This window comes from Streptomyces sp. NBC_01515 (genome assembly GCF_045040345.1).
Taxonomy (GTDB): Bacteria; Actinomycetota; Actinomycetes; order Streptomycetales; family Streptomycetaceae; genus Streptomyces.
Map to the genome: position 1 here is coordinate 9,992,266 of NZ_CP109416.1, position 56,684 is coordinate 10,048,949.

General features: G+C 70.5%; 52 protein-coding genes (2 of these 52 only partly in view). 31 read left to right on the top strand and 21 right to left on the bottom strand.

Translation table 11 applies throughout. The annotated features are described in order from the left end of the window. From OG407_RS44150 to OG407_RS44165, 4 genes are all read left to right on the top strand, one after another. Nucleotides 1–17, top strand: partial view of a carbohydrate ABC transporter permease gene (locus OG407_RS44150; protein WP_405866297.1) — the final stretch only. It extends 886 nt beyond the left edge of the window; only the last 17 of its 903 coding nucleotides appear in the window; the start codon falls outside the window, past its left edge; it ends in the stop codon at nt 15–17. Between the two features lie 210 nt (nt 18–227). Further along, nucleotides 228–935 carry a transcriptional regulator gene (locus OG407_RS44155; RefSeq protein ID WP_405866299.1) on the top strand — a complete coding sequence of 236 codons (708 nt, stop codon included), beginning with the start codon at nt 228–230 and terminating at the stop codon, nt 933–935. Next, nucleotides 932–1,909, top strand: a complete 978-nt coding sequence (locus OG407_RS44160; protein WP_405866301.1) for a pyridoxal-phosphate dependent enzyme — start codon at nt 932–934, stop codon at nt 1,907–1,909. Before OG407_RS44155 ends, OG407_RS44160 begins: the two co-directional genes overlap by 4 nt. Before the next feature lie 168 nt (nt 1,910–2,077). Further along, nucleotides 2,078–2,437, top strand: a complete 360-nt coding sequence (locus OG407_RS44165; RefSeq protein ID WP_405866303.1) for a cupin domain-containing protein — start codon at nt 2,078–2,080, stop codon at nt 2,435–2,437. Nucleotides 2,438–2,487: 50 nt separating this feature from the next. Here OG407_RS44165 and OG407_RS44170 read toward each other — a convergent pair whose 3' ends face one another. Beyond that, nucleotides 2,488–3,474 carry a D-cysteine desulfhydrase family protein gene (locus OG407_RS44170; RefSeq protein ID WP_405866305.1) on the bottom strand — a complete coding sequence of 329 codons (987 nt, stop codon included), beginning with the start codon at nt 3,472–3,474 and terminating at the stop codon, nt 2,488–2,490. A gap of 121 nt (nt 3,475–3,595) precedes the next feature. Between OG407_RS44170 and OG407_RS44175 the strand changes: the two genes are divergently transcribed. Beyond that, a complete protein-coding gene (locus OG407_RS44175; protein ID WP_405866307.1) occupies nt 3,596–4,297 on the top strand; it encodes an SDR family oxidoreductase in 702 nt (233 codons plus the stop codon). A 15-nt stretch (nt 4,298–4,312) separates the two neighbouring features. Here the strand turns inward: OG407_RS44175 and OG407_RS44180 are convergent, their stop codons facing one another. Continuing rightward, complete coding sequence (locus tag OG407_RS44180) at nt 4,313–5,674, bottom strand: vWA domain-containing protein (protein WP_405866309.1); 1,362 nt, start codon at nt 5,672–5,674, stop codon at nt 4,313–4,315. Continuing rightward, a complete protein-coding gene (locus OG407_RS44185) occupies nt 5,671–6,528 on the bottom strand; it encodes an AAA family ATPase (protein ID WP_405866311.1) in 858 nt (285 codons plus the stop codon). Before OG407_RS44185 ends, OG407_RS44180 begins: the two co-directional genes overlap by 4 nt. Before the next feature lie 150 nt (nt 6,529–6,678). Here OG407_RS44185 and OG407_RS44190 point away from each other — a divergent pair, with 150 nt between their 5' ends. After that, a complete protein-coding gene (locus OG407_RS44190; protein ID WP_405866313.1) occupies nt 6,679–7,248 on the top strand; it encodes a TetR/AcrR family transcriptional regulator in 570 nt (189 codons plus the stop codon). Nucleotides 7,249–7,383: 135 nt separating this feature from the next. On the opposite strand, the gene OG407_RS44195 is transcribed toward OG407_RS44190, so the two are convergent. Together OG407_RS44195 and OG407_RS44200 are read right to left on the bottom strand one after the other, a co-directional pair. Beyond that, nucleotides 7,384–8,694, bottom strand: coding sequence for an FtsX-like permease family protein (locus OG407_RS44195; protein ID WP_405866315.1), 1,311 nt, complete (start codon nt 8,692–8,694; stop codon nt 7,384–7,386). Between the two features lie 3 nt (nt 8,695–8,697). Beyond that, nucleotides 8,698–9,480, bottom strand: coding sequence for an ABC transporter ATP-binding protein (locus OG407_RS44200; RefSeq protein ID WP_405866317.1), 783 nt, complete (start codon nt 9,478–9,480; stop codon nt 8,698–8,700). Between the two features lie 256 nt (nt 9,481–9,736). On the opposite strand from OG407_RS44200, the gene OG407_RS44205 reads away from it, so the two are divergent. Genes OG407_RS44205 through OG407_RS44220 form a run of 4 tightly spaced genes read left to right on the top strand, consistent with a single transcriptional unit; the run spans nt 9,737 to nt 12,662 of the window. Beyond that, nucleotides 9,737–10,417, top strand: coding sequence for an ABC transporter permease (locus tag OG407_RS44205; RefSeq protein WP_318020537.1), 681 nt, complete (start codon nt 9,737–9,739; stop codon nt 10,415–10,417). Then, the gene (locus OG407_RS44210; RefSeq protein WP_405866319.1) at nt 10,414–11,085 is read left to right on the top strand and encodes an ABC transporter permease; all 672 of its coding nucleotides are present in this window, start codon (nt 10,414–10,416) and stop codon (nt 11,083–11,085) included. Before OG407_RS44205 ends, OG407_RS44210 begins: the two co-directional genes overlap by 4 nt. Further along, nucleotides 11,082–12,032 carry an ABC transporter substrate-binding protein gene (locus tag OG407_RS44215; RefSeq protein ID WP_405866321.1) on the top strand — a complete coding sequence of 317 codons (951 nt, stop codon included), beginning with the start codon at nt 11,082–11,084 and terminating at the stop codon, nt 12,030–12,032. Before OG407_RS44210 ends, OG407_RS44215 begins: the two co-directional genes overlap by 4 nt. A gap of 51 nt (nt 12,033–12,083) precedes the next feature. After that, entirely contained in the window at nt 12,084–12,662 is a 579-nt protein-coding gene (locus OG407_RS44220; protein WP_405866323.1) for a hypothetical protein, read from the top strand. Nucleotides 12,663–12,677: 15 nt separating this feature from the next. On the opposite strand, the gene OG407_RS44225 is transcribed toward OG407_RS44220, so the two are convergent. Next, the gene (locus tag OG407_RS44225; RefSeq protein WP_405866325.1) at nt 12,678–13,832 is read right to left on the bottom strand and encodes a betaine/proline/choline family ABC transporter ATP-binding protein; all 1,155 of its coding nucleotides are present in this window, start codon (nt 13,830–13,832) and stop codon (nt 12,678–12,680) included. 128 nt (nt 13,833–13,960) lie between these two features. Between OG407_RS44225 and OG407_RS44230 the strand changes: the two genes are divergently transcribed. Then, complete coding sequence (locus OG407_RS44230) at nt 13,961–17,098, top strand: family 78 glycoside hydrolase catalytic domain (protein WP_405866327.1); 3,138 nt, start codon at nt 13,961–13,963, stop codon at nt 17,096–17,098. On the opposite strand, the gene OG407_RS44235 is transcribed toward OG407_RS44230, so the two are convergent. The 6 genes from OG407_RS44235 to rhaI all read right to left on the bottom strand — a co-directional run bounded on the left by OG407_RS44235 (nt 17,071) and on the right by rhaI (nt 24,914). Beyond that, nucleotides 17,071–17,739 (bottom strand): lactate utilization protein C, encoded by a 669-nt coding sequence (locus OG407_RS44235; RefSeq protein WP_405866329.1) that lies wholly within the window; start codon nt 17,737–17,739, stop codon nt 17,071–17,073. The two genes, OG407_RS44230 and OG407_RS44235, sit on opposite strands and share 28 nt — an antisense overlap. After that, complete coding sequence (locus OG407_RS44240) at nt 17,736–19,223, bottom strand: LutB/LldF family L-lactate oxidation iron-sulfur protein (protein WP_405866331.1); 1,488 nt, start codon at nt 19,221–19,223, stop codon at nt 17,736–17,738. Before OG407_RS44240 ends, OG407_RS44235 begins: the two co-directional genes overlap by 4 nt. Next, on the bottom strand, nt 19,220–19,981 hold the full coding sequence (locus tag OG407_RS44245; protein WP_405866333.1) for a (Fe-S)-binding protein: 762 nt from the start codon (nt 19,979–19,981) through the stop codon (nt 19,220–19,222). Before OG407_RS44245 ends, OG407_RS44240 begins: the two co-directional genes overlap by 4 nt. Nucleotides 19,982–20,113: 132 nt before the next feature. Further along, nucleotides 20,114–21,565 (bottom strand): rhamnulokinase family protein, encoded by a 1,452-nt coding sequence (locus OG407_RS44250; protein ID WP_405868916.1) that lies wholly within the window; start codon nt 21,563–21,565, stop codon nt 20,114–20,116. Between the two features lie 8 nt (nt 21,566–21,573). Then, nucleotides 21,574–23,613, bottom strand: coding sequence for a bifunctional aldolase/short-chain dehydrogenase (locus tag OG407_RS44255; RefSeq protein ID WP_405866335.1), 2,040 nt, complete (start codon nt 23,611–23,613; stop codon nt 21,574–21,576). Between the two features lie 140 nt (nt 23,614–23,753). Continuing rightward, the gene (rhaI, locus tag OG407_RS44260; protein ID WP_405866337.1) at nt 23,754–24,914 is read right to left on the bottom strand and encodes an L-rhamnose isomerase; all 1,161 of its coding nucleotides are present in this window, start codon (nt 24,912–24,914) and stop codon (nt 23,754–23,756) included. Between the two features lie 262 nt (nt 24,915–25,176). Between rhaI and OG407_RS44265 the strand changes: the two genes are divergently transcribed. The 9 genes from OG407_RS44265 (at nt 25,177) to OG407_RS44305 (ending at nt 34,947) form a co-directional block, all read left to right on the top strand. Beyond that, the gene (locus OG407_RS44265; protein ID WP_405866339.1) at nt 25,177–26,694 is read left to right on the top strand and encodes a sugar ABC transporter ATP-binding protein; all 1,518 of its coding nucleotides are present in this window, start codon (nt 25,177–25,179) and stop codon (nt 26,692–26,694) included. Between the two features lie 43 nt (nt 26,695–26,737). Then, nucleotides 26,738–27,778 carry an ABC transporter permease gene (locus OG407_RS44270; RefSeq protein ID WP_365985864.1) on the top strand — a complete coding sequence of 347 codons (1,041 nt, stop codon included), beginning with the start codon at nt 26,738–26,740 and terminating at the stop codon, nt 27,776–27,778. Then, nucleotides 27,771–28,748: an ABC transporter permease gene (locus OG407_RS44275; protein WP_405866342.1), complete on the top strand. Its 978-nt coding sequence runs from the start codon at nt 27,771–27,773 to the stop codon at nt 28,746–28,748. Before OG407_RS44270 ends, OG407_RS44275 begins: the two co-directional genes overlap by 8 nt. Before the next feature lie 96 nt (nt 28,749–28,844). Further along, nucleotides 28,845–29,927, top strand: coding sequence for a rhamnose ABC transporter substrate-binding protein (gene rhaS / locus OG407_RS44280; RefSeq protein WP_327399441.1), 1,083 nt, complete (start codon nt 28,845–28,847; stop codon nt 29,925–29,927). Nucleotides 29,928–29,944: 17 nt separating this feature from the next. Continuing rightward, nucleotides 29,945–30,265, top strand: a complete 321-nt coding sequence (locus OG407_RS44285) for an L-rhamnose mutarotase (protein WP_405866344.1) — start codon at nt 29,945–29,947, stop codon at nt 30,263–30,265. Nucleotides 30,266–30,284: 19 nt separating this feature from the next. Beyond that, a complete protein-coding gene (locus OG407_RS44290) occupies nt 30,285–31,697 on the top strand; it encodes a BNR repeat-containing protein (RefSeq protein ID WP_405866346.1) in 1,413 nt (470 codons plus the stop codon). An 88-nt stretch (nt 31,698–31,785) separates the two neighbouring features. Next, nucleotides 31,786–32,811: a LacI family DNA-binding transcriptional regulator gene (locus tag OG407_RS44295; RefSeq protein ID WP_033278942.1), complete on the top strand. Its 1,026-nt coding sequence runs from the start codon at nt 31,786–31,788 to the stop codon at nt 32,809–32,811. A 113-nt stretch (nt 32,812–32,924) separates the two neighbouring features. Then, nucleotides 32,925–34,229, top strand: coding sequence for an alpha/beta fold hydrolase (locus OG407_RS44300; protein ID WP_405866348.1), 1,305 nt, complete (start codon nt 32,925–32,927; stop codon nt 34,227–34,229). 88 nt (nt 34,230–34,317) lie between these two features. Further along, nucleotides 34,318–34,947 (top strand): FxLYD domain-containing protein, encoded by a 630-nt coding sequence (locus OG407_RS44305; RefSeq protein WP_405866350.1) that lies wholly within the window; start codon nt 34,318–34,320, stop codon nt 34,945–34,947. 40 nt (nt 34,948–34,987) lie between these two features. On the opposite strand, the gene OG407_RS44310 is transcribed toward OG407_RS44305, so the two are convergent. After that, nucleotides 34,988–36,001, bottom strand: coding sequence for a carbon-nitrogen hydrolase family protein (locus OG407_RS44310; RefSeq protein ID WP_405866352.1), 1,014 nt, complete (start codon nt 35,999–36,001; stop codon nt 34,988–34,990). Nucleotides 36,002–36,254: 253 nt separating this feature from the next. On the opposite strand from OG407_RS44310, the gene sigJ reads away from it, so the two are divergent. Both sigJ and OG407_RS44320 read left to right on the top strand, forming a co-directional pair. Beyond that, nucleotides 36,255–37,160, top strand: a complete 906-nt coding sequence (gene sigJ / locus OG407_RS44315; RefSeq protein ID WP_405866354.1) for an RNA polymerase sigma factor SigJ — start codon at nt 36,255–36,257, stop codon at nt 37,158–37,160. Between the two features lie 5 nt (nt 37,161–37,165). Then, nucleotides 37,166–37,996 (top strand): pentapeptide repeat-containing protein, encoded by an 831-nt coding sequence (locus OG407_RS44320; RefSeq protein WP_405866356.1) that lies wholly within the window; start codon nt 37,166–37,168, stop codon nt 37,994–37,996. Here the strand turns inward: OG407_RS44320 and OG407_RS44325 are convergent. Beyond that, on the bottom strand, nt 37,958–39,490 hold the full coding sequence (locus OG407_RS44325; protein ID WP_405866358.1) for a cytochrome P450: 1,533 nt from the start codon (nt 39,488–39,490) through the stop codon (nt 37,958–37,960). The genes OG407_RS44320 and OG407_RS44325 overlap by 39 nt on opposite strands. Before the next feature lie 108 nt (nt 39,491–39,598). Here OG407_RS44325 and OG407_RS44330 point away from each other — a divergent pair, with 108 nt between their 5' ends. Further along, nucleotides 39,599–40,207, top strand: a complete 609-nt coding sequence (locus OG407_RS44330; protein WP_405866360.1) for a TetR/AcrR family transcriptional regulator — start codon at nt 39,599–39,601, stop codon at nt 40,205–40,207. Between the two features lie 121 nt (nt 40,208–40,328). Further along, a complete protein-coding gene (locus OG407_RS44335) occupies nt 40,329–41,054 on the top strand; it encodes a DUF2470 domain-containing protein (protein ID WP_405866362.1) in 726 nt (241 codons plus the stop codon). Here OG407_RS44335 and OG407_RS44340 read toward each other — a convergent pair. The 3 genes from OG407_RS44340 to OG407_RS44350 all read right to left on the bottom strand — a co-directional run bounded on the left by OG407_RS44340 (nt 41,022) and on the right by OG407_RS44350 (nt 44,764). Further along, on the bottom strand, nt 41,022–42,254 hold the full coding sequence (locus OG407_RS44340; RefSeq protein ID WP_405866364.1) for a lactonase family protein: 1,233 nt from the start codon (nt 42,252–42,254) through the stop codon (nt 41,022–41,024). The two genes, OG407_RS44335 and OG407_RS44340, sit on opposite strands and share 33 nt — an antisense overlap. A 149-nt stretch (nt 42,255–42,403) precedes the next feature. Next, nucleotides 42,404–43,441 carry a hypothetical protein gene (locus OG407_RS44345; RefSeq protein WP_405866366.1) on the bottom strand — a complete coding sequence of 346 codons (1,038 nt, stop codon included), beginning with the start codon at nt 43,439–43,441 and terminating at the stop codon, nt 42,404–42,406. 69 nt (nt 43,442–43,510) lie between these two features. After that, nucleotides 43,511–44,764 carry an FUSC family protein gene (locus OG407_RS44350; RefSeq protein WP_405866368.1) on the bottom strand — a complete coding sequence of 418 codons (1,254 nt, stop codon included), beginning with the start codon at nt 44,762–44,764 and terminating at the stop codon, nt 43,511–43,513. A gap of 114 nt (nt 44,765–44,878) precedes the next feature. On the opposite strand from OG407_RS44350, the gene OG407_RS44355 reads away from it, so the two are divergent. Further along, nucleotides 44,879–45,472: a TIGR03086 family metal-binding protein gene (locus OG407_RS44355; RefSeq protein WP_405866370.1), complete on the top strand. Its 594-nt coding sequence runs from the start codon at nt 44,879–44,881 to the stop codon at nt 45,470–45,472. A 69-nt stretch (nt 45,473–45,541) separates the two neighbouring features. Further along, on the top strand, nt 45,542–46,882 hold the full coding sequence (locus OG407_RS44360) for an erythromycin esterase family protein (RefSeq protein WP_405866372.1): 1,341 nt from the start codon (nt 45,542–45,544) through the stop codon (nt 46,880–46,882). On the opposite strand, the gene OG407_RS44365 is transcribed toward OG407_RS44360, so the two are convergent. Further along, the gene (locus OG407_RS44365; protein WP_405866374.1) at nt 46,846–47,412 is read right to left on the bottom strand and encodes a CGNR zinc finger domain-containing protein; all 567 of its coding nucleotides are present in this window, start codon (nt 47,410–47,412) and stop codon (nt 46,846–46,848) included. The two genes, OG407_RS44360 and OG407_RS44365, sit on opposite strands and share 37 nt — an antisense overlap. A 150-nt stretch (nt 47,413–47,562) precedes the next feature. On the opposite strand from OG407_RS44365, the gene OG407_RS44370 reads away from it, so the two are divergent. Further along, on the top strand, nt 47,563–48,564 hold the full coding sequence (locus tag OG407_RS44370; protein WP_405866376.1) for a zinc-binding alcohol dehydrogenase family protein: 1,002 nt from the start codon (nt 47,563–47,565) through the stop codon (nt 48,562–48,564). Nucleotides 48,565–48,589: 25 nt separating this feature from the next. Here the strand turns inward: OG407_RS44370 and OG407_RS44375 are convergent, their stop codons facing one another. Continuing rightward, entirely contained in the window at nt 48,590–49,084 is a 495-nt protein-coding gene (locus tag OG407_RS44375) for an FBP domain-containing protein (protein WP_405866378.1), read from the bottom strand. 86 nt (nt 49,085–49,170) lie between these two features. Between OG407_RS44375 and OG407_RS44380 the strand changes: the two genes are divergently transcribed. Beyond that, nucleotides 49,171–50,103: a DUF3626 domain-containing protein gene (locus tag OG407_RS44380; RefSeq protein ID WP_405866380.1), complete on the top strand. Its 933-nt coding sequence runs from the start codon at nt 49,171–49,173 to the stop codon at nt 50,101–50,103. Here OG407_RS44380 and OG407_RS44385 read toward each other — a convergent pair. Continuing rightward, nucleotides 50,034–50,645, bottom strand: coding sequence for a PAS domain S-box protein (locus OG407_RS44385; RefSeq protein WP_405868918.1), 612 nt, complete (start codon nt 50,643–50,645; stop codon nt 50,034–50,036). The two genes, OG407_RS44380 and OG407_RS44385, sit on opposite strands and share 70 nt — an antisense overlap. A gap of 92 nt (nt 50,646–50,737) precedes the next feature. Then, complete coding sequence (locus tag OG407_RS44390; RefSeq protein WP_405866382.1) at nt 50,738–51,169, bottom strand: DUF6234 family protein; 432 nt, start codon at nt 51,167–51,169, stop codon at nt 50,738–50,740. Between the two features lie 207 nt (nt 51,170–51,376). On the opposite strand from OG407_RS44390, the gene OG407_RS44395 reads away from it, so the two are divergent. From OG407_RS44395 to OG407_RS44405, 3 genes are all read left to right on the top strand, one after another. Further along, nucleotides 51,377–54,553 (top strand): cytochrome P450, encoded by a 3,177-nt coding sequence (locus tag OG407_RS44395; protein ID WP_405866384.1) that lies wholly within the window; start codon nt 51,377–51,379, stop codon nt 54,551–54,553. A gap of 24 nt (nt 54,554–54,577) precedes the next feature. Next, a complete protein-coding gene (locus OG407_RS44400) occupies nt 54,578–55,543 on the top strand; it encodes a phosphotransferase family protein (RefSeq protein ID WP_405866386.1) in 966 nt (321 codons plus the stop codon). A 66-nt stretch (nt 55,544–55,609) separates the two neighbouring features. Then, a protein-coding gene (locus tag OG407_RS44405) for an ROK family protein (RefSeq protein WP_405866388.1) crosses the window boundary here: on the top strand, nt 55,610–56,684 show its 5' portion. It continues 215 nt past the right edge of the window; the window shows 1,075 of its 1,290 coding nt (coding positions 1–1,075); the start codon lies at nt 55,610–55,612; its stop codon lies beyond the right edge, outside the window.

Genomic DNA, 56,684 nt, shown 5'->3' on the forward strand with positions numbered 1-56,684 from the left:
CCGGTGGCCTCAAGTAGGCCGACGGGATCCGCCGGTCGCTGTGTCCACTGCGCTGCGTCCACAGCATCCCGGGGGACCCGCCGACCAAGGCCGAACGGGCGGAGTACGTCGGCGCCTCCAGCCCGGCGCGAGCGTGCGGGGCGTTGCCGGACCACTGACGGCCGGCCGGGATGTTGCTGGACTGTGGGTATAGTTCTTGGACGCACAGTCTGAAGCAAGGGGTGGGTATGGCGGACGGCAACCTCGCCCCGGACGCCGAACGTGACGCCATCATCGCCGCGTTGGTGCCCGTGGCCGACGGGATCGCGGCGACGTTCGGACCGGTGTGCGAGGTGGTGCTGCACGACTACCGGCAGCCGGAGAAGTCGGTGGTCGCCGTCGCCGGGGCGCTGACCGGGCGGTCGGTGGGCGGGGCGATGAGTGAGATCGGGCTGCGGATGCTGGCGCGCGGGGACGAGGCCGTCGACGAGCTGAACTACCTCACCCGGACCAGGGGCGGCCAACAGCTGAAGTCGTCCACGATGGTGCTGCGGGACTCCACGGGCGCGGTGTTCGGCGCGCTCTGCGTCAACGTCGACGTGACCGCCGTACAGCAGGCGCAGGCTCTGTTGGCCGGGATCGGCGGGGGCGTCGCGGCCCAGGCGCCGGCCACCACCACCTTCGGCAACGACATCGACTCCGTCGTGGAGGCCATCGTCGACGCCCATCAGCTGCGGCGGGGTCGGACCTGGGTCCAACTCGACCGCGCGCAGCGGCTGGAGCTGTTCCGCGGTCTCGACGAGCACGGGGTGTTCGCCGTGCGCCGGGCCATCGAGCAGGTCGCCGCCCGGCTCGGTATCTCCCGGGCCTCCGCCTACAGCTACCTCGCCCAGGCGCGTGCCGCGACCGGCACCCCTGTCACTTCCGATCCCGCTTCCGATGGAGGAGCCGCGTGACCACCACCCCGCCCATCACCCTCGACGACGTCCTCGGCGCCGCCGCCCAGATCAAGGGCGTCGCGCATCGCACACCGGTGCTGCGTTCGCGCACCCTCGATCAACTCGTCGGCGCCGAGGTGCACTTGAAGTGCGAGAACTTCCAGCGGATCGGCGCCTTCAAGTTCCGCGGCGCCTACAACGCGGCCTCCCGGCTGACGCCCGAGCAACTCGCGCGGGGCATCGCCGCCTACTCCTCCGGCAACCACGCCCAGGCCGTCGCCCTCGCCGCCCGCGAACTTGGCACCACCGCGGTGATCCTCATGCCCGAGGACGTCCCGGCCTCGAAGCGGGCCGCCACCGAGGGATACGGCGCCGAGGTCGTCACCTACGACCGTTACAGCGGCGACCGGGTCGCCATCGGCGAGGCACTGGCCGCCGAGCGGGGGCTCTCCCTCATCCCGCCCTACGAGCATCCGCACGTCATGGCGGGACAGGGCACGGCGGCACTCGAACTCGTCGAGGAAGTAGGGGAGTTGGACGCCGTACTGGTGCCCGTGGGCGGCGGCGGGCTGATCGCCGGGACGGCCACCGCCGTCAAGGGGCTGCACCCGCGCACCCGCGTGATCGGCGTCGAACCGGAGGCCGGGGACGACACCAAGCGGTCCCTGGAGGCGGGCCGGCGTGTCTCCATCCCGGTGCCGCGCACCATCGCCGACGGCCAAGCGGCCGATACGCCCGGCGAGTTGACGTTCTCCGTGAACCAACGGCTGGTCGACGAGATCGCGTTGGTCAGCGATGAGGAGATCAAGGACGCGATGCGCTTCGCCTTCGAGCGGCTGAAGATCGTCGTCGAGCCGAGTGGTGCCACCCCGCTGGCCGTGCTCCTCGCCGGGCGTGCGGGCCAACTCCCGAGCCGGGTGGGGATGATCGTCTCGGGCGGCAACATCGACAGCGAGCGGTTCGCCCTGTTGTGCGCGAGCGGCTCGTCATGACTCCGTCCCGCATCTGATGGTTCCCCCGAATGGCGCTCTCGGGTGGACAGGAAGACCATGGAGTGGAGGGGCGCGGCCCCCGCCGGAGCGCCGGTGCCGTTCAAGGATGCCGGGAGACGGAGACCGGCCCCGGCCGTGCTGTGCGCGGCCGGAATGGAGGCAGCCGTCATGCTGGAAGTGAAGACGGTCGACAAGCCGGACGAGCGGCGTGACTTCCCCCGCGGCCACCTCGAAGCCGTCCACCTCAGCGGACTGGACTTCGCCATCGGCACCTTCGAGCCGGGTTGGCGCTGGTCCGAGTCCGTGGCACCGATCGCGGGCACCCAGAGTTGCCAGATCCACCACAACGGCTACGTGGTCCAAGGGCGCATGCATCTCCGCATGGATGACGGCGGCGAGAGCGAAGTGGGTCCCGGCGACGTCTTCGTGTGCTCGCCCGGCCACGACGCATGGGTCGTCGGCGACGAACAGGCGATCGTGTACGACTTCGCGGGCGGCATGGCCACGGACTACGCGAAGGCTCCGTGACCGACCCGAACGTACGCGCCCGGCGGCACCGCACCCGCCGGGCGCGTACGTCATGCCTCGTACCGGACGACCTGTCCCTCGGCGTACGCGACGGCCTCCGCATGCCCGAACAGACCCGGCAGCCCGCCCGTGTGCACGAACACGGTCCGCTCGCCCGGCCTGATGTCGCCGTCCCGGACGGCCGCGATCAGGCCGGCCATCGCGCGTCCCGTGTACGTCGGGTCGAGGACGAGCCCGGCGGTGCGGGCGGCGAGGGTGAGGGCCTCGGCGGTGGGTGCGGTGAGCGTGGCGTAGCCGCCGCCGATCTGGTCCCGTCGTACCCGTAGTCCCTCGGGTGAGGTCAGGCCCGCGAACTCGCTTACGGCGGGGGCCGGTTCGGGCAGTGCGCCCACGTCGACGCCGAGGACCGCCGCCGCCCCGAGCGAGACCACCAGCCCCGCCATCGTGCCGCCCGAGCCGAGCGCGACGACGGCGGTACGGAGATCGGGGAGCTGTCGGCGCAACTCCTCGCCGCAGCGCACATAGCCGCGTGCGCCGAGCACGCTGGAACCGCCGAACGGGATCAGCACCGGCCTGGCGCCCGACGTGCGCAGTTGCTCGCAGACCTCGGCCGCCGCCTGGTCCAGTCCCGCCTGGTCCACGTCGCCCGCCCAGGCGATCCGCGCGCCGAACAGTCCGTCGAGGGCCAGGTTCCCCGAGCGCGACACACCCGGCGATCCGCGCAGCACCAGCACCACGTCCAGGCCCAGCCGCGCTCCGGCGGCCGCGGTCAGACGGGCGTGATTGCTCTGCGGAGCGCCGGTCGTGACCAGGGTGTCCGCGCCCTCGGCGAGCGCCGCGCCGACGGTCCACTCCAGCTTGCGGATCTTGTTGCCGCCGCCTCCGAGGCCGGTCAGGTCGTCGCGCTTGATCCACAGGTCGTCCGGGCCGAGCCCGATCGCGGTGGCGAGTCTCGGGGCCGGTTCGACGGGGGTGGGGAAGGTGGCCAGTGCCACGTGCGGGGCGCTGTGCGGGTCGTCGCTCATGGCGTACATCATCGCGCGATTCGGAGGCCGGTCCGCTGATGGACTTGCCCATGGAAACCGATCGGTTTACTGTGGTCCGCATGAGGAAACCGATCGGTTTTCCTCGCTCTTCGCCTCAGCTCAGGAGATCCCCATGACGAACATCGAAGGTTCCGTCGTCCTCGTCACCGGCGGCAGCCGCGGCATCGGCCGGGCGCTGGTCGAGGCGCTGTACGAGCGCGGCGCCAAGAAGGTGTACGCCACCGCCCGCGACCCGAAGACCGTCACGCACCCGGACGCCGTGCCGCTGGCGCTGGAGGTCAGCGACCCCGCCTCCGTCGCGGCGGCGGCCGAACAGGCGCAGGACGTCACGATCGTGATCAACAACGCCGGCGCGTCCGTGAACGCGAACTTCCTGGACTCGCCGATCGAGGACATCCGCCGCGAGTTCGAGACCAACTTCTACGGCCCGCTGCTCGTCACGCGTGCCTTCGTGCCGATCATCGAGCGCAACGGCGGCGGCCACATCCTGAACTTCCACTCGGTGCTGTCCTGGATCGGTCTCGCCGGCTCCTACAGCGCCTCCAAGGCCGCCTTCTGGTCGCAGACCAACTCCCTGCGCCTGGACCTGAAGCCGCGCGGCATCGAGGTCACCGGACTGCACGTCGGCTACGTCGACACCGACATGGCCGCACGCATCGACGCGCCCAAGTCCACACCCGAGAGCGTGGCGGCACAGGCCCTCGACGGCATCGAGTCCGGCGCCTTCGAGGTCCTGGCCGACGACCTGACCCGCCAGGTCAAGGCCGGGCTCTCCGCCGAAGGCGGCGCCCTGTACCCGCAGTTGGCCGCCTGACCGGACCGGCGGTGATCAGATCGGCAGCAACCGGCCCACCAGCGTGCTGAGTTGCCGCGCGTTCCGGCACTCGTGCATCTCGACCAGCTCCGCGTAGCCGGGCGCGGCCGAGTCGCCGGTGCCCCACTGGGTGCGCTGCTCGGGGTTCAACCAGTAGACGCGGCGGGCCCGTTGGGTGATCTGCCGGACGGCCGGGAGGTTCGGGTCGCTCATGTTGGTGCGGGCGTCACCGAGCACGAACACGGTCGTACGCGGGCCGACCGCGTCGCCGTACCGCTCCGCGAACTCGCCCAGGGCGACGCCGTAGTCGCTGCTTCCGTGCCAGCCGGTGAGGGTGGCCTCGTCGCGGATGCGGGTGCCGAGTCCCTCGGGGTCGGCCGTGCCGTGCACGAGCAGCGGGGTCACCTCGTCGAGGCGGTTGACGAAGGCGAACACGCGGACCTTGCTGAACTGCTCGTGCAGCGCCTGCACCAGCAGCATCGTGAAGTCGGAGAAGCCCGACACCGAGCCCGACACATCGCACAGCAGAACCAGTTCGGGCCGCACCGGCCGACGTCGGCGCAGGACCGGCCGCATCGGCACCCCGCCCGTGGACAGGGAACCGCGCAGCGTGCGGCGGAGGTCGATCGTGCCCCGGGAGGCACGGCGGCGGCGCGCGGCGAGACGGGTGGCCAGCTTCCGGGCCAGGGGCTGAACAGCCCTGCGCAACTCGGCCAGTTGGGCCCGTCCGGCGAACAGGAAGTCGACGCGGTCGGCCGTCGGCGCGATGGCCCGCCGGGCGATCTCGTCCCGGCCGCGCCGCTCGGCGACCCGGCGCCGCGCCTCCAGGGCGACCTGCCGCCGGAACCCCTCGATGCGCTGCCGGATCTCGTCGTCGAGCAGCCGGTCGGTGAACCCGGACCCGCCCGCGCCCTCCGCCCGGATGCTCGTACGCACCCGGGCCAGCAGCGTCTGCGGACGCAGCCGGTCCAGCGTCTGGTACGACGACCAGCCGTCCGACGAGGGCGAGTTGCCGTATCCGCCGAAACCGTCGACGGCCTCCGCCGCCAACTGCCCCATCAGGGCTTGGTCGTTGGCGGCGAAGGCTGCCGCCAGCCGGTCACGGAGGTCCTCGCGGTCGGCGGCGGGCTCGCCCTGGGGTGCTCCGACATTGCGCGGGAAGTAGAGGTCGAAGACCGGGTCGAACACCGGGCGTTGGCCCGTTCCGTGCAGCAGCGTCGCGGCCAGTCCCTCGCGGAGCAACTCGCGGTCGGCGAGCCCGAGCGCCTCCACCGCCCGCGCCGCGTCCACGGTCTCACCGGTGCCGATGCGCAGACCGTGCGCGCGCAGCGCCCCGACGAGGCCCGTCAGCCGCTCGGTGACACCGGCGGCGGTCACACGGCGTCCAGGTCGAGCTTGGCGGCGGCCCGGAGGATGTCGTCCTGGTGCTTGAGGAGCACACCGAGGGTGTCCCGTACGACCGTCTCGTCGAGGGTGTCGGCGCCGAGGGCCAGGAGGGTGCGGGCCCAGTCGATGGTCTCGGCCACCGACGGCACCTTCCGCAGCTCCATCTCGCGCAGCGCCCCGACCACCCGGACCACCGACCCGGCCAGCGCCGCACCGAGGCCCGGCACCTTCAGCCGTACGATCCGGCGCTCCAACTCCTCGTCGGGGAAGCCGATATGGAGGAACAGGCAGCGGCGGCGCAGGGCCTCGGAGAGTTCGCGGCTCGCGTTCGAGGTGAGGACCACGAAGGGGCGGCGGGTCGCGGTGATCGTGCCCAGCTCCGGGACGGTGACCTGGAAGTCGCTGAGGATCTCCAGCAGCAGACCCTCCACCTCGACGTCGGCCTTGTCGGTCTCGTCGATCAGCAGGACCTTCGGGTCGTCGCCGCGGATCGCCGTGAGCAGCGGGCGGGGGAGCAGGAACTCCTCGCTGAAGATGTCGGTGCGGGTCTCGTCCCAACTCTCGTCCCGGCCCGCGCTGATGCGCAGCAGTTGCTTGGCGTGGTTCCACTCGTACAGCGCTCGGGACTCGTCGACGCCCTCGTAGCACTGGAGCCGGATCAGCCGCGCGCCGGCGACCTCGGCGACGGCCTTGGCCAGCTCCGTCTTGCCGACGCCGGCCGGGCCCTCGACGAGGAGCGGCTTGCCCAGGCGGTCGGCGAGGAAGACGGTCGTGGCGACCGCGGGTGACGCCAGATAGCCGGTCTCGGCGAGGCGTGCGGCGACTTCGTCGACGGAACGGAACACGGGGCCTCCGGCGGATCGCGGGTGGTGCGTCGGTGCGCGGCAACATGTCCAAGCGCTTGTTCACCTTCACTGTCACCCGGAATCAGCTGCCCGCGCAAGCTCGTACACCGATCGGTTTCCTCTTGGCTCTCGGCGCGGTAACCTCGGAGTATGGCCACGACAGACAAGGCGTCACCCCGGGACCGGCTGCTCGACGCGGCGGCCGAGCTGTTCTACCGCGACGGTGTCTCCATCGGCGTGGAGGCGCTGTGCAAGTCGGCCGGGGTCTCGAAGCGGTCGATGTACCAGCTCTTCGACAGCAAGGACGAGGTGCTCGCCGCGAGCCTGGAGCGGCGTTCCCCCGGGTACGCGGCGCGGCTCATGCCCGGTCCGGACGATGCCGGTACGCCGCGCGAGCGCATCCTGTACGTCTTCGAACAGGCGGAGGAGTCGTCGACGGAGGCCGGCTATCTGGGGTGTCCCTTTCTTGCCACGATGGTCGAGCTGAAGGATCCCGAGCATCCGGCGAGCAGGGTCGCCCGGGTCGCCAAGGAGAAGCTGCGGGACGCGTTCCGGGAGCAGGCCGAGTTGGGGGGCGCACGTGATCCGGGGTTGCTGGCACGGCAGTTGATGCTGGTCTTTGATGGGGCGAGTGCTCGTGCCGGGGCGAAGCTGGAGTCGCTGGACGGGTTGACTGTGGAGACCGTGAGGGTGCTGCTGGATGCGGCCGGGGTCGCCTGAGCGTGGGAAGTTGTTGGTCGGCTGCGGGTCCGTTGTGGCTGGTCGCGCGGTTCCCCGCGCCCCTTCAGGACAACGTCGAACCGTGAGTCGAGGGGCAGCCGGCGTAGCGGCTGCCCCTTTCCCGTCCGCCCGTGCTCACGCGGCCAGCGCCACCGCCTCCACCGCCGGTGTGCGCAGCACGCGCCGGGCCGTCAGCAGGCTCGTGCCCAGGGTCACCGTCGCCGCCACCGCGGCGACCGTCAGCCAGATTCCGAGGCCCTGGTGCGGGAGCACCGAGTCGGTGCGGACGATGGTGAACGGGATGATGCCCGCCAGTGCGGCCGCCGTGCCGGACAGGATCCCGGTGACCGTCAGGATCGCCGTCTCCGTGGCGACCGTGCGCAGCACCTGCCCCGAAGTCGCACCCGCCAGGCGTTGTCCGCCGAACTCGCGGGAGCGGTAAGTCGTCGCCGCGTACAGGGAGTTGACCAGCATCACGCAGACGAAGACCACGATGATGCCGACGACCGTGAAGTTGAGGGTCTCCAGGTTCTTGGCGTCCACCGACTTCGTCAGGCGCGAGGCCTTCACCGCGTCGCTCTCCACCGCCTGCATGTACAGCGTCGCCGTGGACACCGCCGTGAAGAGGATCAGCGACATCAGGATCCCGGCGAGCTGGTCGGTCCGCTCGCGGAGATTGCGGACCGCCAACCAGCCGCTCGCGCCCGTCAGCCGGAGCCGGTCGAGCAGGCCCTTCAGCAGGCGGGGTGCCAGCAGGGCGAGGCCGACCGAGAGCAGGATCGCGCCGTACGCCGGGGCCGCCATCAACGCCGCGTCCGTGGCCGAGAAGGCGAAGGTCGCCGTCACCGACACCACACCCGCGACCATCGCACCGTAGGCGAGGAACGTCCGCGCCCGGCCCTGCCGCCGCTGCCCGCGCGTCGCCCGTCGTACGGCCAGGAACGCGGCGCCCGCCGACGCCAACAGCGTGATGCCCAGGCCCGATTGGAGGGCGAAGGGGCCGAAGGAGTAGTCGACGGACCGGGCGACCTGACCGCTGTCCTTGAACGCCCCGAGCAGGGCCCGGCCGCCGAGCATCGCGGGACCGACGGCGAGGATCGCACCCAGCAGGGCGACGGCCACCGTCTCACCCACGACCATCCGCTTCAGCTGCGCCGGGGTCGCCCCCGAGCAGCGCAGGGTCTCCAACTCCCTTGACCGTTGGCGGACGTTGACGGTCAGCGTCGACGCCACGGCGAAGAACACCAGCAGGGTGCCGTACCCCCCGACGACACTCGCCGACGTGGACAGCGTGTCGGCGCTGACCGAGTCGACGCCGTGCCGATTCGCCGTGTCCTGAAGGGAGTTGAACGTCATGATGATCGCCGCGCCCAGGAACGCGGCCAGCAGGGTCGCCAGGAAGCGGCCCGGCCGTTGCCGGATCGAACGCATAGCCAGTACGAACATCGCTCACACCCCCGCCGTCATGTCGTCGCCCAGGTGCGCGAGCCGCTCGGCGACCGCGTCGACGGTCGGCGCGTGCATCCGCCCGGCGAGCCGGCCGTCCGCGAGGAACACCACCGAGTCGGCGTACGAGGCCGCCACCGGGTCGTGCGTCACCATCACCACGGTCCGGCCGTGCACCCGCACCGCCTCCCGCAACAGCAGCAGCACATCCCGCGCGCTCCGCGTGTCCAGGGCGCCGGTCGGCTCGTCCGCGAAGATCACCCGGGGCTCGGTGACCAGCGCGCGGGCGATGGCGACCCGCTGCCGCTGACCGCCGGAGAGCTGGTCGGGACGGTGGCCGAGCCGGTCGCCGAGCCCGACCGCGGTCAGGACCTCCTGGGCCCGCCGCCGGTCGACGCGCCGGCCCGCCAGCTTCAGCGGCAGCACGGTGTTCTGCGCGACGGTCAGCGTGTCGAGGAGGTTGTACTGCTGGAACACGAACCCGATCCGACTCCGCCGGAACCGCGTCAGCTCCGCCTCGCTCCCGCCCGTCATCTCCGCACCGTCGACCATCACGATCCCGCTGTCCGGCCGATCCAGCCCGGCCGCACACTGCAACAGCGTCGACTTCCCGGACCCCGAAGGCCCCATCACCGCCGTGAACGTGCCCCGCTCCAGGCTCAGCGTCACCCCGTCCAGAGCGGTCACGGCGCTGTCGTCACGGCCGTAGGTCCTGCTCACCTTGACCAGCCGCAGCGCCTCCGCGGCGGGTCCCTTGTCGTGCGTCCGTCGTGCGCTGCGAAACATCGCCGTCACCCTTCGTGCGGCACGCCCTGTGCCTCGTCAACGACGCTACGGAGAACGCCGGTTGCGCACATTGGGCGCAGAACCCGTATCGCGGGGTGTACTCAGCGACACCCCCGGGGTCGGGCTCACCGGGGATGCCGTGACCGGAGGTACGGGCTCCCGCGACAGTGGGGTGTACGACACCGTCGCGTTCGGCCGACGCCCGTACGGGTCACCAGAACGCGCCGTCGCCGGGCCCGCCCGATGCAATGGACCTGTGACCGCGCCCCCGGACGACTGCCTCGCCCGCAACGAGTGGATCTGCGGCGAGTACCTGAGCACCCGCCGCCACATCCTCGTCGACGCGGTCGTCCAGCACCTCCAGCTCACCGCGGTCTCGGTGCTGATCGGCCTGGCGATCGCGCTGCCGCTCGCGGTGGTGGCCCGCCGCTGGGGCTGGGCCGCGGGACCGGTGCTCGCGGTGACGACGATCCTCTACACGATCCCGTCCCTCGCGATGTTCTCGCTGCTCCTGCCCGTCTACGGCCTCTCCGCCACCCTCGTCGTCGCCGGGCTCGTCCTCTACTCGCTCACCCTGCTGGTCCGGAACATCCTGGCCGGCCTGCGTGCCGTACCCGAAGAGACCCGACAGGCCGCACGCGGCATGGGCTACGGCCCGATCCGCCTCCTTCTCACCGTGGAACTGCCCCTCGCGCTGCCCGCCGCGATGGCAGGCCTCCGCATCGCCACCGTCTCGGCGGTCTCGCTGGTCACGGTCGGGGCGATCGTCGGCTTCGGGGGACTCGGCAACCTCATCTACGCGGGCATGAACACCTACTTCAAGGCACAGGTGCTCACCGCGTCCGTGCTGTGCGTGGTGATCGCGATCGTCGCCGACCTGCTCCTGCTGCTCGTGCAACGGCTGATCACCCCCTGGACGAGGGCGGTGCGCGGATGAACACCCTGACCGACGCCTGGCACTGGCTCACCGACTCCGCCCACTGGTCGGGCGACGACGGCATCTGGCACCGGCTCGCGCAGCATCTCGTCCTCACGGTCGTCTGCCTCGCCATCAGCTGTCTGATCGCGCTGCCGATCGCCCTCGTCCTCGGCCACCTCGGCAAGGGCGGCGCGCTCGCGGTGAACATCTCCAACATCGGCCGCGCGGTGCCCACCTTCGCGGTCCTGGTGCTGCTGCTCCTGACCCCGATCGGCAAGTGGGGCGAGGGGCCCACGGTCGTCGCCCTGGTCCTGTTCGCCGTACCGCCGCTGCTCACCAACGCCTACGTCGGCATGCGCGAGGTCGACCGCGATGTGGTGCGGGCCGCGCGCGGGATGGGGATGACAGGCCGTCAGATGCTGTTCCGCGTCGAACTGCCGCTCTCGCTCCCGCTGTTGATGAACGGCGTACGGATCGCGGCCGTCCAACTCGTCGCGACCGCCACGATCGCCGCACTCGCGGGCGGCGGTGGACTCGGCCGCATCATCACCGCCGGCTTCAACCTCGCCAACACCGCACAGGTGGTGGCCGGGGCCGTCCTCGTCGCCGTGTTCGCGCTGCTCGTCGAGGGCGTCTTCGAGGTCGCCGAACGGCTGGCGCCCCGGTGGGCGGGGAGAGCACGATGAAGCGACTGCGACTGCGACGCATGTCCGTGGCCGGTCTCCTCCTCCTGGTCGCCGGCTGCTCGACCGGGCCGTCCCTGGAGAACCAGAGCGCCGTCACCGCACCACCCGGCGACAGCCATCACCTGACCATCGGCTCGGCCGGTTTCACCGAGAGCGACCTGCTCGCCCAGATGTACTCGCTCCTGCTGAAGCAAGCCGGTTACCAGACGTCCCTGCTCACCGTCGCCAACCGCGAACTCTACGAACCCGCCCTGGAATCAGGGCAGATCGACGTCGTCCCCGAGTACGCGGCCACCTTCGCCGACTGGCTCAACGCCAAGACCAACGGCCCCGACGCACCCGCCGTCGGCTCACCCGACCTCGCCACCACGATGAAGGCACTCCGCCGACTGGCCACGCCCCGCGGCCTCACCGTCCTCGACCCCGGCAAGGCCGTCGACCAGAACGCCTTCGCGGTGGCCCGCTCGTACGCCAAGGAACACCACCTCAGGACCCTCAGCGACCTCGGTGCCTCGGGACTGAAGGTGCGGCTCGCGGCGGGCGACGAGTGCGTGCAACGGCCTTACTGCGAACCGGGGTTGAAGAAGACCTACGGCATCGACATCACCGCCGTCGACCCGAAGGGCGTCGGCACGACACAGGCGAAGAGCGCGGTCCAGAACGGCCAGGACCAGATGGTGCTGACCACGACCACCGACGCGACCCTCGACCAGTTCGGCCTGGTCCTCCTCACCGACGACAAGCACCTCCAGAACGCCGACTACGTCGTCCCGGTCGTCAACCGCTCCCGGGCGGGCAGCACCGGCGTGACCAAGGCGTTGGGGAAACTCAATGACGTCCTCACCACGGCCGACCTGGCGTCCATGAACCAACAGGTCGACAGCTGGCGGCGGTTGGCGCAGGACGTGGCGCGGACGTACTTGAAGGACAAGGGCCTGCTGAAGTGAGGAGGAAGCGGAAGCAGGGGCATTGTCAGTGGCGGCTTGTACCTTTCCGGCATGGGTGTCTATCTGGTCGATGTCGGTGCGGGGGAGTGGCTGAGTGAGGACACGAGGGAAGGGGGCATGGGGGCGATCGCCAAGGGGCTCGACGCGGAGCTGGCCCGGCGCGGGCTGCCGCCGTACGCGTCCGTGCCGGAGCGGGACTTCGGGTCGGCGTTCGAGGAGAAGCTGAGCCCCTCCATGCAGGGGTTCGACGCGCTGTGCCGCGCCCGACTGACTCCTGCCGAGCGTGAGTTGATCGGTGGCTGGTCGGTGCTGGTGCCGGTCTCGCTCGACGAGGAGATACGACTGCCGATCGGCTCCGCGTACACCGACGAGACGGTGATCGCGGGCGCACCCCAGGTGCTGGCCCTGGCCGAGCGGCTGGCCGCCGCGCTTGAACTGCCCGTCGGGATACCGGAGGTGACGGGAAACCTGGCCCTCACCTTCTGGTTCCTGGAGGGAGAAGCAGAGGAGTTGGCGGCCGCCCGTCCCGGGCTCTGGAGCGAGGACCTGGACACGGCCTTCTACGTGGCCCTATATCTGCGCGCCGCCCAGCACGCGCTCCGACAGGGCTGTCCCCTCACCTACTCCTGAGCCGCCGAGCGAGCCTCACGCGTCCGCCACCGAGTCGAAGTCCACCTGCCCCCGGGGCACCCCGAGCGCGTCCGCGTCCACGGACCGCCGCAGCGCCTCATGCAGTTTCGCCGGGGTCAGCACGCCGAGGAAGCGTGCGCCGTCCAGTACGGCGACCCACCCGGCGTCGTGCTGGAGCATCACGCCGAACGCCTGCTTCAGCGGGGCGCCTACCGGCACCCAGGCGTTCATGCGGTGGGCGAGTTCGCCGACCGTGCCGCCCGCGGCGAGTTCGTCGGCCTTGACCCAGCCCTGCAGTTCGCCCTGTTCGTCGAGGACCACCGCCCACCGCGCGCCCTCCACCCGCAGCCGGTCGGCGGCCCGCTGTGCCTGCTCGTCCACGCGGGCGACCGGCGGCTGTTCCAGGTCGTCGGGCTCGATCTCCGTCACCGACAGCCGTTTCAGACCCCGGTCCGCGCCCACGAACTCGGCGACATACGGCGTCGCCGGCTTGCCGAGCACCGCGCCGGGGGTGTCGTACTGCTCGATCCGCCCCTGCCCGTACACGGCGATACGGTCGCCGAGCCGTACCGCCTCCTCGATGTCGTGCGTGACCAACAGCACCGTCTTGCGCACAGCGGCCTGCATCCGCAGGAACTCGTCCTGCAACTGCTCCCGCACCACCGGGTCGACCGCGCCGAAGGGTTCGTCCATCAGCAGCACCGGCGGATCGGCGGCCAGCGCACGCGCCACACCGACGCGTTGCCGCTGCCCGCCCGACAACTGCTCCGGATAGCGCGGGCCGTACGTCTTCGGGTCCAGGCCCACCAGATCGAGCAGCTCGGCGGCCCTGGCCCGCGCCTTCGTCCGCTTCCAGCCGATCAGGGACGGCACGGTCGCCGTGTTGTCGAGGACCGTGCGGTGCGGGAAGAGACCCACCTGCTGGATGACGTATCCGATACGGCGGCGCAGTCGCACCGGGTCGACGGTGGCGATGTCCTCGCCGTTCACGAAGATCCGGCCGGAGGTGGGCTCGATGAGGCGGTTGACCATCATCATGGTCGTCGTCTTGCCGCAGCCGGACGGGCCGACCAGCGTGACGAGTTCGCCCTCGTTCACCTCGAAGGACAGCCCGTCCACGGCCGTCGTACCGTCCGGGTACCGCTTGCTGACCTGCTCGAACCGGATCATGTCCTCACGCTAACGGCGCCGGTCCCGCACCGCCCTTCAACAGCGTCCCACCGGCTGGTGACGCGGACACGCGGACCCTGGAATGATCCGAGACACCTCATCTCCCGGCGGGCCGAAGGGACAGCGGCATGAACGACGGAGTCGACGGAGCCGACGCGACGGCCCGCATCGGAAGGCTGCGCCGCCGCACGCTGCTCACCACCGCGGCCCTGAGCGTCGTCCCCGCGGCGATGGCAGGAGGCAACGGCGCCGGAGGAACCGCCTCGGCCGGCACCACGGTGTCGGGCCTGACCGTGGAACACCGCACCGACCCGCTCGGCGTCGACGCGGCACACCCGAGATTCGGCTGGCGCATGGCGTCCACCGCGCGGGGCCGGCACCAGACGGCGTACCGGATCAAGGTCGCCACCTCGCCCCGCCACCTGACCCACGGCAGTGCCGACGTCTGGGACAGCGGCCGCGTCGACTCTGCGGACTCGGTCGCCGTCCACTACTCCGGCCCCGAACTGCGCGCCTCGACCCGCTACCACTGGACGGTGACGGTGTGGGACGAGCACGGCCGCGCGGTCACCGCCGCACCCGGCGCCCACTTCGAGACCGGCCTGCTCAGCACCGACGGCGTCACCGGCTGGGACGGCGCCCAGTGGATCGGCATGGCGGGCAAGCGGCCGAACACCGCCGGCGCGCCCCTCCTGCGCAGCCAGACGGCGCTGACGGGCGGGCAGGTCACCGAGGCCCGGCTGTACCTCTCCGCGCTCGGCGTGTACGACGCCTATGTCAACGGCCGCCGCGTGTCCGTGCCCCAGGGCGACGGCACGACGTACGAGTTCCTGCCCCCGGGCTGGACCAACTACGACACCACCGTCAACTACTTCACCTACGACGTCACGAACCTGCTCGGGGACCCGGCCCAGGTCACCCTCGCCGCCGTGCTCGGCAACGGCTGGTACAACGGCCGCATCGCCGAGAACAGCACCCACTACTCGGCCGACGGCAACCCCCTGGCCCTCAAGGCGAAGCTCCTCGTCCGGTACGCCGACGGCTCCACCCAGACGATCGTCACCGCCCCCGGCCCCGACTGGCGAGCCACCGACACCGGTCCCTACCGCACCGACGACATCTACGACGGCCAGCTCTACGACGCCCGCAAGGAACTCCCGGGTTGGACGGCGAACGGCTTCGACGCCTCGGCCTGGTCGTCGGTCGAGGCACAAGACCCTTTCCCCGACGCCCAGTTGGTCGCCTATCCCGGCGAGAGCGCCCGCCTGATGCCCGAGTGGGACCGCAAGCCGCACTCCGTCACCGTCTACACGGGCGTCACGGAAGTCGCGGGCGTGTTGGACCAGGACGGCAGCGCGAACGGCAAGGGCCGTATCGTCGTCGACCCCGTCCGCACGGTCACCGACCCAGTGCAGGCGTCCACCGTCTCCGTCACCCTGCACCCCGGTGACACCGCCGTCATCGACCTCGGCCAGAACCTGGTCGGCGTGCCCCGCTACACGCTGCGCGGCCCGGCGGGCGCCCAAGTCGCCTTCAAACCGGGGGAGATGCTCAACGACGACAGCGCGGGCGCCGACGGCCCCGCGGGCTCGGTCTACCGCGCGAACCTCCGCACCGCCGACGCCACCAGCACCTACATCCTCAAGGGTGACCCGGCAGGCGAGACCCACCAGGACTCGCTGACCTTCTACGGCTTCCGGTACGTCTCCGTCACCACGACCGAGACCGTGACCCTCGTCGAACTCACGGGCAAGGTAGCCACCTCCGCCCTCCACGACATCGGCACCGTCACCACCGACGACACGGACGTCAACCAGCTGATCAGCAACGTCCGTTGGGGCCAGCGCGGCAACTACCTCTGGATCCCCACCGACTGCCCACAACGCGACGAACGCCTCGGCTGGACCGGCGACACCCAGCTCTTCTCCAACACCGGCCTGTACAACACCGACGCCGTCTCCTTCCTCAGCCACTTCCAGGACACGCTGATCGACTCGCAGCACAACTACGGTGCGGGGAAAGCCCAGTTCCCCTGGGTCGCGCCGGGCCACCGCTTCAGCCAGCCGCTCCCGGCGAGCGGCTGGTCGGACTGCGGGGTGGTCGTGCCGTGGACCGTGTGGCAGATGTCCGGCGACACCACGATCATCGACCGCAGTTGGGCGTCGATGACCAAGTACCTTGACTGGATCCGGAGTCGCACCGGCGACACCTACGCCGGCCAGGGCGCGATCTTCGGCGACTGGCTCGCCTTCCAGATCACCAGCACCCAGCTCATCAGCGACGTCTACTACGGCTACAGCGCCCGCCTGATGGCGGACATGGCCCGCGCCACCGGCCGCACCGCCGAAGCGGCCACCTACGAGCGGCTGTTCACCCACATCAAGCGGGCCTTCATCACCAGGTACTTCGTCACCGACGCCCTCACCGGACAGCTGACGGTCCGGTCGAGCCTCGGCGACCCGCCGCCCCACACCCCCGGCAACAGTGCGGGCAAGACCGAGGACGACACCCAGACCGCCCTGCTCTGGATCCTCAAACTCGGCTTCTACGACACGGAGTCGCAGCACCGCCAACTGGTCACCCTGCTCACCGACAACATCGGCAACAGCCCGGCCTACAAGGCGGCCCACCCCGACAGCACCCGCGTGGAGTACCCGGAGAACACCCTCGCGGTGGGCTTCCTCGGCGTGAACGTCATCGCCCCCGTCCTCACCGACGAGGGCCGCGCCGACCTCGCGTACAGCCTCCTCCACCAGGACGCGATGCCGTCCTGGCTGTACTCGGTGGCCAACGGCGCCACCACGGTCTGGGAGCGCTGGAACTCGTACTCGAAGCAGGACGGCTTCGGCCCGGTCGACATGAACTCCTTCAACCACTACGCCTACGGCGCGATCATGGAGTGGATGTACGAGAGCATGGCCGGCATCGCCAAGGACCCCGAACACCCGGGCTTCCAGCACTTCTTCCTCCGGCCCCACATCGACCCGACCGGCAGGATCACGAAGGTGCGCGGCTCACACGTCTCTCCCTACGGCGAGATCGTCAGCGAATGGACCGCGAGGGACGGGAAGTTGACGTACCGAGCGGTCGTCCCCGCCAACAGCACGGCGACCCTGCGCATCCCCACCGTCGACCCGTCGACCGTCCACGAGGGCAAACGGCCCCTGGCCGAGGCGCTGGGCGTGCAGTTCCTCGGCTTCACGGACGACACCGCCTCCTACCAACTACCCTCCGGAACCTACGAGTTGACCTCCACGCTCGCCTGACCACTCACCAGCACCACCTCAAGGGTGCGCGGACCGTGCACCCCCTCGACCCGGTCCAGCTCGATGTCACTGGTCGCGGAAGGACCCGAGATCCAGGTCAACGGGCGTGCGGGGTCGAGGCGTTGGAGCGCCTGCGGGACCGAGGACACCACCTGGTCCGGCACCCGTACGACACAGATGTGGTGGTCGGGGACGAGCGTGATCCGGCGGCGGCCCTGGTCCGCGCCGCCGTCAAGCACGATGGTCCCGGTCTCGGCGACCGCCACCGCGCACGCCGTGACCACACTGTCGACCCGGTCCAGCTCGGCGGGGGTGCTCTCGCCCCGGTCGGCGACCTGTTCCGCGTCGGCCGCCGCGAGCCACGCAGGCTCCAGCCCAGGCGGTACGACGACGGTCTGCGAGCCCCGCTCGGTGAGCAACCCGGCGATCACGGCGGCCAGTTCGGCCTCCGTGCACCGGTGTACCAGCGCGCGGTAGTCGGCCAGGTTCTCGGCAAGCAGCTCCACCGTCTGCTCGACACTCCGGTCCCCGTGCTCGCGCAGATAACCGCGCTCGAAGGCCTGGTCGTACGGGGTGTCGTCCTTCGGCACGTCCGCGAGCGCGCGCTCCACGCGGCCCAGGATCCGTTCCCTGCTGCTCACTTGGCCTCGTCCTTTCCACCGTGCGTGCGCTGCCACCAGTCGCGGAACGGCTCCGCCGGTACGGCGGGCAGGTCCCGGGTGCCGCTCCACGCCTTGCCCGGGCCGGGCAGGGTCCGTGGATGGAAGCGCCGGGTGCGCGACGCGAGCCGTTGGCCGGTGCGCAGGGCGCCCGGGTGCGTGAACGTCCAGCGCGCCGCCCGCATGGCCGCGCGCTCGGCGGCATGGCCCTTGGCGGGTTGCAGGACGACCTTGTTGCCCTCGCGGGTCACCGGCCCGCCCTCCACCACCCTCTCCCGCAGATGCACCAGCACTTCGGGGATGTCGATGGCGACCGGGCACACCTCGTAGCAGGCACCGCACAGGGAGGATGCGTACGGCAGCGAGGCGTCGATCTCGCTTGCCGTGCCCCGGAGTTGGGGGCTGAGGATCGCGCCGATCGGGCCCGGGTAGACCGAGCCGTAGGCGTGCCCGCCGGCCCGCTCGTACACCGGGCAGACGTTCAGGCAGGCCGAGCAGCGGATGCAGCGCAGGGCCTGACGGCCGACCTCGTCGGCGAGGGTGTCGGTGCGGCCGTTGTCGAGCAGGACCAGGTGGAAGGTGCGCGGCCCGTCCCCGTCCGTAGTACCCGTCCACGTGCTGGTGTACGGGTTCATGCGCTCGGCGGTCGAGGAGCGGGGGAGGGTCTGCAGGAACACCTCCAGGTCCTGCCAGGTGGGCACGATCTTCTCGATGCCGACGACCGAGATCAGCGTCTCGGGGAGGGTGAGGCACATCCGGCCGTTGCCCTCGGACTCGACGACGACGAGCGTGCCGGTGTCCGCGACCATGAAGTTGGCGCCGGAGATACCGACTTTGGCCCGCAGGAACTTCTCGCGGAGGTGGAGACGGGCGGCCTCGGCGAGTTCGGCGGGCGTGTCGGTCAGCCCGTCCGGGGCCGGGCGGCCCCACTCGCTCATCTCGCGGGCGAAGATCTCCCGGATCTCACCGCGGTTGCGGTGGATCGCGGGGACCAGGATGTGCGAGGGACGGTCCTTGCCCAACTGCACGATGAGTTCGGCGAGATCGGTCTCGTAGGCGCGGATGCCCGCCGCCTCCAGGGCTTCGTTGAGCCCGATCTCCTGCGTGGCCATCGACTTGACCTTGACGACCTCCGACTCGCCCGTCTCCTTGACGAGTTGAGTCACGATCCGGTTGGCCTCGTCCGCGTCGGCGGCCCAGTGCACGATGCCGCCGGCGGCCGTCACCGACTCCTCCAACTGGACCAGATAGCGGTCGAGATGGCGGAGGGTGTGGTCCTTGATCTGCTTACCGGCCTCGCGCAGGGCCGCCCAGTCGGACAACTCCGCCACGGCCTTGGCCCGTTTGGCGCGGATCGTGTGGGTGGCGTGGCGCAGATTTCCGCGCAGGGTCTGGTTGTTGACGGCCTCGTGCGCGGCCACGGGGAAGGCCGGGAACGCGGGCATTCCGACGAAGGTGCCGCTCATGCGCCCGTCTCCTCTTCCATCTCGGTGGCGGCCAGGATCTCGGCGATGTGCACCGGCCGCATCTCGGTGTGGAGCCGGGCCATCGTGCCCCCGATGTGCATGAGACAGGAGTTGTCCGCAGCACACAGCACCCCGGCACCCGTCGACTCGGCGTTGCGCACCTTGTCGGCACCCATCGCCGCCGACACATCGGCGTTCTTCACGGCGAACGTCCCGCCGAACCCGCAGCACTCGTCCGCACCGGGCAGCTCGACCAACTCCAGCCCCTTGACGGCCTGGAGGAGCTTGAGCGGCCGGTCGCCGAGCCCGAGGCTGCGCAGCCCGTGGCAGGTGGGGTGGTAGGTCACCTTGTGCGGGTAGTAGGCCCCGACGTCCGTCACCCCGAGCACGTCCACGAGGAACTCGGTCAGCTCGTACGTCTTCGGCACCACCGGCGCCAACGTGGCCGCGAGAGTGTCCCCGCGCCCTTCGGCCCGGGCCCGCTCGCCCATGCGCGGATACAGCTCCCGCACCATCGCCCCGCAGGACCCGGACGGCGTGACGATCGCCTCGTACTCCCCGAAGACATCGGAGAAATGCCGGGCGAGCGGCTCGGCCTCATGGCGGTAACCGGTGTTGTAGTGCGCCTGCCCGCAGCACGTCTGGGCCATCGGGAAGTCGACCTCGACGCCCAGCCTGGTCAGCAGTTTCACCACGGCGCGCCCGGTGTCCGGATAGAGCGTGTCGTTGACGCAAGTCAGGAACAGAGCGACACGCATCGCGGCTCCTTAGTAGTCGATCATCGGATGGATGCAGCGTAGTCGGAGGTCACCGTCAGGGGGAGTCCCCGGTTGGCCGCGTACCGAGCCGGGCCGCCGAGCCGGAGGTCACCGTCTCAGTGAGCCCTCGGTTCACCGCGCGGCGAGCCGGGCCTCCGCCGCCCGCCACTGGGCGGTGTCGCCCTGAGGCTCGTAGCGGGTCGACGGCTGCGTACGGGCGAGGAGTCTCCGCATCCCGGCCAGGTCACCCACGAGCCCATGGGCCCGCGCCTGGACGAGCACGTTGCCGAGGGCCGCAGCCTCCGTAGGACCCGCGACCACCGGCAACCCACAGGCATCGGCGGTCAGTTGGCACAACAGCGCGTTACGGGTACCGCCCCCGACGATGTGCACGACGTCGACCGGATGGCCGGCGAGTTCCTGGGCGTCACTGACCGCCCGCCGATGGGCGAGCGCAAGGGAGTCGAGGATGCAGCGCGTGATCTCCGCCCGGGACTCCGGCACCGGCTGCCCGGAACCGCGGCACGCATCGGCGATCCGCTCGGGCATCCGGCCCGGCGCCAGAAACGCCGCGTCCCCCGCGTCCACGACCGACCGCAGCGCCGGCACCCGAGCGGCCCCGCGCAGCAACTCACCCAACTCCGGCTCGCCCCAGGCCCGTACACACTCCTGAAGCAACCACAGTCCCATGATGTTGCGCAGATACCGGACCGTGCCGTCGAGGCCCAGCTCATTGGTGAAGTTGGCGGCCCGGCTCGCCTCGCTGAGCACCGGCGCGTCGAGCTCCAGACCGGCCAGCGACCAGGTGCCGGTACAGATATAGGCGAAGCGCTCCTCAACTGCCGGAACGGCGGCCACAGCTGACGCGGTGTCATGAGACCCCACCGCCGTCACCGGCACGGGCCCCCGAAGCCCCGTCTCCTCCAGCACCTCGTCCCGCAACGCCCCCGCAGGATCGCCCGGTTGCCGCAAGGGCGCGAACAGTCCGAGGTCGATACCGAGGCGCGAGGCGATGTCGTACGCCCAGTCGCGCGTCCGGGGATCGATGAGTTGGGTGGTGGAGGCGTTGGTCAGCTCGGTGCCCTGCTCACCGGTGAGCCAGTACGACAGCAGGTCGGGGACGAGCAACAACCGCTCGGCGTGCGCCAGTTGGGCCGATTCGCGAGCGGCGGTCAGCTGATACAGCGTGTTGAACGGCGCGTACTGCAACCCGGTCGACGCGTACAGCTCACTCGCGGGCACCGTCGCCCACACCTTCTCGGCGACCCCCTCCGTGCGGGCGTCCCGATAGTGCACGGGATTGCCCAGCAAGGCCCCGTCCGCGTCCAACAGCCCGTAGTCCACGGCCCAACTGTCGATACCGACCGAGTCGAGCCGCCCGCCGGTCACCGCGCCCGCCGCCCGGAGCCCGTCCAGGACACCCGCGTACAGGGCGAGGATGTCCCAGCGCAGCCCCTCAGGAGTCCGAACGGGCCGGTTCGGGAAACGATGGGCCTCCGCCAATTCCAGGGAGTCGGGCCCGACACGGCCGACCATGACCCGCCCACTGGACGCGCCGAGGTCGACCGCGGCGTACACGTTCACGTCGGCGCTCACCGAAGGAAGGCGGCCGCAACGCCGGCGTCGACCGGGACGTGCAGCCCGGTGGTGTGCGTCAAGTCCCCGCCGGTGAGGGCGAAGACGGCGTTGGCGACATGCTCCGGCAGCACCTCGCGCTTGAGGATGGTCCGCTGGGCGTAGAACTCGCCGAGCTTCTCCTCCTCGATCCCGTAGGTCGCCGCCCGCTGCGCACCCCAACCGCCCGCGAAGATGCCCGAGCCCCGCACGACACCGTCCGGGTTGATCCCGTTGACCCGGATACCGTGCTCACCCAACTCGGCGGCCAGCAGCCGCACTTGATGGGCCTGGTCGGCCTTGGTGGCCGAGTAGGCGATGTTGTTGGGCCCGGCGAACACGGCGTTCTTGGAAGCGATGTAGAGGATGTCGCCCCCGAGTCCCTGCGCGATCATCGCCCGGGCAGCCTCACGCGAGACGAGGAACGACCCGCGGGCCATGATGTCGTGCTGCAGATCCCAGTCCCGGGCCGAAGTCTCCAACAGGGGCTTGGAGATGGAGATCCCCGCGTTGTTCACGACGAGATCGACCCCGCCGAAGGCCAGCAGGGCGGCCTTGAAGGCATCGGCGATCTGTCCCTCGTCCGTCACGTCGACGGTGACGGCAACAGCCTTGTCGGGCCCACCCAGTTCCTCCGAAACGGCCCGCGCGTTGTCGGAGTTGAGATCCGCGACAACGACACAGGCCCCTTCATCGACCAGCCGCCGGGCAATGGCCTTCCCGATCCCACTCCCCGCACCGGTGACGAGCGCGACCCGAGTCGCCAGCGGCTTGGGCTTCGGCATCCGCTGAAGCTTGGCCTCCTCCAACGCCCAGTACTCGATCCGGAACTTCTCCGACTCCTCGATCGGCGCGTACGTAGAAACGGCCTCGGCCCCACGCATCACGTTGATGGCGTTGACGTAGAACTCGCCCGCCACCCGCGCCGTCTGCTTGTCCTTGCCGAACGAGAACATCCCGACACCCGGAATCAACACGATCGCCGGATCGGCCCCACGCATCGCGGGGGAGTCGGGCAGAGCGTGCCGCTGGTAATAGCCGGCGTACTCCTCCCGATAGACGGCATGCAGCTCCTTCAGCCGCGCGATCGCCTCGTCCAGCGGAGCGGTGGGCGGCAGATCGAGAACGAGCGGCCGAACCTTGGTCCGCAAGAAGTGATCGGGGCACGAGGTGCCGAGCGCGGCAAGCCGGGGATGTTCGGCCCGAGCGAGAAAATCAAGCACGACATCGGAATCGGTGAAGTGCCCGACCTGCGCCCGGTCTTGAGACGCGACAGCACGAACATACGGCGCAAGCGCGGCCCCCCGCTCCCGCCGCTCACCCTCGGCCAACGCCCCGTACCCCTCGACGACCGGCCCGAAGGGCTCCGGCTTCCCCCGCTCGACGAGAAACGCCTCGGCGGTACGGATGATGTGCAGCGAGTTCCGCTCACACTCCTCAGAGGTGTCCCCCCAGGCAGTGATCCCATGCCCCCCGAGCACACACCCAACGGCCTGCGGATTGGCGGCCTTGACGGCAGCGATGTCCAGCCCCAACTGAAACCCGGGCCGTCGCCAGGGCACCCACACCACACTGTCCCCGAAACACTCGGCGGTCAGCTTCTCCCCATCGGCGGCACAGGCGAGCGCGATCCCGGAATCGGGGTGCAGATGATCGACATGAGCGGCATCCACGAGCCCGTGCATAGCGGTGTCGATCGAGGGCGCCGCACCCCCCTTCCCGTGCAGGCAGTAGTCGAACGAGGCGACCATCTCGTCCTCGCGCTCCACCCCCGGATACACGTCGACAAGCGCCCGCATCCGATCCAGCCGCAACACGGCCAGCCCACCCTCGGTGAGCGTCCCGAGATCCCCTCCGGACCCCTTGACCCACATCAACTCGACATCACCCCCGGTCACGGGATCAGTGTCGGTGCCCTTCGCGGACGTATTCCCGCCGGCGTAGTTGGTATTACGAGGATCGGAACCAAGCCGATTGGAACGAGCGAGGAGAGAGGCGGCGTCGGGGTGCGGTGCCATGAACTTCCAGTCCTTCTACGAGAGAGGGCGAGTGCAATTCCTTAGGGGCGCGGGGCTGTATCGATATGCGGCTCCGCCGCGTGGGCGCGACCAGCCACAGACGGCCCGCACCCCGCAGACAAGCAGATCCAGGCAGACGCCTACGCTCCCCACCCAGCCTGCTGCCCCCCAACCCGCTCAGCAACAATCCGCTCCTGCCACCCACTAGCCCGATACGCCGCAATCGGGTCAGGGGCAAGCCCCTGGTCCTCCCGCAACTCCCTCAACAGCGGCCGCACATCCGTGTTGTACGCGTCCATCAACACGGCATTCGCCTCCAGCACATCCCCGGCCCGCTGAGCCGCACCCAGGGCGACAGGGTCCACCAGCAACGCCTTGGCGGTAGCCTCCTGCACATTCATCACCGACCGAATGATCGCCGGAATCTTCGCCTCGATGTTGTGACACTGATCCAGCATGAAGGCGACATCCGCAGTGAACCCCCCACCCCGAATCACCTCATACATGATCCGGAACAACTGGAACGGATCAGCCGCCCCCACCATCAGGTCATCGTCCGCATAGAACCGGGAGTTGAAGTCGAACGCCCCGAGCTTCCCCTCCCGCAACAGCGTCGCCACGATGAACTCGATATTGGTGCCGGGCGCGTGATGCCCGGTATCGACCACGACCTGAGCCTTGGGGCCGAGCTTCAAGCAATGCGCGTACGCAGTACCCCAGTCCGGCACGTCCGTCGCGTAAAAGGCCGGCTCGAAGAACTTGTACTCCAGCAACATCCGCTGCCCGTCCCCGAGCCGCTCGTACACCGCCGCGAGTGCCTCCGCCAACCGGTCCTGACGCGCGGAAAGATCATCCTGCCCGGGATAGTTCGTCCCGTCCGCGAACCACAGCTTCAGATCGGCGGAGCCCGTCGCATCCATGATGTCGACACACTCCAGCAGATGATCCAGCGCCTTGCGCCGCACCGCCGCATCGGGATGACACACACTCCCGAGCCGGTAGTCGTCGTCCTGGAACGTGTTCGAGTTGATCGCGCCGAGCTTCAGGCCGTGGTCCTCCGCGAACTTCCCCAGCGCCCCGAAGTCGTCGACCCGGTCCCACGGGATGTGCAGGGCGACCGTAGGAGCCACGCCGGTGAACTCGTGGACCTTGGCCGCGTCCTCCAGCTTCTCCTGCGGAGTCCGGGGAACGCCCTCCTGGGCGAAGACCTTGAACCGGGTCCCCGAGTTCCCGTACGCCCACGACGGCGTCTCGACTGCCTGGGTCTGGAGAGCGGCCTTCACCGCGGCGAGATCGGTCACTTGAGGGCTCCTGTGACGTGCGACGGAACGGCGTATGTATGAAACGATTCAGAGAGCGAAGTTATGAGCCTCCCGAAGGGGTGTCAAGCCCTACGGCGAAGCCTGTGGCCCGTGACTCCAATGTGACCTTTGGCTATCGAAAGTTTTTCGAGGCGGACCCATTGACGTGACAAGGCTGACGCGCCTAACGTCCCGGCAACCAAGTTGAAACCTTTCACGACGCTGTGAGGGCCTACCCGCCGGCGTCGTCGAGGAGCCCCTCATGACCCACCCGTCAGAAGCGGGTCCGGCCCCGGTGCTCGCGCTCAAGGGCATCTCCAAGTCCTTCGGCGCGGTGCGCGCCCTGCGGGACGTGTCCCTCGAACTGTTCCCCGGTGAGGTGCACGCACTCGCCGGTGAGAACGGCGCGGGCAAGTCCACTCTCATCAAGACCCTCGCCGGTGTGCACCGGCCCGACGCCGGGCAGGTGCTGCTCGACGGCGTGCCCGTCCTCTTCCACGGCCCCGGTGACGCCCGCGACGCGGGTATCGCCGTGATCTACCAGGAACCGACCCTCTTCCCCGACCTGTCGATCGCCGAGAACATCTTCATGGGCCGCCAGCCCCGCCGCGCGCTCGGCCGTATCGACCACAAGGCCACCTACGCGGCGACGGCCGCCCTGATGAAGCGGCTCGGCGTCGAGCTGGACCCCGACCGCCCGGCGCGCGGACTGTCCATCGCGGACCAGCAGATCGTGGAGATCGCCAAGGCGCTCTCCTTCGACGCCCGCGTCCTGATCATGGACGAGCCCACGGCCGCCCTCACCGGCAGCGAGGTGGCCCGCCTCTTCGGTGTCGTCCGCACCCTGCGTGAACAGGGCGCCGCCGTCCTGTTCATCTCGCACCGCCTGGAGGAGATCTTCCAGATCTGCCAACGCGTCACCACCCTGCGCGACGGCGCCCTGATCTCCAGCGAGCCGATCGAGGGGATGACCGAGGACGATCTCGTACGCCGCATGGTCGGCCGCGATCTCGACGAGCTGTACCCCAAGCAGGACGTCGAACCCGGTGAAGTCGCCCTGAGCGTCAAGCGGTTGACCCGCGAGGGTGTCTTCACCGACGTCTCCTTCGACGTGCGGCGCGGGGAGATCGTCGGTCTCGCCGGGCTTGTCGGAGCCGGCCGTACCGAAGTCGCGCGGGCCCTCTTCGGCATCGACCGGTGGGACGCCGGCGGGGTCGAGGTCGACGGTAAGTCGCTGACGAACGGCGCCCCCTCGACCGCGATGGCCGCGGGGCTCGCCCTCGTCCCCGAGGACCGGCGCGCCCAGGGCCTGGTGATGGACATGTCCATCGAGCGGAACATCGGCCTGACCGGCCTGCGGACGACCGTCAGGGCGGGCCTCGTCGACCGCGGCGCCGAGCGCAGCCGTTCCCTCGACTGGGCGGTGAAGCTGCACGTCAAGTACGCGCGGATCGCCGACACCGTCAGCACCCTGTCCGGCGGCAACCAGCAGAAGGTCGTCCTCGCCAAGTGGCTCGCCACCGGACCGAAGGTGCTGATCGTCGACGAGCCGACCCGTGGCATCGATGTCGGGACCAAGGCCGAAGTGCACCGGCTGCTCAGCGAGTTGGCCGCCGACGGGGTCGCCGTCCTGATGATCTCCTCCGATCTGCCCGAGATCCTCGGCATGGCCGACCGCGTGCTGGTGATGCACGAGGGCCGCCTCACCGCCGAGATCCCCCGCTCCGAAGCCACCGAGGAAACCGTGATGGCCGCAGCCACCGGGAGGGCCGCCGCATGAACAGGTCCTTCATGACGATTGCAGCTTTCGGGAGGGCCGCCGTATGACGGTCACCGCGCCCAATCCCGCGCCCGCCGCCGAAGTGCCCGAGTCGAGCAGCACCCGGCTCGTCGACCGGGTCTTCAAGATGCGCGAACTCGCCATCCTGGTCGTCTTCCTGGTGATGATCGGCATCACCCAGGCGGGCAACAGCGAGTTCCTGTCCGAGCAGGGCATCAAGGACCTGCTCCTCAACGCGACCATCCTGGTGCTGGTCGCCACCGGGCAGTCGCTGGTCGTCATAACGCGCAACGTCGACCTGTCCGTCGGCTCCACGCTCGGCATCACCGCCTTCGCCACCGGCACCTATCTGCAGGGCGGTGGCAACGCTGTCATCGCGATCCTGCTGGCGGTCCTGCTCGGTATCGGACTCGGCCTGGTCAACGGGCTGTTGGTCAGTCTGGGGCAGGTGCCCGCGCTGGTCGTGACGCTCGGCACGCTCTACATCATCCGGGGCGTCGACTCCATCTGGGTCGGCTCACGGCAGATCACCGCCGCCGATCTCCCGGGCGGATTCGTGGACTTCGGCTCCGGCGGCCTGTCGGCCGTGCCCTGGCTGGCGATGATCGCGCTCGCCGTACTGATCGCCACCGCCTACTACCTCAAACACTTCGGCAGCGGGCGGGAGTTGTACGCGCTCGGCTCCAACCCCGAGGCCGCCCGGCTCGCCGGCATCCCCGTCCGCAAGCGGATCCTCGCCGCGTACACCTTCTGCGGCGGGCTCGCCGGACTCGCCGGCGCGATGTACCTCGCCCGCTTCGGCAACGTCGACTCCGGCACCGGCACCGGGTACGAACTCACCGTGGTCAGCGCGGTAGTTGTGGGTGGCGTGGTCTTCACCGGCGGCTCCGGCAGCGTCTACGGCGCGGCGCTCGGCGCGCTCCTGCTGACCTCGATCAACAGTGTGCTGCCCGCCCTCGGCGTCAGTTCCGTCTGGGTGCTGGCCATCAACGGCATCCTGCTCATCCTCGCCATCGCCGTCGACCGGATCGTCGCCCTGCGTGTGGCCACCGCACTGAAGAAGAGGAACGCCCGCCATGCCTGAGTCGTTGACGCGTGCGATCCGCTGGGACACGGTCGTCGGCGCCCTCCTGATCGTCCTGCTGCTGTTCTCCTTCTCCTTCGTGGACGGCTTCGGCAACGCGCTGAACCTGTCGTTCCTGATCGGCAACACCCTTCCCATCGCGCTGATCGCCCTCCCGATGACGCTGTTGGTCGTCGCCGGCGAGATCGACCTGTCGGTCGCCTCCACCGCCGGGCTGTCGGGCGCGGTGATGGGCAAGCTGTGGAACGACGGCATGACCATCGAGACGATCATCCCGATCTGCCTGCTGCTGGGCGTGGCCTGCGGGCTGGTCAACGGGCTTCTCGTCACCCGGCTCGGGCTGCCGTCCCTCGCCGTCACGATCGGCACGCTCGCCGCGTACCGGGGGATCGCGCAGATCGTGCTCGGGTCCGACGCCGTGACCGATTTCCCCACGCAGTACCTGGACTTCGCGTCCGGGCGGCTCGGGGGCACGTTCCTGCCGCGGGCGTTCCTGCCCTTCCTCGTGTTGCTCGCGATCGCCGTGGTCGTGTTGCACGCGACGCCGTTCGGGCGGTCGTTGTTCGCGATCGGGGCGAATGTGGAAGCGGCGCGGTTTGCCGGCATCCGGGTTCGGCGGCAGAAGCTGATCCTGTTCACGGTGACGGGTTTGATGGCTTCTCTCACCGGGGTGTTCTGGGCGCTGCACTACGCGAGTGCTCGGTATGACAACGCGACCGGGCTCGAACTGTCCGTCGTAGCCGCGGTGTTGCTCGGCGGGATCGACTTCGACGGCGGGAAGGGGACGTTGGGAGGTGCGGTTGCCGGGGTCTTTCTGCTCGGGGCGTTGCAGAACGTGATGAGCCTGGTGAATGTCTCCGCGCAGTCGCAGATCGTTGTTACCGGTGTTCTGCTCGTGGTCTCGGTACTTGGGCCTCGGGTCGCACGCCAGATTGCCATCGCGAGGGCCGCTGCGCGCGCCGTCGGATAGGTCGTTCGAAAGCTGCCGGCCGACTGTGGCTGGTCGCGCAGTTCCCCGCGCCCCTTCAAGGCGCGTCGTACTCACCTTCGTCACAAAGGAACCGACATGCGCAAAACATCCCTTCGGCGTGCCTGTGCCGCCCTCGTCGCCGTCACTTCGCTCACCCTCGTCGCCACCGCTTGCGGTGGCACCACCAAGAAGGACGTGAAGGACGAGAACACCGGATCGGCCGTCACCGGTGGCAAGGCCGATCCGAATGCCGCGCTCAAGAAGGGGCTCACCGTCGCCTTCCTGCCGAAGGCGGTCAACAACCCGTACTTCACCACGTCCGACAAGGGCGGCGAGAAGGCGCTCACCGAACTGGGCGAGAAGTACAAGGAAGTCGGCACGACCAGTGCCACCGACACCTCCGGTCAGGTCTCCTACGTCAACACGCTCACCCAGCAGCAGGTGAACGCGATCGCCGTGTCCGCGCAGGACCCGGGCGCCCTGTGCACCGCGCTCAAGCAGGCCATGAGCAACAAGATCAAGGTCGTCACCTACGACTCCGACACCAACCCCGAGTGCCGCAACGCCTTCGTCTCGCAGGCCAGCGCCGAGGACCTCGGCCGCACCGAGGTGCAGCTGCTCGCCCAGCAGATCGGCTACAAGGGCGAGATCGCGATCCTGTCGGCCGCGCAGACCGCGACGAACCAGAACACCTGGATCGGCTTCATGAAGGAGGAGCTGAAGGACCCGAAGTACAAGAACATCAAGCTGGTCAAGGTCGCCTACGGCAACGACGACGCCCAGCAGTCCTTCCAGCAGACCCAGGGTCTCCTCCAGGAGCACCCGAACCTGAAGGGGATCATCTCCCCGACCACCGTCGGCATCAAGGCCGCCGCCCAGTACCTCTCCGGCTCCAAGTACAAGGGCAAGGTCAAGCTGACCGGCCTCGGCACCCCCAACGACATGCGCAAGTACGTCAAGAACGGCACCGTCGACGGCTTCGAGCTGTGGGACCCGGCGAAGCTCGGCGCCCTCGCCGCACAGACGGCCGTGGCGCTGGTGTCGGGGCAGATCACCGGCAAGGAGGGCGAGACCTTCAAGGCCGGCGGGACGTCGTACACCATCGGCAAGGACGGCGTGATCAGCCTCGGCAAGCCGACCGTGTTCGACGCGAAGAACATCGACCAGTTCAACTTCTAGTAGATACAGGGGTGTTGATGCAGCACGTGTGCTTCCTGCTGAAGGTCCGGGCGGACCGCCTCGACGAGTACCGCGAGCGGCACGCCGCCGTGTGGCCCGAGATGCTCGACGCACTCTCGGCCACCGGCTGGCACAACTACTCGCTCTTCCTGCGTGAAGACGGCCTGCTGGTCGGCTACTTGGAGACCGAGGACTTCGCCGCCGCCCAGGCCGGCATGGAAGCCACCGACATCAACTCCCGCTGGCAGGCGGAGATGGCGCCGTTCTTCGAGTCCCTGGACGGCGCCCGTCCCGACGAGGCGATGAAGCCCCTCACCGAGGTCTTCCACCTCGCGTGATCCCCCACAGGAGCCACTCATGAGAAGACGCGCCGTGCTCACGACCGCCATACTTGCGGCCGTGGCAACGCCGGGCATCGCACGGGCGGCCGACCCCGGCCCGTCCGTCACCAAGAAGGGCACCACCCAACTCGACGACCAGGCCGTCTACTTCGTCTCGTACGACGGCCTGGTCAACAACAACTCGTTCCAGAAGAACGGCCTGTTGACCTACAAGGGCTATCAGTACGCGGCCTGGTACACGTCCACCAAGTACGCCGTCGTCGCCCGCCGTGTCCTCGGCGGCTCGACATGGTCCACGATCACCCTCTCCCACCAGCTCAAGAGCGACGACTCCCACAACGTCGTCTCCATGGGCGTCTCCCGTGTCGACGGCCGTCTTCACCTCAACATGGACTCCCACAGCGACGGCTTCTTCTACGTCAAGTCGATCGCCGGTCTCCTCGACAACCCGGCTTCCACCGCCTGGACTTCGGCCGTCCTCGGCGCCGTACAGACATCGCTGGACGGCGTCACACTCACCAGCCAGTTCACCTACCCCCAGTTCATCGCCACCCCTGAAGGCAAGCTGCAGCTCAGCTACCGCGTCGGGATCTCCGGCAACGGCCGCAACGCCCTTGCGGAGTACGACGGTTCGCAGTGGACCGCGTTGGGGGAGTGGAGCGGTTCGACCGGTACCTATACCAGCGCGCACGGCTCCAGCACTGCCCGCAACATGTACCTGCACGGCATCGACTACGACGTGAACGGCCGCCTGCACTCCTTCTTCACCTGGCGCGAGCAGTCCGCCGCCGTGATGTGCAACAGCGGGGGCATCACCAACCACGACACCGGCTACGTCTACTCGACCGACCAGGGCCGCAGTTGGCGCAACGACGCGGGAACTGTCGTAGGAACTACGGGTAGTTCGGACACCGTGGCCGTCACCGACGCCGGGCTGGTCGTCGACCCGCTCGACCCCGACCACTCCCTGATGAACCAGGAGAGCCAGACCACCGACTCGACCGGCCTCCCGCACGCGATCATCAGCTACGTCCCCGGCCGCTTCGGCCAGTGCACCACCAACTACGTCACCGACCGCACCGCCAACGGCCGTGCCTTCCACGTCCGCAAGAACTCCGCCGGGACCTGGCAGAAGACCGAGATCCCGATCGCCCTCAACTCCAGCCAGCGCACCAAGCTGGTCCTGGACAAGTACGACAACGCCTACGCGGTCCTGCCGTACGGCCGTATCGCGGGCGCCTCGAAGTCTTCGGGTTACACGGACTGGGCGCTGCTGTACGACGGGAGCGACCTGAACGCGTTCGGTGAGGTCGTCATCGACGAGCCGCGGGTGAAGGCGGACAACGTGCTGTCGTTCATGTACCAGGAGAAGTCGAGCGGTACGACCCCCTCGGCACTTCACGTCGTCGACTTCGCCCTGCCCGCGTGAGCGGCACCGCCGCAGGAGTCGGCACAGGTCATGGCGGTAATGTGAAGACCTGCCCGCCGCCCCACGTCACCCTGGAGGTCTCCGCCTGATGGCCCAGCCGGTGGGTATCAAGGACGTCGCCCGCGCCGCCGGAGTCTCCGTCGGCACGGTCTCGAACGTCATCAACCGCCCGGACACCGTCGCCACGGAGACCCGGGCCCGCGTGCTGTCCGCGATCGACCGCCTCGGCTACGTCCGAAGCGAGTCCGCGCGCCAGCTGCGCGCCGGGCGCAGCCGGATCATGGGGCTGCTCGTCCTCGACATGGGCAACCCGTTCTTCGTGGACGTGGCCCGCGGCGCCGAGCGGGCCGCGCGTGAATCGGGGCTCGGTGTGATGGTCTGCAACAGCGCGCAGAGCCCCGTCGAGGAGGCCGACTACCTCTCGCTCTTCGCCGAACAGCGGGTGCGGGGCGTGCTGTTGACCCCGGCCGACGCGACCGGACGCAATATCGAGTCCTTCCGGCGGCACGGCATCCCCTTCGTGCTCGTCGACCGGGTCGCCGAGGGCACCACCGAGTGCTCGGTCTCCGTCGACGACGTCGCCGGCGGCGCGCTCGCCGTGCGACACCTGGTCGATGCCGGGCACCGCTCGATCGCGTACGTCAGCGGGCCGCCCGGCTTCAACCAGGTGCGGGACCGCCGTACGGGCGCGAAGAACGCGCTCGCCGAGGCCGGTCTCGACCCCGACGCGCTGCGCGAGCTGCCCACCGACCGGCTCGACGTGGCCGCCGGGCGGGACGCCGGGGCCCGGCTGCTCGGCCTCGCCGACCGGCCCACGGCGGTCTTCTGCGCGAACGACCTCCTCGCCCTCGGCGTGCTCCAAGCCATGTACGCGGCCGGGGTCGGCGTCCCCGACGACCTCGCGATCGTCGGCTACGACGACATCGAGTTCGCGGCGGCGGCGGCCGTACCGCTCACCTCGGTCCGCCAACCGGCCGTCACCATGGGCGCGTTGGCCGCCGAGCTGCTCCTGGAGGAGACGGAGGCGGAGACCGCCGCGCGTCCGCACGAGCACCGGCGGGTCGTGCTCCAGCCGGAACTGGTGGTGCGCCGCTCCAGCCTGGCCGCCCGCTGATCGGTCGGTCAGTAGTGATCGGCAGGATTTCATGATCCAGGGGGTCGGATATCGGACGCGCATGTGCTGAGATGTGACGCGGCCCGTAAATCGTCCGTCCCAGGAGAGCCCCGTTGTCCGTCAGCTATCGCCAGCCCGGCGTCGTCCTCACCGACCGCCACTTCACCGTGCCCCTCGATCACGAGGACCCCACGGGCGAGACCATCGAGCTCTACGCCCGTGAGGTCGTCGCGAGCGACAAGGCGCACCGCGAGGACCTGCCGTGGCTGCTCTATCTCCAGGGTGGACCCGGTTTCGGGGCGAATCGTTTCGTCGGTAGGCAGGCCTGGCTCGGCCGCGCGCTCGACGAGTACCGCGTCCTCCTCCTGGACCAGCGCGGCACCGGCCACTCCACCCCGCTCACCCGGCAGACGCTCCCGCTGCGCGGCGGCCCCGCCGAGCAGGCCGAGCACCTCACGCACTTCCGCGCCGACTCGATCGTCCGGGACTGCGAGACGATCCGCCCCGCCCTCACCGGCGGCGCTCCCTGGACCGTCCTCGGCCAGAGCTTCGGCGGCTTCTGCGCGGTGAACTACCTGTCCACCGCCCCCGAAGGCCTGCGCGCCGCCGTCCTCACCGGCGGCCTCCCGTCCCTCGACGCGCACGCCGACGACGTCTACCGGGCCGCCTACCCGCGCATCGAGCGCAAGGTCGCCGCCCACTACGACCGCTACCCGCAGGACGTGGAGCGCGCCCGCCGCATCGCCGAGCACCTGATGCGGCACGAGCCGGTCCTCCCCAACGGCTACCGGCTCACCGCCGAGGCCTTCCAGTCCCTCGGCATCATGCTCGGCGGCAGCGACGGCAGCCACCGCCTCCACTTCCTCCTGGAGAACGCCTTCGTCCGTACCCCGCAGGGCTTCGAGCTCTCCGACGCGTTCCAGGAAGAGGTCCAGAACTCCCTCTCCTACGCCGGCCACCCCCTCTACGCCCTCGTCCACGAGTCGGTCTACGGCCAGGACAGCCGCCCCACCGCCTGGTCGGCGGAGCGGGTCCGCGCCGAGTTCCCGCAGTTCGACGCGGCCAAGACCCTCGCGGGCGACAGCCCCCTCCTCTTCACCGGCGAGTCCATCCACCCCTGGATGTTCGACTGCGACCCCGCCCTGCGCCCGCTCCGCGACACCGCCGAACTCCTCGCCGCCCACACCGACTGGCAGCCCCTCTACGACCCCGCGCGCCTCGCCGCCAACGAGGTCCCGGTCGCCGCGGCCGTCTACCACGACGACATGTACGTCGACGCGACCCACTCCCTCCGGACCGCCCGCGCGATCCGCGGCCTGCGCACCTGGGTCACCGACGAGTTCGAGCACGACGGGGTACGGGCGGGCGGCCCCCGCGTCCTGGACCGCTTGCTCGCTCTGACGCGGGACGAGGCGTAAGGCAGGGGCGCCGCGGCTGGTCGCGGGCTCCACCGGGTGGCCGTCGAGGACATGCAGTGCCGAAATGTCCGGCATAAGGTTCATTTCGATGAATACCAAGCCACTGAACAGCAAGTCGCTCCGCCGGGGACGCTCAACCGCCCTGGCCCTCGCCGTCGTCGCGGTGAGCACGGTCGGGCTGGTGTCGTGCGGCGACGACAACGACAGCTCCGGCAGCAGCAGCTCGCAGGCTTCGACCCCGGACGCGGCCTCCTTCTCGGGGATGACACCGTCGGCCCTGAAGTCGGCCGCGTCGTCGGCGGTCGCGTCGGCCCGCGCGCAGGCCTCCGCCGCCGCGTCCTCCGCATCGGCCGCCGCGTCCTCCTTCGAGGCCTCCGTGTCGTCCGAGGTGGCCCGCGCGAGCAAGGACGCCCAGAACGAACTCAAGGACGTCAAGGGCCAGGGCAACGCGATGTCGGACGTCGCCATGACGGGCAAACCGCGCGCCCAGACAGGCGGCCTGCTCGCCGTCGTCGTCACCATCACCAACAAGACCGACAAGAAGGCGTCCTACGCCGTCCAGGTCGACTTCCTCGACTCCTCGGGGAAGGTGGTGGAGACCCGTTACGTCGGCGCCGAGAACCTCGCCCCCGGCGCGAAGGCCCAGCCGCTCGCCATCAGCGCCAAGCCTCCGGAGCCGGTACTGACCCCCAAGTTGGCGAAGGCGCAACGCTATTGAGAATCCGGTGCCTCGACGCGGCACCGGATTCTCCTCCGGGTTAGAAGGCCGCCGTCCGGTCCTCGCTGCGCGGGTCGGTCACCTGGTACTCGGTGTAGACGCCCGCGCGTGCCTCACGACGCCAGGGACGGCTGTAGGTCACCGCGTCGGCGGCGGCCTCCGAACTGTCGTCGAGGTTCACGACGGCCACCGACGGCGAGTCGTCCGAGGGGCACCGCGCGAGCCAGTGGCCGTTGGGGGCGACGATCCCGGACGGCGCGACGGCGCTGTGCTGCGCGGGCACCGAGAGGCTGACCCAGTAGCTGTTGACCGCGGCATGGCCCTGGGCCTGGGCGGCGATGTTGCCCGGGGTGCCGCTGGTCGAGAACAGGACGCAGCCGACGTCCAACTCCTCGTACTCCGCGAACAGTTCCGGGTAGTGGATCTCCATGCCGAGCAGACAGCCGAAGCGCACACCGTCGACCTCGAAGGTCACCGGTGAGACGCCCGGCGAGTACATGTACGAGACCTTCGTCTTCGACAGCAGACGCTCGTCGTAGCGCGTGACGACCTCGCCGCGATCGGAGATGACGTAGAGGCTGTTGTGCGGACGGTTCGGGCCCGTCAGGCGGTGCACCGCCGCGATCACCGTCCACAACCGCAGCTCGCGGGCCAGTTCGGCTATCGCGGCCAACTCCGCCTGAAGTACGGGCCATTGGCACCGGTCCCAGTCCGCCGGGCCGACCGCGTCCGGGCCGTCGACGGACATGACGTACTTGTTGGGAAAGCAGATCGCGCCTTCCGGGAAGTGCGCGATCCGCGCTCCCTGGGCGCTGGCCTCGCGCATCAGCGCACGGACCTCACGCCCGCTCTCGCGCAGTGCTTCGACGTCTCGGGGGTCTTCGCGTACGGGGGTCTGCGCCACGGCGAGCCGCACGCTTTTGGGGTTCCTTGCTTCCGGCATGACGTCTCCTGATGGAGTCGGACGGAAGTGCCGGAGGGCGGTCGTATAGGACTCGCCGGTCTTGGCGGCGCGGGCGCGCACCTGGCGCTTGAAGTTCCTACGGGCTGTCATCGCGGCCTTCCACGCCTTGGGCGACGGCTCCCCGGCAACCCCGCCCGAGGCGATCGGGCTGCGACAACGACCTGAGACACTGGTCCCTTTGCCTCCGCTGGGAGACCGTGCCGGGGACGGTCGTGGGAGGTTCGGCGTAGGCCACGCAGTCGGTCATCATGCCGTCGGGTGCGGGCTCCGTCAATATCCTTCAGTACGTGCAGCGAGCCGTCGGACGACCGGCCGCCGGCGAGGAATCCACCACGGGGACGGTATGAACGACGAGGAAGTTCTGGCGGACCGCTTCGAGGAACACCGGGGCCGGCTCCGCGCGGTCGCCTACCGCATGCTGGGCTCGGTGCCGGAGGCGGAGGACGCCGTCCAGGAGACATGGCTGAAGCTCAGCCGGACCGACGCGGACGACATCAGGAACCTCGGCGGCTGGCTGACCACGGTCGTCGGCCGGGTCTGCCTCGACCTGCTGCGCTCCCGTACGTCACGCCGCGAGGACCCCATGGACGAGGCCTTCACCGGGACCTTCGTCCCCGACCCCTTGATCAGTCCCCTCACGGAGCTGGACCCGGAGGAGGAAGCACTCCACGCCGACTCGGTGGGCCTCGCCCTCCTCGTCGTCCTGGAGACCCTGGAACCCGCCGAACGCCTCGCGTTCGTCCTGCACGACATGTTCGCGGTGCCCTTCGACGACATCGCCCCGATCGTGGAACGCGGCTCGGCCGCGACCCGCCAACTGGCCAGCAGGGCGCGCCGCCGAGTCCAGGGCGCCAGCCCCTCGACCGCCCCCGACCTCGCCCGCCAGCGCGAGATCGTCGAGGCCTTCCTCGCCGCTGCCCGCGAGGGCGACTTCGACGCCCTCGTCGCGCTCCTCCACCCGGACGTGGCCCTGCGCGCCGACTCCGGAGCCCTCGTACGGGGGGCCGCCGCGTCCAAGGCGATGCGCGGCGCACGCGCGGTCGCCGAACAGGCGCTCATGTTCGCCCCGTTCGCCCGCACCACCCAACTCGCCCTGGTCAACGGCTCGGTGGGCGTCGTCAACGCCCCCGAGGGACAGATCCTCTCGGTCATGGGCGTCACCGTCGCCGACGGCCGGATCACCGAGATGTACATCCTGTCCGACCCGGATCGGCTGGCGCGCCTCGATGCGGCCGGGTCAGTACGCTGAACGGCATGGAAGATCACATAGCGGCCCGCTCCGACCTCCGCGGCGACTGCGAGCGCTGCTTCGGCCTGTGCTGTGTGGCGCTGCCCTTCGCCGTCTCGGCCGACTTCGCGCTCGACAAGGCCGCCGGGACGCCGTGCCCGAATCTTCAGGGTGACCACCGCTGCGGTATCCACGCGAAGCTCCGGCCCAGTGGCTTCACCGGCTGCACGGTCTACGACTGTTTCGGCGCCGGGCAGCGGGTCTCGCAGGTCACCTTCGGCGGACAGGACTGGCGGACGGCTCCCCGGGAGCAGGCCCGGCGGATGTTCGACGTGTTTCCCGTCGTACGGCAGCTTCACGAACTGCTCTGGTACCTGACCGAGGCGCTCACCCTGCCCGCCGCCGGCCCGGTGCACGCAGATCTGCGCCGGGCCCTCGGCCGTACCGAGGAACTCACGCGTGGCACACCCGAAGAGCTCGCCGCGCTGGACGTGGGCGCGCATCGGCAGGAGGTCAACGTGCTGCTGCTCCGGACCAGTGAGCTGGTGCGGGCCGGGGTGCGCGGTAAGAAGAAGGAGCGGCGGGGCGCCGACCTCATGGGTGCCCGGCTCAGGGGCGCCGATCTGAGCCGGGCCAATCTGCGCGGTGCCTGTCTCATCGCCGCTGATCTGACCGGGGCCGACCTGCGCGGTGCGGATCTGATCGGTGCCGACATGCGGGACGCCGATCTCACGGACGCCGATCTGACCGGCGCTTTCTTCCTCACCCAGCCGCAGGTCAACGCGGCCCGGGGGAGCGCCGGGACCAGGCTGCCGGAGTCAGTCGTCCGTCCCGTGCACTGGACAGCGGGGCTCTGACCGCACCTCGTCGGGGACCGTGACCGGTGCGGGCGCCGCTGTCGCGGTGCGGCGGTCGAGGTGCAGGCGCAGGCCCTCCGGCATCAGCGTCAGGCGTTCGGTCACGCGCAGCTGGTACGTCGGGTCGGGGCGCAGGTCGTAGCGGCGCAGCAGCAGGCCCAGGACCAACGTCGCCTCGTGCAGGGCGAATTGGCGGCCGATGCAGGCCCGCGCACCCGTCCCGAACGGCTTGAAGGTGTGCGGGGCGCGGGAGCGTACCGCCTTGGCGTCGAAGCGGTCCGGGTCGAACTCCTCGGCGTCCGCGCCCCACACCTCGGGGTCGCGGTGCAGCATCGGCGTGAGGATCAGCGCCCAGCCGCCCCGGCGCATCGGGTGGACCCCGGTCAGTTCGGTGTCCCGGGTGGCCTCACGGGCGTACGCGGGGGCCGTCGGCCAGAGCCGCAGCGACTCGTCGAGGACCCGGCGGACGTAGCGCAGCTTGGCGACCTGCTCGTAGCCGGGGGTCTCGGTGTCGCCCCAGACCTGGTCCACCTCGGCGCGGGCGCGGGCGGCGATCTCCGGGTGGCGGGCCAGGTAGTGCAGCGCGAAGGAGAGGGAACCCGAGGTCGTCTCGTGGCCGGCGACCAGGAAGGTGATGACCTGGCGGCGGACGTTCTCGGGGGAGAGGCGCTCGCCGGTCTCCGGGTGGCTCGTGTCCAGCATGCGGTCCAGGAGGTCGCCGTCACCGGTTCCGCTCGCCCCGCGGCGCGTCCGCACCATCTCGTCGACCGTGCGGTTGAGGTAGGCGATGTCCGCTTCGTTGCGGCGAGTCGCGGTGCGCAGCAGGAACGGGGCCAGCGGCGACGGTACGGAGTTGAGGCGCTGTGCGTAGCTGAGCGTGCCCACCATCGACGTCACGAAGGGGTGCGGGCGGTCGCGTTCGAAGGACCCGAAGTCATGGCCGAACCCGGTGCGCGAGATCGTCTCCAGGGTCAGCTTGGTCATGTCGCCGGGCACGTCCACCGAGCGTCCGGCCGCCAGTTCGCGGTCCCAGCTGTCGGTGAGCCGCTCCGCCACGGACAGCATCATCGGGTGGTAGCCCGCCATCGCCTCGCGGCTGAAGCCGGGGGCCAACACATCATGCGCCAACTGCCAGTTGGGCTCGTGGTTGTACGCCGTGAACAGGCCGTCCCCGGCCACCGGCCGCAGGTTCGCGACCCCCAGGCCGACATGCTTGGCGAACCGCGACTCGTCCGCCATGTCGGCGACCAGGTCCGCGCCCCACACGAACACGAACTCCTTGCCGAACGCCTTCCGCCGGAAGATCGGGCCCAGTTGACGGGCGTGGCGGAGGGTGTCCTGGAGGGGAGTGCGGCGGTCGGCGCCGAGGACGTCGCCGAGCAGCGGGACCCGGCGCGGGGGATGCGGGATGCGGTCGAGGTGGGGCCAGCCCTGCTCGGCGCCCCGGAATCCCTTCGGCAGCGCGGTCGGCGTCGCCGTCGTCGTCTCCGCCATGACGCGATCTCCCTTGATCCTGCGGCAGGTTGAGCCTGTTGTACGTCGGTTCAATAACGTGTTTCAGTGTGATCCCGTCGGCGAACCGACGTCAAGTAAAGTGCGGGAATGGCCGCGAACCAGGGAGGGCGCACGCGCCGTCGGCTCAGCACCGAGGAGCGTCGGGAGCAACTCCTCACGGTGGGAGCGCGGTTGTTCTCCGAGGACCCGTACGACGACGTGTGGATCGAGCAGGTCGCCGAGATCGCCGGGGTCTCCCGCGGGCTGCTCTACCACTACTTCCCGACCAAGCGGGACTTCTTCGCGGCCGTCGTCGAGCGCGAGAGCGAGCGGATGCTGCGGATGACGGCGGCCGTGCCGGGCGTACCGGCCCGTGAGCAACTCGCCGTCGCCCTCGACACGTATCTGGAGTACGTGCACACCCACGCGCACGGCTACCGCGCCTTCCACCGAGCCGACGCTGCGGGGGACCAGACCGTACGGCGGGTCTATCAGCGGGCGTTGGCGGCGCAGGAGCGGCAGATCCTGGGCGCGCTCGCCGCGGATCCCGAGTTCGGGCCGGCCGTGGCGGAGCGGCCCGACGCGAAGCTCGCGGTGCGTGGATGGCTGGCCTTCACCACCGCCGTCTGTCTGGAGTGGCTGCGGGGGCCGGAGTTGAGCCGGGAACAGGTGCGCGATCTGTGCGCGCGGGCGCTGTTGGGCGTCATCTCGCCCTGAACTCGTCCTGGAGTCGCCCGGAACTCGTCCTGGACGACTTGGTGGAGAGATTGCGTGGCGTGGTTGGCGTGCGCCCCGATCTTCGGTAAGTTAGGCAAGGCTTACCTAAGGAGGTTCAGGGATGGGTGACAGCCAGACGTGGACGGCCGTGCCTGCCGCGGCCGAGCGAGCCCGCTCGGTGCTCGCCGCCGCATGGTCCTGCGCGGTGACCGCGGAGGGCGGTCGCGAGGAGTTCGTCGGTGCGCACAGCGTGGACGACGACAGCCGGGTGCTCCTGCAAGTGCCCGAGGACAGCGCCCTGTTGGCGGCCGCGATCTGCGCGCCCCGCGGAGAGCCGTCCGCCGTCCTGGAGTTCGCGGACGTCGCACCCGTCCCCGTGCGCAACCGTATCCGGGCCCGGCTGTGGATGGCCGGCTGGTTCGTCCCCGAGGACGACCGACTCGCCTTCCGCGCAACGCGCGTGGTGCTGCGCCCGGCGACCGGCGCGGTCGTCGTCGACCTCGACGAGTTCGCCGCCGCCGAACCCGACCCGCTGGCCCTGGCCGAGGCCCAGCTGCTGACCCACCTCGCCGACTGCCACTCCGACGCGGTCGAGCGGCTCACCCGGCTCGTCGAACCCGACAGCCTGCACGGTGCGGTTCGCGTCCAGCCCCTCGCCGTGGACCGGCACGGACTGACGCTGCGCATCGAGCGCGCCCGCGCCCACGGCGACGTACGCCTGCCGTTTCACGCGCCCGCCGACACGGTCTCGCACCTCACCGAGCGCATGCACGTGCTGCTCACCCAGGCCAGCGCCGCGTCCTGCCCGCGCCCCCTACAGCGGCAGCGCACAGACGGCGACCGGTGACGCGAACGGCACGCCCGCGAGCGTGAGTTGACCCGTGCTGTCGTTCACGTGGAACACGCTCACCGTGCTCGACTTCTGGTTCGCGGTGAACAGCAGCGACCCGTCCGGCGAGAGCGCGATCTGCCGCGGGAAGTCACCGGACACCGGCACCGTGCCGAGCAGCCTGAGCCGGGCGCCGTCCGCCTCGACGGCGTACCGGGCAAGGGTGTTGTCGCCCCGGTTGGCGAGAAAGGCGTACGCACCGCTCGACGCCACCAGGATCTGCGCCGGGTAGTTGGTGGCACTGCCCGTGCTGCCGCTGGACTGCGGGGCGCCGATCGAGAGAGCACCCGTGGCCGGGGCGTAGGCGCACACGGCGATGGTGTCGTCGACCTCGTTGGCCAGGTACGCGTACCGGCCGCCGGGGTGGAACGTGAGGCTGCGCGGCCCCGCGCCCGCGCGGGTGTGCGCCTGCGAGACCTCGGCGAGCGTGCCCTTCGTGGTGTCCAGACGGTAGGTGTAGACCGTGTCGGTGCCCAGGTCGACGGCGAGGACATGGCCGCCGTCGGGACTGGTCACGAACTGGTGCGCGTGCGGGCCGTCCTGGCCCGGGCCCGGCTGCGGACTGGAGTGCTTGGCCAGCGCCGTGCGCTCGCCGAGCGCGCCCGAACTGTCGATCGGGTGCACGGCCACGCTGCCCGACGTGTAGTTCGCGCTGAGCAGCCAGCGCCCGGTGGGGTGCACGGACAGGTGGCAGGGGCCCGCGCCGCCGGTGCTCCGCGCGCCGAGGACCTTACGGTCCGCCAGCCGTACGGCGGTCACCGCACCGGCCGTCTGCTCGTCGACCGCGTACAGCGTGCGGCCGTCGGGATGCACGGTGAGGTACGACGGGTCGGCGACCCCGGTGAGCGTGCCCGCGCCGGTGATCTGGCCGGTCGACGCGTCGTAGGTGGCCAGGCCGATGCCCTTGCCGCCGCCGTCGACCGAGGTGTACGTGCCGATGCAGAGGGGGCGGGGTCCGGCGGCGTTGCCGGTGTGGTGGGTGCCCGGTGCCGGTGCCTTCGCGGCCGACGGTTCCGGGGTGGTCGTACGGGACGATTCGGGATCCGCGGGTGTGGCGGCCGGTGCGGGGACCGCGACCACCGCCGCGGTTCCGCCCAGGGCGCCGATGAAACGGCGCCTGCTCCAGCCCTCGCGTGACGCCTCCGCACCACTCGTCATGCCCACACCCTCAGGTCGTCGCTCGCCTCGGTCGTCACGGCAACCTTGGCGTGCGGGGCCCGTTGAGCGCAAGACCGGCAACGGGCGTTGCATTCAGTGCAACGAGTGTCGGGCGGGCACCCTGCCCAGTCGGCGCCCTGGGGGATGGCCTACCAGTCGCCGTCCTCCACCGGCTTGCCGTGCGCGTCCTTGAGGGGCTCTACCTGGTCGGCCGCGGGTTCCTGCCAGGGTTCGTGGTCGTCGCCCAGCCAGTCGCCGACCGGCCGCACCGCGCCCAGGGTGTCGGTGGGGGCGAGATCCTCGGCGTCCTGGTCGTAGTAGTCGAACCAGGGAAGCCCCGCCCGGGTGTACGCGGCCCGGTCCACCGGTGACGGCGGCGGGGCCTCGCCGGTGATGCGGCGCCACTCCGGGGGCGTCACCAGGTGCACGAAGACCCGCCCGGCAGGCGCGTGGGCCCAGTCCTTCAGCGGGCGGTCGTCCTCGTAGACCTCCTGGTGCATCGAACCGCCGGCACCGAGCCCCATGGCAGCGGCGGCCCGGGGGCTCGGTGCCGGTGGGGCGCCGGGCGCGGACATCATCGGCGCGGCGGGCATGCCGTAGCCGCCGGTCGGCAAGGCCGTCGTCCGCGCCCGCTCCGAGCGGCGTCGCTCGGTCTCGCGCCACTTGGTCAACTCCCGTTCGCCGAGCGGGAAGGACTGGAGCTGGATGCCGCCCCACACCTCCTCGCCCGTGACCTGCCCCTCGACCGTCGCGCCGAGGCCGAGCGGGACCGCCACGAACTGACGGACCGTGCCCTTGCCGGAGTTGATGCCGTCGAGCCACGGCTGGCGGGGCAGCACCACGTAGTTCTGCGGGTCCCGGGACAGCCGGTCGCTCCACGGCTCGCCCGAGACCGCGCACACCTTGCCCACCCCGACCTGTAGAGCGGCGGGCTCCCGCGTGCCCGCGAAGCTCAGCCACATCGCCTCGCGCAGATACACCGGCAGCAGCACCCCGCCCCGCGCCCGCCACTCCGCGGGCACCGTGTCCGGGAAGTCCGCGACCCGCCGGACCGGGAACTCGCCGAGCCCCGGCGGCAACGGATGCGTGCCCGTCTCGGGCAGCCGCAGCGTGCGGACGAACCGCACCGCCACCCCACCGGGCAGCCGCAAGGTGTTCCCGTCGATCCGTACGGTGCTGTCGGTCATACGCCCGCCCCCATAGTTCCGCTGTGCCGAGTCGTCCTCCTGGGCGCGCCCCGCCCCCAGGTGACTTCGTCACCTAGAACGATCGGCGCCCCCGCCCCGGTTCCTGCGCAGCCGGTCCGGCACACCCACCCGCTCCCGCAGCCAGGTCAGCCACGGCAGGCGCGTGCGCTGCTCAGTGGCACACCGGTCGAGTTCCTCCAGCAGTCGGCGTGAGCGGTGCTCGGTGTCCAGCTCGTCCAGCATGCGGTTGACCTCGGTCAGCATGGCGCCCAGCAGCTGCCACTGGGCCGCGTCGCGCTGCACCTCCTCCAGGAGCAGCTGGGCCAGCTTGTCGCGGGTCGCGGCGGCCGTGTGCAGCTCGGTGGTGAGCCGCGACTCCGCGGACTCGGCGCTCACCGTCACATCGGTGGTCACCAGCACCGCGAAACTGACCACGGCGTCACCGATCTCGGACAGCAACTGCTCTACGGCGGCGCCCGTCGGCGGTGCGAACAGCGGCTCGGGGTCGCGCTGCTTCGCCAGGTCGGTGAAGGTGCGGGCGAGGACGCGGAGCACGACCGTGCAGATCTCCAGGGTGTCCAGGCCGGTCCGCAGCACGACCCGGTGCAGCAGCCCCTCCCGTACGCGCGGATTGAGCCGCAGGCTGTCCTCGGCCTGCCGCAGGGCCGCGTCCACCTCGACGATGTCGTGGTCGAGCCGGCGGGCCTCGTGCAGCCGGGCGGTGGCGTGGTCGACGGGTGTGCGGCCCGCCGCCTCCTCGCCCATGCGGCGCATCAGCCGCCGTAGCCGACGGGCCAGGCCCTCGATCGACTCGCCGGCCTCGTCCACCCACACCGGGGGAGCCAGCAGCAGATTGCAGCCGAGTCCGACGACCGCGCCGATCAGTGTCTCCACGATCCGTGCCCAGGCCGTGTTCCCGACCGTGGTGACCCCGAGGACCAGCATCGCGCTGATCGCCACCTCGGGCACGTACTCGTCGACCCGCACCAGCCGCCCCACCACCAGCGCGGCCACGATCAGCAGGGCCAGGCTCCACCAGGTCAGGCCGACCAGCAGGCTGAAGGCGATGGCGACGAGCACGCCCGCGACCACGGCGGTCACACGGCGGATGCCGTTGGTGAGGGTGGCGTAGAGGGTGACCTGGACGACGAGGAGCGCGGTGAGGGGAGCGGTCAGCGGGGCGGGCTCGGGGCTCAGCCGCAGGGCGACGACATACGCGACCGTCGCCGCGGTCGCCGACCGCAGCGTCTGGACGACGACCGGGTCCCGGTGCCGCCCCAGGAACCGCACCAGTGGCGCCGTCCACTCACGGACATCTCGCATCCTTGGCCTATTCCCTCTCACCGATGCGCCGAACGTTTCTCTTGCGGACAGTAGGTGTCCGCAAGGCCTCCTAGATTGTCCTCACCGCACGGAACGAAGGGGAGGGGAACGTTCATGACGAACATCCAGGGCATCGAGGTACTGACCCGCTCGCACGACTATCTGCGCGAGGTGGTCGCCGCCGTGCCCGAGGCGGCCTGGACGGCGCCGACGCCGTGCAGCGAATGGACGGTACGGCAGGTCCTCAACCACGCACGCATCGACCAGCAGGCCTACGGCCTCGTCCTCACCGGCGACCGGCCCGACTCCGACCCCTTCCACCCGGAGGACGCCCTCGCCGGGGACCCGGTGGCCGAACTCGACAAGGTGCTCCGCATGGTGGCGGACGCCTACGCCCAGCTGCCCGCCGACGCCGACCAGGTGCCGACACCGCTGGGCCCGATGCCCCTCCCGTTCGCCGCGGCGACGGCCGCCATGGACGCGGCAGTCCACGCCTGGGACATCGCGGCGGCCACCGGCCAGAACCGGCCACTGGCCACGGACCTCGCCGAGGGAATCTGGCCGACCGCGGACCGGCTCGTCGACCAACTCCGCGACTCCTACCGGGTGTTCGCACCCGCGCGCGAGGCGAAGGACGAGTACGACCGTGCCGAGACACTCCTCGCCTTCCTCGGCCGCGACCCGCACTGGACACCCGCCGGTTCCTGAGGGAAACCCCACCCCGATACGGAGGACCACCGCATGGTCTCCACCCCCGGGGCACGCGACCCTCGCACCATGAAACGGCATCGGACCGGACTGATCCTGACCCTGCTCATCAGCCTCGGCACCGTCGCGGCCGGCACCCCGGCCGCGACGGCAACGCCAACTCCCGCGCCCTCGGACGTGGTTGCGGCCCTCGACCGCTCCGCCCACCCGCTGCGGACCGTCGAACCGGGCGGCGCCACCGATGACTTGCGCCCGCTCGACCGCATGATCGGCGGCGCGAAGGTCGTCGGCCTCGGCGAGGCCACCCACAGTTCCCACGACTTCCTCGCCCTCAAGGACCGCGTCTTCCGTCACCTCGTCGAGAAGAAGGGCTTCCGCACCTTCGCCCTGGAGGGTGCCTGGAGCACCGGGCTGCGCCTCAACGACTATGTCCTGTACGGCAAAGGGGATCCGCGGCGCATCTTCCGCGAGGAGTTCCAGCGCGACTACCTGTGGTGGAACAACACCGACTATCTGAAGCTCGTCGAGTGGATGCGCGCGTACAACGTCCGGCATCCCGGCGACCCCGTGCGCTTCATGGGCGACGACATCGGCTGGGCCGGACCCGAGCTCTACGATTCGGTCACCGCCTATGTGGCCGACACCCACCCCGAGTCGAGCGCCCGTCTCGCCGAGCTGTACCGAGGCCTGCGGCCCACCGTGCCGGCCGGGACGTACATCGAGCAGTACCTCGACAAGCCGTACGCGGAACGGCAGGAGATGGCCGAACGCACCGGCCGCGCACTGGAGTTGCTCAAGCGGCAGACTCCGGGGAAGGACCGCGAGGCGTACGACCGGGCCGTGCAGAACGCGACCGTCGTCGACCAAGTGGCCCGGCAGTACGACTTCGACTTCGCCGACCCCGCGCAGGTTCCGGCGGCGATGCGCTACCGGGACGAGACGATGGCGGCCAATGTCGTCTGGTGGCAACGGCACACCGGCACCAGGGTGTTGCTGTCCGCGCACGACGCCCACATCGGCTATGTGCCGTCCGATCCCGCCAACTACCCCAAGATGCAAGGGGCGTTCCTGCGCGAACGGCTCGGCTCCGGGTATCGCAACGTCGGCCTGACCTTCGACCGGGGCTCGTTCAACGCCACCGGCCCCGACGACGCGATCCACCGCTGGACGCTGGGACCGGCAGGCCCGGGCAGCAACGAACAGACCCTGGACCAGGTGCGGTTCACCGACTACCTGGTCGATCTCCGCTCGGTCGGATCACCGGCCCGCGCATGGCTGGCGGAGGCACGGCCGACCCGGAGCATCGGCACCGACTACCCGGAGGACCTGCGGACCATCGCACTGGCCCGCAGCTACGACGTGCTGATCCACCTTCACTCGGTCACAGCCGCCCGGCTGCGCGACCGATAGCCCGCGATCTTCGCGAGGTTGCCGCAGCGGTCCATCGAGCACCAACGGCGGCGGCGGGCCTGGGAGTCGTCGAGGAACAGCAGGGAACACTCCGGGTTCTCGCACTCCTTGACCCGCTCCAGCAGCGGACTGCCCACCAGGAGAACGCCGTCCCGGGCCACCGTCGCCAGCGCCGCGCGCGCCGGATGCGCCGACTTCCAGCGCCGGTCGCCCAGTTGGGGCGCGAGATCCGGTCGCGCGGCGGCCTCGTTGACCCGCTCGACATCGGCCGCCGCCGGTTCCCGGCCGGCCATCGCGTCCCGTACGACACGGTAGAGCGCCTCGCGCAGGGTGCGCGCGTCCGCCAGCTCCCGGGCCGTGACCCGCACCGGCTCGGTGCCCGCCGACAGCTCCGCCTCCGTGATCCAGCCCGCCAGGGCCGCTGGATCGGCGAGTCGCTCCACGGGCGTGCCGTGCCGCTTGCCGAGCGTCGCCACGAAGTTCAGGCACGGGCGTCCGCCGATGAACGGGAAGACGGGCGGTTGGGTCATGACAGCGAGCGTACCTCGCGTACACCGGTTCATGCGGTGTACGTGAAGGCGTCGGCCGCCCTTGACACCGGTTCATCGGGTGTCGCATGGTGACACCAGTTCAACGGGTGTCGGCCGGACTCACCGGCCAGGACAGGGAGCAGGTGCGTTATGCGTGCGGTACGGATCGACGAGTTCGGCGGGCCCGAGGTGCTGGTACCGGTCGAGGTACCCGACCCCGTCGCGGGCCCCGGGCAGGTCCTGGTGCGGGTCGCCGCGGCGGGCGTGAACCGCGCGGACGCCCTGATCAGGTCCGGGAACTACCACCGGGCCGGGAAGCCGCCGCTGATCCCGGGAGTGGAGGGCGCCGGTACCGTCGCCGCGCTGGGGGAGGGCGTCACCGGCTTCACGGTCGGGCAGCGGGTCGTGGCCCTCGACGGCGTCAACTCACCGGGTTTCTACGCCGAGTTGGTGGCCGTACCCGCCACCCAGGTCGCCGCCCTGCCCGACGGGATCGACCTCGCGCACGCAGCCGCCCTGCCCGTCGCCTGGCTGTCGGCCTGGTACTGCCTGCGACACCTCGCCCGGGTCACCAAGGAGGACACGGTGGTCGTGAAGGCCGCCGCGAGCGGGGTCGGCAGCGCGGCCGTACAGATCGCGGCCGAGACCGGCGCCCGGGTCATCGCCCTCGCCGGATCACCCGAAAAGGCGGCCTGGGCAGGGGAGTTCGGCGCCCGGGCCACCCTCGACACGTCCGCCTACCCCGACGACGCGGAGGTCGACGAGGTGCTACGGCTCACCGGCGGACGGGGCGCGGACATCATCCTCGACACCGTCGGCGGCCCGGCCTTCGGGCGCAGCCTGCGCGAGATCGGGCACGGCGGCCGGGTCGTCGCCCTCGCCAATGTCGCCCTGGAGCCGAGCACCGTCGACACCCGCGACTTCTACCCGAAGAACGCGTCGATCCTCGGCTTCCAGCTCACCAACCTCCAGATCCACGGAGGCTACGACCCTCGCGCGGACCTGCGCGAACTCGCCGAGCGGGTGGCCGCGGGAACGTACCGGGTGCCGATCGAGACCGTCGTACCGCTCGCCGAGGCGCGTGCCGCCCACGAGCGGCTGGAGCGGCGGGACAACCGGGGGAAGATCGTGATCGCCGTAGGGCAGGAGTGATTTCGGGCGGGCGGCCGGGCTGACGTCAGACGTACAGCTTGTCCAGGAAGGCGGTCAGATTGCCCACCGTCCGGTCGATCTGCTGCTCCACGGTGAGGCTCTCCTCGATGCGGATGCCCGACTCGGGGATCTTCCGGCCGCGCGCATAGAGGGAACAGGCGAGGTCGGTGCACATGTACAGGCCGACCGAGTTGCCCTCGCGGCCCGCCGCGCCGGCCTTGCGCGCGGTCATCAGGGAGACGCCGCCGCCCGGGTGGGTCGTCACGCACAGCGAACACATGCTCCGGTGCAGAAGGCCGCGCTGTGTGGACGGGAAGCGGAACGTGACGCCGATCAGTCCGTCCGCCCGCTCGGTGACGAGGTAGCTGCGGTCCGGCGCCCCGGGATCTCGCCAGCCCAGGAAGTCCAGGTCGGCCCAGGGTCGGGTGTCGAGATCCCGGGGGATCGCGAGCCGCTTGGCCTCGCCCTTCGAGCAGTTGACGAACGAGTTGCGGATGTCCTGCTCGGTGAGTGACCTCATGGGGGAGTCTCCTGGGGGTGCCTGTTCCAAAACCTAGGGGGTCTAGGTTTCGGTCCAGGGTAGTAAGGCGAGCGGTGGAGGAGCCAATGGATTTCGGGGGCATGGGTGCGCGGCAGGCACGTGCGCTGCGGCATGTGGCCGAGGGTTCCTCGGGTCCGCCCGTCGACCCATGTCTCCGCATCACCCTCAACTTTCACCCCGACCGCACGGCGACAGCGACCGGCCGCCCGATCCTCGACGCGCCGGCCCAAGACGGCACGTACCACTCGCAGTTCGTGACCGGCACCAGCAACGGCGGCCTCACCGCCCGCCCCGGCGGCGACCGTTGGCGCTGGGAGAGCCGGATCTTCGCCGGTGCCTACGACGAGGCGCTCGCCCCTGAGCGACCGGTGTACGGCGCGCTGAACTTCCGGCGCCAAGTGGTGGGCGCGGCACCGAGGTTCGGCTCCTCGCACTTCCGGCTCAGCGGTACGACCCTCGCCCGCGCGACCTTCTGCTACCCGGACAGCGCGGCCGGACCGACCGACTTCGGCGTCGCCCCCGGCATGAACCTGATCGCGCTCGCCGAGGCCGACGAAGACGAACAGGACGCCCTCAACGACTACATCGAGACACAGGTGCACGGCGGTGTAGCCCTCGCCCGGGACATGGAGGCCCTCGTCCTGGACGCGAGCTACCGGGGCACCCCGGTCGAGACGGCCGCCCGGCGCCTGCCCTGCCCAGTCGAATGGCACCCCGGATACCGGCTCACCGTGCGGGAGTTGCACCGGCACGCGGACTACCGGGGCCAGGAGTACGCCGACCTCGGCGCCCGTATCGCCGAGCGCGGTGTCGTCGACCCGCGCGTCATCGGCGACGCGGCCCGTACTGGTCGCTACGAACTCCAGGATCTGAAGATGGTGTGGCACACCCTCGCCCGCTTCGGGGCGCCGGAGGGAGCGGGTACGGCCTACCGTTCGTCGGTGTCCGTGACAGGTACCGGCGGCCAGACCCCGGGCGTCAGCACCCCAAGTGCATAGGCGCGGGCGACCAGTTCGGTGCGGTTCGCCGCGTCCCACCGGGCCGACAATCGGCGTAGGTGATAGGTCACGCCGTCCGTGGTGAGGCCGGTCTCGCGGGCCGCGCGGGCGGTGGTGGCGCCGCCGGCGAGCAGGGCCAGGATGCGGGCCTCGATCGGGGTGGCCCGCGCGGGGGAGTCCTCGCTCGGCCTGTCGGCGCCGGGTTCGCCCTCGCCCTGCACGCGGAGCATGACCAGGAGTGCCGGTGTCTCCTCGACCGTGTCGCTGACCGGGTCGGCCGTCAACTGCCCATAGCGTTCGGTGCCGTTCGGGGCCCGCCACCGTACCGACACCTGGTAGCGCGACCGGTGCCGCAGCCGCAGCGCCTGCGCGATCCGCTCGACCTGGCCGGTCTCCTGCGGCCGGAAGAGGTCGAGTACGTCCCGGCCGCGCAGCCGACCCGGCGTCGTACCGCACTCCGCCGCCATCGCGGGATTGGCGGCCTGCACCGAGCCGTACACATCACACACCGCGACCGGCACCGCCACCCGGTCGAAGAGCATCAGGGCGCGGTTGCGCCACACCACGCCCTCCCTGCGGGTCCAGTCCACCGGCACCTCCTGTCACGCCGTACCCCACTCCGCAATCATGCGGCTCAGGAGCATGTCCCGCTGCCGCTGTAACAGGGCGAGTAGCCGGCTCTCGGCGTGGGCGCGGGGGCCGGATGAGTGCGGTCCCACTCGTGCTGCATACCGGTGAGCAGCGTGAACACGAGGCCCGCGGCGATGAGGTGCGACACCGCCGTCCACGGTGCGCGGGAGAGTGCCGCGAGCCCTGCCAGGGCGAGGAGGACGTAGAGGAAGTGTTCCATCCAGGCGATGTTCGCGAGCGTGGCCGCGTCGATCTTGCCCTGGTCGCCCTGCGCGGCCCAGCCCTCCATGCCGGAGGTGAACATCGACCAGGCGAAGAAGACGGCCTCGCCGACGAACAGGGCGATGGCGGCGAGGATGTCCGAAGCACGAGACGTCCTGTTGGACCAAGGCCACCGGTGGTGCCGGGGCGGATGTTCGTGCAGTACCTGCGTCATGGGCCCACCCTGCCGGGCCGGTCGCGGGGTGCGCATGAGTACGCGCACTCAGTTCGCGCGCCCGACTAGCCGGGCCGGACCGTCGACGCAAGACGCCATCCGTGCTTCCCGCTACACGATTATGTAGTCGCGCGGCGCGGTCCGCCGGGGCGGGGCGAGCACGCTGGAACGCAGTACTTCCGTACCGCGAAAGGCAGTTGTCGCGCCATGCCCCCCACCGCGCCGCACCCCCAGCCCGTCGACACGCTTCCCGGCGTGCCCGTCGTCGACATCACCGCGACCGGCCCCGGTCGCACCCCGATGCAGCAGATCATGCAGCTGATGCGCCGTCACGGACCCGTGTTCGTACGGCGGTTGCACGGGCGGGACTCACTGTTCGTCAGCGATCTGGACCTGGTGACCGAGCTCGCCGACGAGCGGCGGTTCGCCAAGCACATCGGGCCCGCCCTGGAGAACGTCCGGGCCTTCGCCGCCGACGGCCTCTTCACGGCGTACAACGACGAGCCCAACTGGGCCAAGGCGCACGACATCCTGATGCCCGCGTTCGCGCTCGGCTCGATGCGGACCTACCACCCCGTGATGCTGAAGGTGGCGCGCAGGCTCGTCGAGGCCTGGGACCGCGGCGCCCGTGCCGGGCAGCCCGTCAACGTGCCCGACGACATGACCCGGATGACCCTCGACACCATCGGACTCGCCGGATTCGACTACGACTTCGGGTCGTTCGAGCGCGACGAGCCGCACCCCTTCGTCGAGTCCATGGTGCGCTGCCTGGAGTGGAGCATGACCCGGCTGGCGCGCGTCCCGGGCGAGGACCACTCGGCGGCCGACGCGGCGTTCCGGGCCGACGCCGACTACCTCGCCCAGGTCGTCGACGAGGTCATCGCCGCCCGCACCGGCACCGACCAGGGCGACGCCGAGGACCTCCTCGGTCTCATGCTCAGCGCCGAGCACCCGGTCGACGGCACGACGCTCGACACCGCCAACATCCGCAACCAGGTGATCACCTTCCTGATCGCGGGCCACGAGACGACATCCGGCGCGATGTCGTTCGCCCTGTACTACCTGGCCAAGCACCCGGCCGTGCTCCAGCTCGTGCGGCGCGAGGTGGACGCGCTGTGGGGCGACACGGCGGACCCGGAACCGACGTACGACGAGGTCGGCCGGCTCACCTGCACGCGCCAAGTCCTCAACGAGGCACTGCGGTTGTGGCCCACCGCCGCCGCGTTCAGCCGGCACGCGCTGGAGGACACCGTGCTCGGCGGGCGCATTCCGCTGCGTGCCGGGCAGGCCGTCACCGTGATCGCGCCGATGCTGCACCGGCAGCCCGGCTGGGGCGACAACCCCGAGCTGTTCGACCCCTCGCGCTTCACGCCCGAGGCCGAGGCGACCCGTTCCGTGCACGCCTTCAAGCCGTTCGGCACCGGTGAACGCGCCTGTATCGGGCGGCAGTTCGCGCTGCACGAGGCGACCATGCTGCTCGCGATGCTCGTCCACCGCTACCGGCTGCACGACCACGCCGACTACCAACTCACGGTGAAGGAGACCCTCACCCTCAAGCCCGACGGCTTCACGCTCACCCTCACCCCGCGCACCCCCGCCGACCGCGTGCACACTCCGCTGTCGGGTGCGGTCGAAGCCCCGGCGACTTCTGCGGCCGACACCGTCACCCTGCCCGCCCGCGTCCGCCCCGGCACCGCAGCCCTCTTCCTGCACGGCAGCAACTACGGCACCTGCCGCGAGTTCGCCGCCCAACTGGCCGACGAGGCAGCTCTGTTGGGGTGCTCCGTGGAAGTCGCGCCGCTGGACGCGTACGCCGACGGACTGCCCACCGACCGGCCCGTCGTCATCACCTCCGCCTCCTACAACGGCCGCCCCACCGACGACGCCCTCGCCTTCGCCGCCTGGCTGGAGGAGCCCCACGACCTCACCGGCGTGACCTATGCCGTCCTCGGCGTCGGCGACCGCAACTGGGCCGCCACCTACCAGCACATGCCGACCCGCATCGACGCCCGCCTCGCCGAACTCGGCGCCACCCGTCTGACCGACCGCGCCGCCGCCGACGCCTCCGGCGATCTCACCGGTGCCGTACGGGAGTTCACGGCCCGGCTGCGCACGGCGCTCCTGGAGACGTACGGCGATCCGGACGCCATGGACGTCGAGCGCATGGAGGAGATCTCTGCCTACGAGGTCCGCACCCTCACCGGCGGTCACCTGGACGCCCTCGCCGCACGGCACGACCTCGTCCCGATGACCGTCACCGAGGCCCACGACCTCACCGCCCCCGGCCACCCACGCCGCAAGCGGTTCGTCCGCGTCGCCCTGCCGGACGGGACCGCCTACCGCACCGCCGACCACCTCACCGTCCTGCCCGCGAACGCCCCAACCCTCGTCGAACGCGCGGCGGCAGCCCTCGGCGTCGACCTCGACACCGTCCTCGACATCCGCCCGGCCCGCCCGCGTCGCGACGGCCTCGCGGTCGACCGGCCTGTGACGGTACGTCAACTCCTCACCCACTACGTCGAGTTGCAGGACCGTCCGACCGTCGGCCAACTGGTCGCGCTGGCCGCCGCCAACCCCTGCCCGCCCGAGCGCACCGCCCTGGCCGCCCTCACCGACGACCCGCGCACCTTCGTCGAACTCGTCGAGGACCACCCGGCGTTGCGCGGTGCCCTGGACTGGCCGACGCTGCTGGACCTGCTCACCCCGCTGCGCGCCCGGCACTACTCGATCTCGTCCTCACCCGCCGTCGACCCCGGCCACGCGGACCTCATGGTCTCCCTGTTGGAGGCCCCGGCCCGCTCGGGCAAGGGCGTCTTCCGGGGCACGGGCTCCGGCCACCTCAACACCGTCGCACCCGGCGGCACGATCCACGCCCGCGTCCAGCCGTGCCGCGAGGCCTTCCGGATCGACGACTCCACCCCGGTCGTGATGATCGCGGCGGGCACCGGCCTCGCCCCCTTCCGCGGAACCATCGCCGACCGTACGGCCGCCCTCGCCTCGGGCGCCGAACTCGCCCCGGCCCTCTGCTACTTCGGCTGCGACGCCCCCGACGCCGACTACCTCCACGCCGACGAACTCCGCGCCGCCGAGCGCGCCGGAGCCGTCTCGCTCCGCCCGGCCTTCAGCGCGGCCCCGGAAGGCGGAGTGACCTTCGTCCAGCACCGCGTCGCCGCCGAGGCCGACGAGGTGTGGGCCCTGCTGGACGCCGGTGCCCGGGTGTTCGTCTGCGGCGACGGCTCGCGCATGGCACCGGGCGTGCGCGAGGCGTTCCGTACCCTGTACCGGGACCGCACGCCCGGCGCCGACGACGCGGCGGCCGAGCGGTGGCTCAACGCACTGATGGCGGACGGGCGTTACGTCGAGGACGTGTACGCCGCCGGCTGACCGAGAGGGAGAGGTGGGCGTACGGTGACGGACTCCTCGGAGCGAGCCCGACAGGTACTCCGCGCGGCGGGCATCCCGCCCGGCGACCTCGCCCACCTCCGCCCCCTCGGCGGCGGCACCTACAACACCGTCGAGGAACTCACCCTCACCGACGGCACCCGCTACGTCCTCAAGACCGCGCCCACCGCCCCCGGCCTGGCCCACGAGCGCCAACTCCTCATCTCCGAGGCCGACTTCTACGGCGCCGCCGCCAAGGCCGGGGTGGCGGCGCCGCGCGTCGTGGTCCTCGACGGCGACACCCTCCTGATGACGCTGTGCCCCGGCGAACCCTGGGACGACACCCTCACCGATCCCGAAAACACCGACCTGCGCACGGAGTTGGGGCGCCGGCTCGCCCGCCTGCACGAGATCACCGGCCCCGGCTTCGGCTATCCCTCCGGCGCCCTCGGCCCCCTCGCCCCCGACTGGCGCACCGCGTTCAGCACGCTCTACGACGCCGTCCTCGACGACACCCGCCGCTACGGGGCCTGGCTGCCGATCCCCGTCGACGACATCGCCCGCACGGCCCGGTCGGCGTACGGCGCCCTGGACGAGGTCACCGTCCCCCGCGCCGTCCACTTCGACCTGTGGCAGGGCAACATCCTGGTCGACCGCACGACCGGAACGCCCCGTGTCGGCGGTCTCGTCGACGGCGAGCGCATGTTCTGGGGCGACCCCCTCGCCGACTTCGTCTCCCTGGCGCTGCTCGGGGACATCAGGACGGACGAGTCGTTCCTCGCGGGCTACCGGGAGGCAGGCGGGCGGGCCGTGTTCGACCGGTCGGCCAGCCTCCGCTATGCCCTCTACCGCAGCTATCTCTACCTGATCATGCTCGCGGAAGCAGTCCCCCGGGAGTTCGGCGAGGAAGAGAACCGCTGGCGGCGGGAGAAGGTCGGCCCCGAGCTCCTCGCAGCCCTGGGAGAGATCGACGAGACGGCTTCCACCACGTAGTGTGCATTCCATCGCCCCTTAGTTCAGGGCGTGAATTAAGAGGGTGCGGGGTTCGGAAGGAGCCACATGGCGGGGCGGAACGGGCGCACGGTACGCGACCTCAGGCGGGCCAACCGCACGGCCGTGCTGCAACGGCTGTACTTCGACGGACCCCTCAGCCGCTTCGAACTCGGCCCGGTGACCGGGCTCAGTTCCGGCTCGGTGAGCAACGTCGTCGCGGACCTCGTCGCCGACGGTCTGGTCGAGGAGGCCGGCAGCGTCGACTCCGACGGCGGCCGTCCCCGCACCCTGCTCCAAGTCGCCCCGCACAGCGGCCACATGATCGGCGTCGACGTCGGGGAGACCCGCGTCCGCGTCGAGGTGTTCGACCTCACGCTCACCGAACTCGCCCGTGCCGAACGCCCGTTGGAGCAGCAGCGCTACGAGGTCGAGGTCATCGTCGGCCACATCCGCGACGGCATAGCCGAGGTCCTCGCCGCCGCGGACATCGCACCGGAACAGCTCCTCGGCGTCGGTATCGGCGTCCCCGGCATAGTCGAGCACACCCCGGACCGCGGCGCCGTCGTGCACGGCCAGACGATCGGCTGGGACGCGGTCCCCCTCGAAGAGCTGCTCCGCTCCACCTCCCAACTCCCCGACGCAGTCCCGTACTTCATCGACAACGGCGCCAAGACCCTCGGCCAGGCGGAGATGTGGTTCGGCGGCGGGCGCGGCGCGCGCAACGCGATCGTCGTCCTCTTCGGCTCCGGTGTGGGTGCCTGCCTCGTGACCCCCGAGGTGGAGAACGGCCGGGCCGTCGAGTGGGGGCATCTGACCGTACGGGTCCGCGGTCGCCGTTGCCGCTGCGGCGCCCTCGGCTGCCTGGAGGCGTACGCGGGCGCCGAGTCGCTGCTCGACCGCTGGCGCGAGCAGGGCGGACGCCCGCCCGAGGGCACCGACGAGGAGACCGCGATGACCGCACTGCTGGTCGCCGCCTACCCGCCCGAGGGCACCGAGGCCGACCCCGTCGCGCTCGCCGTCCTGGAGGAGACCGCCGAATATCTCGGCGCCGGACTGTCCGACCTGATCAACCTCTTCCAGCCCGAGCGCATCCTGATCGGCGGCTGGGCCGGTCTCCAGCTCGGCACCCGCTTCCTGCCCG

Bases quoted from the DNA above. Each gene is read 5' to 3' on its own strand.
- OG407_RS44155 (WP_405866299.1), top strand. From the start codon at position 228: ATGGCGGACGGCAACCTCGCCCCGGACGCCGAACGTGACGCCATCATC.
- OG407_RS44165 (WP_405866303.1), top strand. From the start codon at position 2,078: ATGCTGGAAGTGAAGACGGTCGACAAGCCGGACGAGCGGCGTGACTTC.
- OG407_RS44170 (WP_405866305.1), bottom strand. From the start codon at position 3,474: ATGATGTACGCCATGAGCGACGACCCGCACAGCGCCCCGCACGTGGCA.
- OG407_RS44175 (WP_405866307.1), top strand. From the start codon at position 3,596: ATGACGAACATCGAAGGTTCCGTCGTCCTCGTCACCGGCGGCAGCCGC.
- OG407_RS44190 (WP_405866313.1), top strand. From the start codon at position 6,679: ATGGCCACGACAGACAAGGCGTCACCCCGGGACCGGCTGCTCGACGCG.
- OG407_RS44195 (WP_405866315.1), bottom strand. From the start codon at position 8,694: ATGTTCGTACTGGCTATGCGTTCGATCCGGCAACGGCCGGGCCGCTTC.
- OG407_RS44200 (WP_405866317.1), bottom strand. From the start codon at position 9,480: ATGTTTCGCAGCGCACGACGGACGCACGACAAGGGACCCGCCGCGGAG.
- OG407_RS44210 (WP_405866319.1), top strand. From the start codon at position 10,414: ATGAACACCCTGACCGACGCCTGGCACTGGCTCACCGACTCCGCCCAC.
- OG407_RS44215 (WP_405866321.1), top strand. From the start codon at position 11,082: ATGAAGCGACTGCGACTGCGACGCATGTCCGTGGCCGGTCTCCTCCTC.
- OG407_RS44220 (WP_405866323.1), top strand. From the start codon at position 12,084: ATGGGTGTCTATCTGGTCGATGTCGGTGCGGGGGAGTGGCTGAGTGAG.
- OG407_RS44225 (WP_405866325.1), bottom strand. From the start codon at position 13,832: ATGATCCGGTTCGAGCAGGTCAGCAAGCGGTACCCGGACGGTACGACG.
- OG407_RS44230 (WP_405866327.1), top strand. From the start codon at position 13,961: ATGAACGACGGAGTCGACGGAGCCGACGCGACGGCCCGCATCGGAAGG.
- OG407_RS44240 (WP_405866331.1), bottom strand. From the start codon at position 19,223: ATGAGCGGCACCTTCGTCGGAATGCCCGCGTTCCCGGCCTTCCCCGTG.
- OG407_RS44245 (WP_405866333.1), bottom strand. From the start codon at position 19,981: ATGCGTGTCGCTCTGTTCCTGACTTGCGTCAACGACACGCTCTATCCG.
- OG407_RS44255 (WP_405866335.1), bottom strand. From the start codon at position 23,613: ATGGCACCGCACCCCGACGCCGCCTCTCTCCTCGCTCGTTCCAATCGG.
- OG407_RS44265 (WP_405866339.1), top strand. From the start codon at position 25,177: ATGACCCACCCGTCAGAAGCGGGTCCGGCCCCGGTGCTCGCGCTCAAG.
- OG407_RS44270 (WP_365985864.1), top strand. From the start codon at position 26,738: ATGACGGTCACCGCGCCCAATCCCGCGCCCGCCGCCGAAGTGCCCGAG.
- OG407_RS44275 (WP_405866342.1), top strand. From the start codon at position 27,771: ATGCCTGAGTCGTTGACGCGTGCGATCCGCTGGGACACGGTCGTCGGC.
- rhaS (WP_327399441.1), top strand. From the start codon at position 28,845: ATGCGCAAAACATCCCTTCGGCGTGCCTGTGCCGCCCTCGTCGCCGTC.
- OG407_RS44285 (WP_405866344.1), top strand. From the start codon at position 29,945: ATGCAGCACGTGTGCTTCCTGCTGAAGGTCCGGGCGGACCGCCTCGAC.
- OG407_RS44290 (WP_405866346.1), top strand. From the start codon at position 30,285: ATGAGAAGACGCGCCGTGCTCACGACCGCCATACTTGCGGCCGTGGCA.
- OG407_RS44295 (WP_033278942.1), top strand. From the start codon at position 31,786: ATGGCCCAGCCGGTGGGTATCAAGGACGTCGCCCGCGCCGCCGGAGTC.
- OG407_RS44305 (WP_405866350.1), top strand. From the start codon at position 34,318: ATGAATACCAAGCCACTGAACAGCAAGTCGCTCCGCCGGGGACGCTCA.
- OG407_RS44310 (WP_405866352.1), bottom strand. From the start codon at position 36,001: ATGACAGCCCGTAGGAACTTCAAGCGCCAGGTGCGCGCCCGCGCCGCC.
- sigJ (WP_405866354.1), top strand. From the start codon at position 36,255: ATGAACGACGAGGAAGTTCTGGCGGACCGCTTCGAGGAACACCGGGGC.
- OG407_RS44320 (WP_405866356.1), top strand. From the start codon at position 37,166: ATGGAAGATCACATAGCGGCCCGCTCCGACCTCCGCGGCGACTGCGAG.
- OG407_RS44325 (WP_405866358.1), bottom strand. From the start codon at position 39,490: ATGGCGGAGACGACGACGGCGACGCCGACCGCGCTGCCGAAGGGATTC.
- OG407_RS44330 (WP_405866360.1), top strand. From the start codon at position 39,599: ATGGCCGCGAACCAGGGAGGGCGCACGCGCCGTCGGCTCAGCACCGAG.
- OG407_RS44335 (WP_405866362.1), top strand. From the start codon at position 40,329: ATGGGTGACAGCCAGACGTGGACGGCCGTGCCTGCCGCGGCCGAGCGA.
- OG407_RS44340 (WP_405866364.1), bottom strand. From the start codon at position 42,254: ATGACGAGTGGTGCGGAGGCGTCACGCGAGGGCTGGAGCAGGCGCCGT.
- OG407_RS44345 (WP_405866366.1), bottom strand. From the start codon at position 43,441: ATGACCGACAGCACCGTACGGATCGACGGGAACACCTTGCGGCTGCCC.
- OG407_RS44350 (WP_405866368.1), bottom strand. From the start codon at position 44,764: ATGCGAGATGTCCGTGAGTGGACGGCGCCACTGGTGCGGTTCCTGGGG.
- OG407_RS44355 (WP_405866370.1), top strand. From the start codon at position 44,879: ATGACGAACATCCAGGGCATCGAGGTACTGACCCGCTCGCACGACTAT.
- OG407_RS44360 (WP_405866372.1), top strand. From the start codon at position 45,542: ATGAAACGGCATCGGACCGGACTGATCCTGACCCTGCTCATCAGCCTC.
- OG407_RS44365 (WP_405866374.1), bottom strand. From the start codon at position 47,412: ATGACCCAACCGCCCGTCTTCCCGTTCATCGGCGGACGCCCGTGCCTG.
- OG407_RS44370 (WP_405866376.1), top strand. From the start codon at position 47,563: ATGCGTGCGGTACGGATCGACGAGTTCGGCGGGCCCGAGGTGCTGGTA.
- OG407_RS44375 (WP_405866378.1), bottom strand. From the start codon at position 49,084: ATGAGGTCACTCACCGAGCAGGACATCCGCAACTCGTTCGTCAACTGC.
- OG407_RS44380 (WP_405866380.1), top strand. From the start codon at position 49,171: ATGGATTTCGGGGGCATGGGTGCGCGGCAGGCACGTGCGCTGCGGCAT.
- OG407_RS44385 (WP_405868918.1), bottom strand. From the start codon at position 50,645: ATGCTCTTCGACCGGGTGGCGGTGCCGGTCGCGGTGTGTGATGTGTAC.
- OG407_RS44390 (WP_405866382.1), bottom strand. From the start codon at position 51,169: ATGACGCAGGTACTGCACGAACATCCGCCCCGGCACCACCGGTGGCCT.
- OG407_RS44395 (WP_405866384.1), top strand. From the start codon at position 51,377: ATGCCCCCCACCGCGCCGCACCCCCAGCCCGTCGACACGCTTCCCGGC.